The organism is uncultured Bacillus sp. (assembly GCF_958411575.1).
Classification (GTDB): domain Bacteria; phylum Bacillota; class Bacilli; order Bacillales; family Bacillaceae; genus Bacillus; species Bacillus spizizenii.
Map to the genome: position 1 here is coordinate 227742 of NZ_CATYRA010000005.1, position 56437 is coordinate 284178.

Sequence of the window (56437 nt, forward strand, 5' to 3'; positions counted from 1 at the left end):
AAAAATAACCGATCCGAGGCTGTTGAAAGAAACAGGCGGCATTGTACAGGGGATGAGCGGGAGTCCGATCATTCAAAATGGAAAAGTGATCGGCGCTGTCACCCATGTGTTTGTAAATGACCCGACAAGCGGCTACGGTGTTCATATTGAATGGATGCTGTCAGAAGCAGGAATCGATATTTACGGAAAAGAAAAAGCAAGCTGACTGCCGGTATTTCCGGCAGTTTTTTTGTTTTGATCCCTCTTCACTTCTCAGAATACATACGGTAAAATATACAAAAGAAGATTTTTCGACAAATTCACGTTTCCTTGTTTGTCAAATTTCATTTTTAGTCGAAAAACGGAGAAAAACATAGAATAACAAAGATATGCCACTAATATTGGTGATTATGATTTTTTTTAGAGGGTATATAGCGGTTTTGTCGAATGTAAACATGTAGCAAGGGTGAATCCTGTTAACTACATTTGGGGAGGAAGAAACGTGGAGAAAATTAAAGTTTGTGTTGCTGACGATAATCGAGAGCTGGTAAGCCTGTTGAGTGAATATATAGAAGGACAGGAAGACATGGAAGTGATCGGTGTTGCCTATAACGGACAGGAATGCCTGTCGTTGTTTAAAGAAAAAGATCCCGATGTGCTCGTATTGGATATTATTATGCCGCATTTGGATGGACTTGCGGTTTTAGAGCGGCTGAGGGAATCAGATCTGAAAAAACAGCCGAATGTCATTATGCTGACAGCCTTTGGACAGGAAGATGTCACGAAAAAGGCCGTCGATTTAGGCGCTTCCTATTTTATTCTCAAACCGTTTGATATGGAAAACCTTGTCGGACATATTCGCCAGGTCAGCGGAAATGCCAGCAGCGTGACGCATCGTGCGCCATCATCGCAAAGCAGCATTATACGCAGCAGCCAGCCGGAACCAAAGAAGAAAAATCTCGACGCGAGCATCACAAGCATTATCCATGAAATCGGCGTCCCAGCCCATATTAAAGGCTATCTCTATCTGCGCGAAGCCATCTCAATGGTATACAATGACATCGAATTGCTCGGCAGCATTACAAAAGTCCTCTATCCGGACATCGCCAAAAAGTTCAACACAACCGCAAGCCGTGTAGAAAGAGCGATCCGCCATGCAATTGAAGTGGCATGGAGCAGAGGGAACATTGATTCCATTTCCTCGTTGTTCGGCTATACTGTCAGCATGACAAAAGCCAAACCTACCAACAGCGAATTCATTGCAATGGTTGCGGATAAGCTGAGATTAGAGCATAAGGCTTCTTAAGCATGAGAATATTAACTGATGATTAAATCAAACGTCTTTTATTTATTAGTTTACGCTGATAAATAGGAGGCGTTTTGTTTTGGGGACATTTATTTCATGGGTGATGAATATGAAGGATCGATTTTCCGCAAGGAGGAGTGATACAGGTGTTTGAAATATACGGACTGCTGATGGTGTTATTTATCCTAGCGCTTTGCGTCAATCGAACATCATTACAGAATCACACATACTAGGCACCCTGATTGACTTTATCTCATTTGCAGTCATGGTTTCATGTGTTTTCGCTGCTTGGACCATAAAAAACAAACAATCAGGAACAAATTGAAATCTTTTCCCCGTAAAATCGTAAGCAAGGAAGCATTCATGAACAAAGGAGACGTACGAATGAAAAAGAAAAAAGCAAGAAAGCGTGAGGGGCTTTTCCTAGATTTTCTTTTCGAAGTTGGTGGCGAGCTCCTTCTCTTGCTGTTTAGATGTTTACATAAACTATTTATTTAAATTCAAAAAAGACTGCCGAATCGTTTCGGCAGTCTTTGCACTTTAATCTTTATAAGGCACCCAGCCAGGTGTGTTCACAATGGCTTGCCATAGCGGTTCAGGCAAATGATATTTTTCTTTGTCTGTGCCTTTTATCACGGTTTCAATTTGTTTTTCCCGGCCTTCTTTTACTTTCACTGTCCAGTCAGGGTCAACTAAAATTTCTCGTCCCATAGCGACTAGCGGAATACCGTTTTCGATCACAGCTAGTGCGTCATCTGCGGAATGAATGGAACCGACAGCGATAAGCGGCACTTTGTTTCCGACACGTTCATTCAATAAGTCCATGCGTGTGCGAGTCGGATCTGCACCGCGGCGCGCTTTTGAGTTCACATCCATCAGCGAGATATGAAGGTAATCCAATTCTTTATCTCCTAAAGCGTCAACAAGCGTAAAGGTTTCAGTCATTGTTAATCCTGGTGTCTCAGGTTCTTCCGGAGACAGGCGATAGCCGACTAAGAACGCACCCTTCGCATGTTCTGCAGCAGCTTTTTTCACTTCATCGACAATAGCAAGCGGGAAGGCTAATCGTTTTTCGTCGCTTCCTCCCCAGCGGTCTGTGCGCTGATTGGTTTTCGGAGAATAAAACTGCTGAATCAAGTAGCCGTTTGCGCCGTGAATTTCGACACCGTCAAAGCCGGCTTCAATGGCGCGTCTTGTCGCTTCTCCAAATGCCTTTACGATGTTTTCCACTTCTTCGTCTGTTAAGGCGCGGGCAATTTGCTTGCCGTCATTAAACACGTCACTTGGCGCTACAACATCTTGTTGCGGCACGAGCTCAGACGGGCATTCAATGCCGCCGTGATGAATTTGCACAACCGCTTTAGCACCTTGCGCCTGAATGGCTTGCGCTAATTTTTTTAAACCTGGAATGTTGGAGTCGTCATGGATGGCCGGCTGCCCGGGAAATGCTTTTCCGTCCGGCGTGACGTTTGCGCAGGCTGTAATCACCATTCCCATCTCTTTTGAGCGGGGGATGATGTAGTCAAGCTCTGCTTCAGATATCGTACCGTCTTCATTAGAAGCGTAATGAGTCATTGGTGCTACTGTGATCCGGTTATCGATTGTAACGCCGCTTCTAAATGTAAATGGTTCAAACAGCGGTTTATACTTAGGGTTCATTTGATCATCTTCTTTCGTTTGGATTCGCACATATTCTAGCCTATATGTAAAAATTAATGCAATTGTTCTGCTTTACCGTCTGAATATCTTGAGAACAGAATGATGTTTTCTGCGCTCTTTTTCGGGGGCTTTGTAGCCGCCGCTGATTTGGTGGCTGATGGTGTAAGTGATGACCGCTGCAGCGAGCAACAGAACGAATTTTTTCATGGCTGTAACTTCTTTCTGTAAAGTGAATATCCTTTAAAAGGTTACGCCTGGCTGATCCACCCGTCAAACGATTTGCTCATATCATTCCGCAAATTTTTTAAAATGAATAAAAAGTTGCTTCTTTCCGTTAATTTTTTCTAATACGCGCCTCAATTAGAGCCATCCTCATAGACAAATACGATTGTTTTCTTTCTAACAACAGGAAATGGTCAGGTCGGATAGCCCTTTTGAAAAATGTGGAACTCCAGTGCCGTCTTTCGCGTCGGCTTTACAAATCTGCCATTCTGGTCAAAGATAAAAGCCAAACATCAGGAAGAGGTGATTATGTGAAACAAACGGCTCTTTTGCTGTTTACTGCGCTCTTTCTTTCGGGGTGCAGTGTTGCAAGTGCGGATGACTCAGTGCCAAGGTTTACCGAAGAGGGAAAATTTATTGGCTCTGCTGATCCTCATACGATTGCGGTTTCTCTTAATGGAGAAGAAACCATGATACAAGTTCCGAAGGATAAACGCGATGAATGTAAATTACTTCCAGATCAGACAAATGTCATGGTGAAATATACAAAGAAGGATAATGGAACTTTACAGCTGGAAGATATTCAGTTGCGGAAGAATTCGTCATAAAAAGACCGGAGGGAGAAAGTTGAGAATGTTATGGAGGAGCTTGGCGCTGTGCGGATTGGCATTGACGCTCGCGCCTTGTGCACAGGCGGCAGAGCCGATAGAAGGGAAAACAGTGTATATTGATGCCGGACACGGCGGTGAAGACAGTGGAGCGGTCGGAAACGGACTCTTTGAAAAGGATATTAATTTGGCTGTCTCAGAGCATGTGATGGACAAACTGAAAGAGGAGGGAGCCAATCCTGTTGCATCCCGGTCTGATGATCATTTTCTGACTTTGGAAGAAAGAGTGGCAAAGGCAAGTGCTAATCAGGCCGATCTTTTTGTTAGCATTCATGTGAATTCAGGGGTTGCTTCAGCTTCGGGAACAGAAACGTATTTTCAGTCTGATTATGAAGGGGAAAACAGCCGGCGTCTGGCGTCAGATATTCAGTCCCAGCTGGTTTCATCCTTACAAACGAGAGACAGGGGCGTGAAAGAATCTGACTTTTACGTCATTACATATTCACAAATGCCGAGTGTGCTGACGGAGCTTGGATTTATGACAAACAGCTCTGACGCGGACAAGCTTGGAAGCGAAGAATACCAGCAAAAAGCCGCAGATGCGATTGTCACCGGCATTGACTCTTATTACGACCAGTAAGATTGAAACAGCCTAAATTCTAGAGTGGAACCGCCAAAATCAGTATAATGGAGAAAACTTTAGGGCTTGAGGTGAAACGATGACAAAGATTTTTGCCCATCGGGGGGCATCAGGTCAATATCCCGAAAATACTATGCTTGCATTTGAAAAAGGGATTGAAGCCGGAGCGGACGGAATTGAGCTTGATGTGCAGCTGACAAAAGACGGACGCATTGTTGTGATCCATGATGAAAGACTTGACCGGACGACATCGCTCAAAGGATTCGTGAAGGATACAGTGTATGATGTGATCATGACTGCGAATGCGGCCGCTGGTCACGATCAAACGTACAGTGATATCAAAGTGCCGCTGCTTGAAGACGTGCTCTCATGGGCGGATAAAAAGGATTTTCTCATCAACATTGAATTAAAAAACAGTGTGATCCGCTATGAAGGGATGGAAGAAAAAGTGCTGGAGGCAGTGAAACGATTCAATATAGAGGAAAGAATCATCCTGTCCACGTTTAATCATGAAAGCTTGGCGCTATGCGCCCGGCTCGCTCCCCATATCGAACGGGCGGCATTGACTTCAGATGTGCTTTATCAGGCTGATCAGTATATCACATCTATTCCAGCATCCGGCTATCACCCGAAGCTGAACAGCCCGGGGACAGCAGATGAAGTACTGAAGAAAATGAGGAACAGTTCGATCAAGGTAAGGCCGTATACAGTCAATCGGCCAGAAGATTTGAAGCGCCTCTTTGAAGTGGGGGCAGACGGCATTTTCACCGATTTTCCTGCAAAGGCTTTGGCATTGCTAAAAAATAAATAGTTGTTATAGAAGGAGGCTGTTGGAGCAGCCTTCTTTTTTCATTCATTCATGCCCGTTTGAAAGCATACATTCATAGAAGACAACTAGAAATTGTAAGCGCTGTCTATCTTCTGAATGAGGTGAAACCATGAGGAAAACAGTCATTGTAAGTGCCGCTAGAACACCATTTGGCAAATTCGGCGGAGCGTTGAAAGAGGTGAAAGCTGCTGAGCTTGGGGGCATTGCGATGAAGGAGGCGTTACATCGCGCTGGAGTATCTGGAGATGAGGTGGAAGGAACTGTTATGGGCATGGTTGTCCAAGCCGGCTCAGGGCAGATTCCTTCCCGCCAAGCTGCCCGTCTGGCCGGAATGCCTTGGAGTGTGCCGTCAGAAACGCTGAATAAAGTCTGCGCATCCGGACTGCGCGCTGTCACCTTGTGTGATCAAATGATTCGGGCGCGAGATGCGAACATTCTTGTTGCCGGGGGAATGGAAAGCATGAGCAATATTCCGTATGCCCTTCCCGCCGGACGATGGGGAGCGCGGATGGGAGACGGTGAGCTTAGGGACTTAATGGTTTATGACGGGTTAACGTGCGCGTTTGACGAGGTGCATATGGCTGTTCACGGAAATACAGCCGCCAAGGAATATGGAATTTCACGCAGGGAGCAGGATGAATGGGCGCTAAGAAGTCATGCGCGGGCAGCTAAGGCAGCCGATGAAGGAAAGTTTCAGGATGAAATCGTTCCCGTAAGCTGGACCAACCGAAAAGGAAAAACAAATATGGTTGAAAAAGATGAAGCGATTCGGCGTGACACAACTCTGGATCAGCTTGCAAAACTTTCTCCGATTTATACAAGTGACGGTTCCATCACAGCCGGTAATGCTCCCGGGGTCAACGACGGAGCCGGTGCGTTCGTGCTGATGTCTGAGGACGAAGCTGCTGGACTTGGCAAACGGCCTCTTGCTACAATTCTTGGTTTTTCAACTATGGGAATGCAAGCGTACGAGCTAGCGGCAGCTCCGGGGTTTGCAATTAACAAGCTCCTGAAAAAGAACGGTTTAACCGTCCAAGATATTGACTTGTTTGAAGTAAATGAAGCGTTTGCTTCTGTTGTTTTGACATGTAAAAAAATCGTCGGTTTCGATCTTGAAAAAGTAAATGTAAACGGTGGTGCGATCGCCCTCGGCCACCCGATCGGCGCAAGCGGTGCGAGAATACTCATGACACTTGTTTACGAATTAAAGCGACGGGGAGGGGGACTGGGTGTTGCCGCCATTTGCAGCGGTGCAGCTCAGGGTGACGCCGTCTTAGTGCAAGTTCATTAAAACAGACGAAAAAGGGGATTTGAATGGAAATGAAACAAATCATGGTAGCTGGCGCAGGACAGATGGGTAGCGGAATTGCTCAAACAGCTGCTGGCGCAGGCTTTTATGTGCGGATGTACGATGTGCACCCGGAGGCTGCGGAGGCAGGATTGAAGCGGTTGAAGAAACAGCTGACCCGTGATGCTGAAAAAGGAAGAAAGACCGAAGCGGAAGTGAAGGGTGTAATCAGCCGCATTTCGCTCTCTCGAACGCTTGAGGAGGCAAAGCATGCAGACATAGTGATTGAGGCTATTGCAGAAAACATGACGGCGAAAACCGAACTGTTTAAAACACTTGATCACATTTGTCCGCCTCATACCATTTTGGCCAGCAATACATCTTCCTTGCCTATTACAGAAATCGCTGCTGTGACAAACCGGCCTGAACGAGTCATTGGCATGCATTTTATGAATCCCGTTCCTGTGATGAAGCTAGTTGAAGTGATTCGCGGCTTGGCTACATCAGAAGAAACGGCCTTAGTTGTTATGGGATTAGCGGAAAAGATGGGGAAAACACCAGTAGAAGTCAATGATTTTCCGGGGTTTGTTTCCAATCGCATTCTTCTTCCGATGATTAATGAAGCCATCTATTGCGTGTATGAGGGGGTGGCGAAGCCGGAGGCAATAGACGAGGTGATGAAGCTGGGCATGAATCATCCGATGGGCCCGCTTACATTAGCGGATTTTATCGGGCTGGATACGTGTTTATCGATTATGGAAGTTCTTTATTCCGGCCTTGGCGATTCCAAATACCGTCCTTGCCCGCTGCTCCGCAAATACGTCAAAGCAGGCTGGCTTGGCAAAAAGAGCGGACGCGGCTTTTATCAATATGAGGAGAGGACTTCTTAAAGTCAATCCATCCGGGGGTGGCCGAGTTGCATGTAACCCAAGAGCAAGTCATGATGCGAAAAATGGTGCGTGATTTTGCCAGAAAAGAAATTGCTCCTGCTGCAAAAATCATGGAGGAAACAGACGAATTTCCTCTTCAGCTGATCAAAAAAATGGGTGAGCACGGCTTAATGGGAATACCGGTGCCGGAACGATACGGCGGTGCTGGTGCGGATGTTGTTTCTTATATTTTGGCGATTCATGAGATTTCAAAAATCAGCGCGGCTGTCGGTGTCATTCTTTCCGTTCATACCTCAGTCGGCACAAATCCGATTCTGTACTTCGGCAACGAAGAACAGAAGATGAAATATATACCGAAGCTCGCTTCAGGAGACCATTTGGGTGCATTTGCGCTGACTGAGCCTCATTCAGGGTCGGATGCCGGAAGTCTCCGTACAACAGCAATCAAAAAGAACGGCAAATACGTATTAAACGGATCGAAGATATTCATTACGAATGGCGGAGCCGCCGATATCTATATCACGTTTGCTTTAACAGCACCAGATCAAGGCAGGCACGGAATTTCGGCTTTTATCGTTGAAAAAAACACACCCGGTTTTACCGTTGGAAAAAAAGAAAGAAAGCTAGGGCTTTATGGCTCTAATACTACGGAACTGATTTTTGATGATGCAGAAGTGCCTGAAGAAAATTTGCTTGGCAAAGAGGGTGATGGCTTCAACATTGCCATGGCGAATTTAAATGTCGGCCGCATCGGCATTGCGGCACAGGCGCTCGGTATTGCAGAGGCGGCTCTTGAGCATGCCGTTGCTTATGCGAAACAGCGGATGCAATTTGGGAGGCCTATCGCAGCCAATCAAGGCATATCGTTTAAGCTGGCTGACATGGCGACAAGGGCAGAGGCAGCAAGGCATCTGGTGTATCATGCGGCAGACCTCCATAACCGCGGCTTAGCTTGTGGAAAAGAAGCGTCTATGGCTAAACAATTTGCTTCTGATTCTGCGGTAAGGGCGGCATTAGACGCCGTCCAGATTTATGGGGGATATGGCTATATGAAGGATTATCCGGTCGAGCGGCTGCTTCGTGATGCAAAGGTGACGCAAATCTATGAAGGGACGAACGAGATTCAAAGATTGATTATTTCCAAGCATTTGCTTGGCGCAATTTGATAGACAAAAACGCAAAAACGGAGGTTGAGGATATGGAGGAGAAACAGCATTATTCTCCGGGATTGGATGGTGTAATCGCGGCAGAAACCCATATTTCTTATCTTGACACGCAGTACAGCCAGATTTTAATAAGAGGCTATGACTTAATTGATCTTTCTAAAACAAAAAGCTACTTGGAGCTTGTCCATTTATTGCTGGAGGGCCGGCTGCCGGTTGAAAGTGAAACGAAAATGCTGGAAAGAAACATAAACAGCGCATCAAATCTGCCGGCTGATATTCTCCGCCTGCTTGAGCTGCTCCCTGAGCATACTCATCCGATGGATAGCCTGCGTACCGGCCTGTCGGCACTTGCCGGCTATGATCGGCAAATAGATGATCGGTCTCCTTCTGCAAACAAAGAACGCGCCTATCAGCTTCTCGGGAAAATGCCTGCCCTCACTGCTGCCAGCTACAGGATCATCAATAAGAAAGAGCCGATTCTTCCGCTTCAAACCCTATCCTACAGTGCGAACTTTCTATACATGATGACAGGGAAATTGCCGTCCTCACTGGAAGAACGGATTTTTGACCGCTCCCTCGTCCTGTACAGTGAGCATGAGATGCCGAATTCAACCTTTGCGGCAAGGGTCATCGCTTCTACACATTCGGATCTTTATGGTGCTTTGACAGGAGCTGTCGCCTCCCTGAAAGGGAATCTTCACGGAGGAGCAAACGAAGCTGTGATGTATATGCTTTTGGAGGCGAAAACAACATCCGACTTTGAGCAGCTTCTGCAAACAAAACTGAACAGAAAACAAAAAGTTATGGGGTTCGGCCACCGGGTGTATATGAAAAAAATGGACCCGAGAGCACTCATGATGAAAGAGGCGTTGCAGCAATTATGCGACAAAGCCGGTGACCATCGTTTATACGAGATGTGTGAAGCGGGAGAGCGGCTGATGGAGAAGGAAAAAGGGCTTTACCCGAATTTGGATTACTACGCTGCCCCGGTGTATTGGATGCTCGGCATACCGATTCCTTTGTATACACCTGTCTTTTTCAGCGCAAGAACGTCCGGTTTATGCGCCCATGTTATCGAACAGCATTCCAATAACCGTCTCTTCCGCCCTCGTGTCAGCTATATGGGCCCGCGTCATCAGGCCGAATCATAAATCATGAAAGGAACTGGTAGAATGCTGAAAACGGATCATGTCATTGAAGAAATTACAGACTATGTGCTTGAGAAAGAGATTACAAGTTCCGAGGCGTATACAACAGCTGGGCATGTGTTGCTGGATACGCTGGGTTGCGGGATTTTGGCGCTCCGGTATCCTGAATGCACGAAGCTGCTCGGCCCGATTGTTCCTGAAACGATTGTCCCGAATGGAAGCAAAGTGCCGGGAACATCATATGTTCTTGATCCGGTGAGAGCGGCGTTTAATATCGGGTGCATGATCCGCTGGCTCGATTACAACGACACGTGGCTGGCTGCGGAGTGGGGGCATCCGTCTGATAATCTGGGAGGAATCCTTGCCACTGCTGATTATGTATCGAGAGTGGGGCTGTCTGAAGGAAAAGATCCTTTAACGGTACGCGACGTACTTGAAATGATGATCAAAGCACACGAAATTCAAGGCGTGCTTGCGTTAGAAAACAGCTTAAACCGAGTTGGCCTTGATCATGTGCTGTTTGTCAAAGTTGCGACAACTGCTGTTGCAGCAAAGCTTTTGGGCGGCGGAAGAGTAGAAATCAAAAATGCACTTTCGAATGCATGGATTGACAATGCTGCCTTGAGGACATACCGGCATTCACCGAATACCGGCTCGCGTAAATCGTGGGCGGCAGGAGACGCAACGAGCAGAGGCGTTCATTTGGCATTGATGGCGTTAAAAGGGGAAATGGGTTATCCGACAGCTTTGAGCGCACCGGGGTGGGGGTTCCAAGACGTTTTATTCAATAAACAAGAGATCAAACTCGCACGTTCGCTCGACGCTTATGTCATGGAAAATGTGTTATTTAAAGTGTCTTATCCTGCGGAATTTCACGCCCAGACAGCGGCGGAGTGCGCCGTCATTCTTCATCCGCAGGTAAAGTGCCGGATTGATGAGATTGACCGTGTTGTCATCAGAACGCACGAATCCGCTATCCGAATCATTGATAAAAAAGGCCCGCTTCACAATCCCGCTGATCGTGATCACTGCCTCCAATACATTACAGCAATCGGTTTGCTTTTTGGTGATATTACCGCGCAGCATTATGAAGCTGAAACAGCGAGTGATCCGAGAATAGATAAACTTCGTGATAAAATGGAAGTGACTGAAAATAAAACATATACGGAGGATTACCTGAAACCCGACAAGCGTTCCATTTCAAATGCCGTTCAGGTTCATTTTAAAGACGGAACGAGCACGGAAATGGTGGAATGTGAATTTCCGCTCGGCCATCGTTTTCGAAGAGACGAGGCAGTGCCGAAACTGCTGGAAAAGTTTTCTGCCAATCTCAAGACTCATTATGCTGATAAACAGCACAAACACATTTATGAGCGCTGTACCAGCTACGAGACATTACAAACGATGCGCGTAAATGAATTCGTAGATATGTTCTGCATGTAAAAGAAGGAGGACTTGCGTCATGTCGTGGATCGTCAATAAACAATCGTCACAAGAGGAGCTTGCCGGGCGTTTCCGCAAGCTGATGTCAGCGCCGGACATTCTGCAAATTCCCGGCGCCCATGACGGGATGGCCGCCTTGCTTGCAAAGGAGGCCGGTTTTTCTGCCATTTATTTGTCTGGTGCGGCATATACAGCCAGCAGGGGGCTTCCTGATTTAGGGATCATCACGTCGACAGAAATGGCTGATCGGGCCAAAGATCTTGTGCGTGCAGCTGATCTGCCTCTGCTTGTTGATATCGATACGGGATTTGGCGGTGTGTTAAATGCCGCCCGAACTGCCCGCGAGATGCTTGAAGCCAGAGTAGCCGCCGTTCAAATCGAAGACCAGCAGCTTCCGAAAAAATGCGGACATTTAAATGGCAAACAGCTTGTTCCGATAAAGGAAATGGCGCAAAAAATAAAAGCGATCAAACAAGCGGCGCCCTCCCTTATCGTTGTTGCCCGTACTGATGCCAGGTCGCAGGAAGGAATTGATGCCGCAATGAAACGGTCAGAGGCTTACATTGAGGCTGGAGCGGATGCGATATTTCCGGAAGCGCTTCAGGCGGAGAACGAATTCCGCCAGTTTGCTGAACACATCTCCGTTCCGCTTCTTGCGAATATGACCGAATTTGGGAAAACGCCGTATTATCGCGCCGATGAATTCGAAGATATGGGGTTTCGCATGGTGATTTATCCTGTCACATCGCTTCGAGCGGCGGCAAAAGCTTATGAACGAATGTTTGGTTTGATGAAGGAGCGGGGCTCACAAAAAGAAGGGCTTCATGATATGCAGACACGAAATGAACTGTACAAGACGATTTCTTATTATGACTATGAAGCGTTAGATAAAACAATTGCCAAGACTGTTTTGCCTGACGAATAGTTTCGACTAAAAAAGCCGGAGTGTTCTCCGGCTTTTTTGCAGCTATCGTTTTCTGAATCGCGGGCTGACTTGATTGCGTTTTCTGTCTCTGAATAAAATGAACCCAGCCAGCACATAAAGGCCGAACACAAAAAAGATAAATCCTGACAAACCTTGGAGCCAAAGAGCTCCGAATGGCTTTATCGTATGGCCGAAAAGCGTATCCCTCATCAGTTTAATGCCTAAAGCGGAAATGGCGCCGGGGATGACTAATATCAAGAGCGCAAGAAGTCGGCTCATCCTCAGAAAACTCCTTTATCTTTTCATTTCCTTTATTGTCCAGCGGAAAAAATATTTTGTCAAGAGAAGAAAACGTGGTAACATAGGGTTGTGCAAATTATTGCAACGGAATAAATAGGTGTGCAAATTTTTTCATACAAAGGGGTAGCGGGATGCAAAAGGTACTGATTGTAGGTGCCGGCAAAAGGGGAACGGCGTTATTACACATTCTGATCAAAACAGCCATCATAGAGATCATTGCCGTGGTTGACAAAGACCCCGAGGCGCCGGGATTGATAGAAGCAGAACAGTATGGGATTGCCGTTTCATCTGATTGGAAACCTTACATACAACAAAAACCGGATATCGTCATTCATACCACCGGCAATCAAGCCGTGTTTGACGAACTCCTTCGGGAAAAGCATGAAGAGACTATTGTTATGCCAGGGAAAATGGCGTACATCGTTTTTCAGCTGATGGAAGAAAAGCAACACCTGATTCAAATGCTGAAAGAGCAAACATACAAACACGACCGAATTTTTAATTCTACCCATGACGGGATGATTTTTATTGATATCAATGAAGAAATCATTCTCTTTAACCATATGGCCGAAAAAATGGTCGGGAAAAAACGCGAGGAAGTCATCGGGCGCCCGATCAAAGAAGTCATTCCGAGCACAAAGATGCCGCGGATTTTAAAAACAAGAGTGCCTGAATACAACCAGAAGCAGCTTTTAGGCGAGAATCAAATCGTGACTACCAGACTGCCGATTATTGATGAAGGCGGCCGTTTGCTCGGAGCACTTTGTGTATTCAAGGATATAACGGATGCCGTTGAGCTGGCGGAGGAAGTGACGAATCTCAAACAGGTGCGCACGATGCTGGAGGCGATTATTCAATCCTCCGATGAGGCAATTTCTGTCGTTGATGAAAACGGCATCGGACTCTTGATCAATAAAGCGTATACGAAAATGACGGGGCTTTCTGAAAAAGAAGTCATCGGCAAGCCTGCAAACACTGATATCTCTGAAGGCGAAAGCATGCATTTAAAGGTGCTTGAAACAAGACGACCTGTCCGCGGTGTCAGAATGAAGGTCGGCCCGAATGAAAAAGAGGTCATCGTCAATGTAGCGCCGGTCATTGTAGACGGGATTTTGAAAGGCAGCGTCGGTGTGATTCACGATGTGTCCGAAATTAAAATGCTGACAGCGGAGCTTAACCGCGCCAGGCAAATCATTCGGACGCTTGAAGCAAAATACACGTTTGACGACATTATCGGCAAAAGCGAGCAAATGCTGGTTGCGCTTGAACAGGCGAAGCTCGGGGCGAAAACACCGGCAACGATTTTGTTGCGCGGGGAATCGGGAACAGGAAAAGAACTGTTCGCCCATGCCATCCATAACGAAAGCGACCGGAAATACAATAAATTTATTCGCGTGAACTGTGCAGCCCTATCTGAAAACCTCCTCGAATCAGAATTGTTCGGCTATGAGGATGGTGCGTTTTCAGGAGCGAAGCGCGGAGGTAAAAAGGGCTTATTCGAAGAAGCCAATAACGGCAGCATTTTCTTAGATGAAATCGGCGAGCTGACACAAAATATGCAGGCGAAATTGCTCCGCGTCCTTCAAGAGAAGGAAATCGTTAGAGTAGGCGGCACAAAAGCGATCCCTGTCAATGTCAGAGTGATCGCGGCGACAAATGTAAATATCGAAAAGGCGATGGCGGATGGAACATTCCGCGAAGACTTGTATTACCGGATCAACCGCTATCCGATCTCTATCCCGCCTTTGCGGCAGCGGCTGGAAGACATTGAAGCACTAAGCGTCAGGCTTATCCAAAAGATCAACCGGGATTACGGCAGGAATGTAAAGGGGCTCTCGCAGCAAGCCTTGCGTGCCTTATCTGCATACCATTGGCCTGGGAATGTCCGCGAGCTGGAAAATGTCCTTGGACGAGCCATGATTTTTCTGAATCCGCATATGGAATGGATTGAAAAAGATCACCTGCCTGTTTTCGAACTTGAACAGAAAGAAAGTGACACAGAACAGGGTACAGGGTTTGAGTTTCCGGATATCGAAGGCGAAAAGCTGTCTGTCGCAGTAGAAAAATTTGAAGCGCACTTGATCCAGCAAACGCTCGAAAAGCATCACTTTAACCGGACAAAAACAGCGAAAGCCCTCGGTGTCAGCATTCGGAATTTATATTACAAAATGGATAAATACGGCCTTGCAAATGAAGGCATGCAATAATTTGCAGAATGAACGCAAACATCTGCACGGATTTTTCAATATATCCCGTTTTGACAGCATGGCGAGGAGCTGGCATGGAACTTGCATATTAAAAGGCGGAGTCGAAACAAGAAAGGTGGTAACAGATGAAGCTGAAAGATTTGATCGGCAAAGCGTCGATGTACAAAAACAAGACCATTGCGGTTGCCCATGCTGAGGATGAGGAAGTGATCCGGGCTGTAAAGCTGGCAGCCGAGCACCTATCCGCCCGTTTTTTGTTAGTGGGCGACAGCAAGAAACTAAACGATCTGACATCATCTATTCAAGGGCATCATGTGGAAATCGTTCATGCCGATTCGCCTGAGGAATCGGCAAAATTAGCAGTCCGTGCTGTACATCATAAAACAGCGGACGTTTTAATGAAAGGGAATGTGCCGACTTCTGTTTTGCTTAAAGCGGTGTTGAACAGACAAGAGGGGCTTCGGTCAACCAGTGTCCTTTCCCACGTGGCTGTGTTTGATATACCGGACTTTGACAGATTGATGTTTGTGACAGATTCGGCTATGAATATTGCCCCTTCGCTGGAAGAGCTTCGGCAGATTTTGCAAAACGCCGTTCATGTGGCTCATGCAGTAGGGAACAATATGCCAAAAGCAGCTGCTCTGGCAGCGGTCGAAACGGTGAACCCGAAAATGGAAGCGACAGTGAATGCTGCTGCTCTTGCTCAAATGTGCAAAAGAGGCCAGATCAAAGGCTGCACTGTTGATGGACCGCTTGCTTTGGATAACGCAATATCACAAATTGCTGCAGCCCAGAAAAAGATTTCGGGAAATGTAGCGGGCAGCGCTGATATCCTTCTCGTCCCGACAATTGAGGCCGGCAATATTTTATATAAATCACTAATCTATTTTGCAAAGGCCAGCGTGGCGGCTGTCATTACAGGAGCAAAAGCGCCGATTGCCTTAACGAGCAGAGCGGACTCCGCTGAAAATAAACTGTATTCCATTGCGCTGGCGATATGCGCATCTGAAGAATACACACATTAGGAGGAACGAACATGGAACTTTTTAAATATATGGAGAAATACGATTATGAACAATTAGTATTCTGCCAAGATGAACAATCAGGCTTAAAAGCGATTATCGCAATTCATGATACAACGCTTGGTCCGGCGCTTGGCGGAACGAGAATGTGGACATATGAAAATGAAGAAGCGGCAATTGAAGACGCGCTCAGACTGGCAAGAGGCATGACCTATAAAAACGCGGCTGCAGGCCTAAACCTTGGCGGCGGAAAAACAGTAATAATCGGCGATCCACGCAAAGACAAAAATGAAGAAATGTTCCGCGCGTTTGGCCGCTATATTCAAGGACTGAACGGCAGATACATTACAGCTGAAGATGTGGGTACAACGGTTGAGGATATGGACATTATTCATGATGAAACAGACTATGTCACAGGGATTTCTCCTGCTTTCGGCTCTTCTGGAAATCCATCTCCAGTTACAGCGTACGGGGTGTACAGAGGAATGAAAGCAGCCGCTAAAGCTGCTTTCGGAACCGACTCTCTTGAAGGGAAAACCATCGCTGTACAGGGTGTAGGGAATGTGGCCTACAACCTATGCCGCCACCTGCATGAAGAAGGGGCAAACTTAATCGTTACGGATATCAACAAACAGTCAGTACAGCGCGCAGTTGAAGATTTTGGCGCCCGTGCGGTTGATCCGGAAGAGATTTATTCACAAGAGTGCGATATTTATGCACCGTGCGCCCTTGGAGCGACAATCAACGACGACACCATTAAACAGCTGAAGGCGAAAGTCATCGCGGGTGCGGCTAATAACCAATTAAAAGAAACGCGCCATGGCGATCAAATTCACGAAATGGGTATCGTTTACGCACCGGATTATGTCATTAACGCAGGCGGCGTGATCAACGTGGCAGATGAGCTTTACGGCTATAATGCAGAACGTGCATTGAAAAAAGTTGAAGGCATTTACGGCAATATTGAGCGTGTACTTGAGATTTCTCAGCGTGACGGCATTCCAACATATTTAGCAGCTGACCGCTTGGCAGAGGAACGGATTGAACGCATGCGCCGCTCAAGAAGCCAGTTTTTGCAAAACGGCCACAGTGTATTAAACAGACGTTAAGAAATTGATCTGGAGGTTATGAAAGTGCTACATGATGAAAAACGCATTCTCACAATTAATCCAGGCTCAACTTCAACGAAAATCGGTGTTTTTCATAACGAACGAAGCATCTTTGAAAAAACATTGAGACACAACATAGAAGAGCTGCAGCGATTTAACCATATTATTGATCAGTATGAATTTCGCAAAAACCATATTCTTGAAACGCTTCATGAACAGGGAATCAATATCTCAAAGTTTGATGCAGTCTGCGCCAGAGGCGGCCTTCTCCGGCCGATTGAAGGCGGAACTTACGAAGTGAACGATGACATGATTGAGGACTTGAAAAGCGGCTATGCCGGCCAGCATGCTTCTAATCTCGGCGGTATTATCGCGCGAGAAATCGCTGACGGCCTGAATATCCCTTCGTATATCGTCGATCCTGTTGTCGTAGACGAAATGTCAGTGCTCGCAAAAATCTCAGGTATGCCCGAAATTGAACGGAAAAGTATTTTCCATGCGTTAAACCAAAAAGCTGTCGCCCGTAAGGCGGCAGCCTCTCTGGGCAAACGATATGAGAACATGAAAATGATTGTTACCCATATGGGCGGCGGAATTACAATTGGCGTCCATGACCACGGGCGAGTGATAGACGTCAATAACGGCCTTCACGGAGAGGGGCCATTCAGTCCTGAACGTGCAGGAACAGTGCCTGCGGGAGATCTTGTGGATTTATGTTTTTCAGGACAGTATACAAAAGAAGAAATCATGAAAAAACTGGTAGGCACCGGCGGGCTTTTCGGCTATCTCGGTACGAATGACGCAGTGAAAGTGGAACAGATGATTCAGGGGGGCGATGAAAAAGCCCGTTTCATTTTTGATGCCATGGCGTATCAGGTAGCAAAGGAAATCGGGGCAGCCAGCAGTGTATTAAAAGGCGAAGTTGAAGCGATTGTGCTGACGGGAGGCCTTGCGTACGGCAAAAGCTTTGTTTCCAGTATCAGATCATACATAGATTGGATTTCAGACGTGTTAGTCTATCCGGGAGAAAATGAACTGCAGTCTCTGGCCCAAGGGGCGCTCAGGGTATTGCTGGGCGAAGAGCAATCCAAACAATATCGTATTGAATAGACAGACTAGGAGTGAGTCACCATGGCAACTGAGTATGACGTAGTCATTCTGGGCGGCGGTACCGGCGGTTATGTTGCGGCCATCAGAGCCGCTCAGCTCGGCTTAAAAACAGCCGTTGTGGAAAAGGAAAAGCTCGGGGGAACATGTCTGCATAAAGGCTGTATCCCGAGTAAAGCGCTGCTTAGAAGCGCGGAGGTATACCGGACAGCTCGTGAAGCCGATCAATTCGGAGTGGAAACGGCTGGCGTGTCCCTCAACTTTGAAAAAGTACAGCAGCGTAAGCAAGCTGTTGTGGATAAGCTTGCAGCCGGTGTGAATCATTTAATGAAAAAAGGAAAAATCGACGTGTACGACGGATATGGCCGTATCCTCGGACCGTCAATCTTCTCCCCGCTGCCGGGAACGATCTCTGTTGAACGGGGAAATGGCGAAGAAAATGACATGCTGATCCCGAAACAAGTCATCATTGCAACAGGGTCAAGACCGAGAATGCTTCCGGGCCTTGAAGCGGACGGCAAGCATGTATTGACTTCGGATGAGGCTCTCCAAATGGAGGAGCTGCCAAAATCGATCATCATCGTCGGCGGCGGCGTTATCGGTATCGAATGGGCGTCTATGCTTCATGATTTTGGCGTGAAGGTAACGGTTATTGAATACGCGGACCGCATATTGCCGACTGAGGATCAAGACATTTCAAAAGAAATGGAAAGTCTTCTTAAAAAGAAAGGCATTCAGTTCGTTACAGGGGCAAAAGTGCTGCCTGACACAATGACAAAAACGTCAGAGGACATCAGCATACAAGCGGAAAAAGACGGAAAAACCGTTACTTACTCTGCTGAAAAAATGCTAGTTTCCATCGGCAGACAGGCAAATATCGAAGGCATCGGTATAGAAAACACAGATATTATCACTGAAAAAGGCGTCATTTCAGTCAATGAAAGCTGCCAAACGAAGGAATCTCATATTTATGCAATCGGAGACGTAATCGGTGGACTTCAGTTAGCTCACGTTGCATCGCATGAAGGAATCATTGCCGTTGAGCATTTTGCAGGTCTTAATCCGCATTCGCTAGATCCAACGCTTGTACCGAAGTGCATCTACTCAAGCCCTGAAGCTGCCAGTGTCGGCTTAACAGAAGATGAAGCGAAAGAGAATGGGCACAATGTCAAGGTCGGCAAGTTCCCATTTATGGCAATTGGAAAAGCGCTTGTATACGGAGAAAGCGACGGATTCGTAAAAATCGTGGCTGATCGTGATACGGATGATATCCTCGGCGTGCATATGATCGGCCCTCATGTCACCGACATGATTTCAGAAGCGGGCCTTGCAAAAGTACTGGACGCGACGCCGTGGGAGGTCGGACAAACGATTCATCCGCATCCGACGCTTTCTGAAGCGATTGGAGAAGCAGCGCTTGCCGCAGACGGCAAAGCCATTCATTTTTAAAAGCACAAAGGAGGGGCTTGAATGAGTACAAACCGACATCAAGCACTAGGGCTGACTGATCAGGAAGCCGTTGATATGTATAGAACCATGCTGTTAGCAAGAAAAATTGATGAAAGAATGTGGCTGTTAAACCGCTCTGGCAAAATCCCGTTCGTGATCTCTTGTCAAGGACAGGAAGCAGCACAGGTAGGAGCGGCTTTCGCTCTTGACCGTGAAATGGATTATGTACTGCCGTACTACAGAGACATGGGTGTCGTGCTGGCATTTGGCATGACAGCAAAGGACTTAATGATGTCCGGGTTTGCCAAAGCTGCAGATCCAAACTCAGGTGGCCGTCAGATGCCGGGGCATTTCGGACAAAAGAAAAACCGCATCGTAACAGGATCGTCTCCAGTAACAACGCAAGTTCCGCACGCAGTCGGTATTGCGCTGGCGGGACGTATGGAGAAAAAGGATATCGCAGCCTTTGTTACTTTTGGTGAAGGCTCTTCAAACCAAGGCGATTTCCATGAAGGAGCAAACTTTGCCGCTGTCCATAAGCTCCCGGTGATTTTTATGTGTGAAAACAACAAATACGCAATCTCAGTGCCTTACGATAAGCAAGTCGCATGTGAGAACATTTCCGACCGTGCCGTCGGCTATGGAATGCCTGGCATAACCGTGAATGGAAATGATCCGCTGGAAGTTTATCAAGCGGTCAAAGAAGCACGTGAACGCGCGCGCAGAGGAGAAGGCCCGACATTAATTGAAACAATTTCTTACCGCCTTACACCGCATTCCAGTGATGATGATGACAGCAGCTACAGAGGCCGTGAAGAAGTAGAGGAAGCGAAAAAAAGTGATCCCCTGCTTACTTATCAAGCTTACTTAAAGGAAACAGGCCTGCTGTCCGATGAGACAGAACAAACTATGCTGGATGAAATTATGGCAATCGTAAATGAAGCGACGGATGAAGCGGAGAACGCCCCTTATGCAGCTCCTGAGTCAGCGCTTGATTATGTGTATGCGAAGTAGGGAGGAAGAACAAATGTCAGTAATGTCATATATTGATGCGATCAATTTGGCGATGAAAGAAGAAATGGAACGAGATCCTCGCGTCTTCGTCCTTGGGGAAGATGTAGGAAGAAAAGGCGGTGTGTTTAAAGCGACAGCCGGCCTCTACGAACAATTCGGGGAAGAGCGTGTTATGGATACGCCGCTTGCTGAATCTGCGATTGCTGGAGTCGGCATCGGAGCGGCTATGTACGGGATGAGACCAATTGCTGAAATGCAGTTTGCTGATTTTATTATGCCGGCAGTCAACCAAATTATTTCTGAAGCGGCTAAAATCCGTTACCGCAGCAACAATGATTGGAGCTGTCCGATTGTCGTCAGAGCGCCATACGGCGGAGGTGTACATGGGGCCCTTTATCATTCTCAGTCAGTCGAAGCGATTTTCGCCAATCAGCCCGGACTGAAGATTGTGATGCCTTCAACGCCATATGACGCGAAAGGCCTCTTAAAAGCCGCAGTTCGTGATGAAGATCCGGTGCTGTTTTTTGAGCACAAGCGTGCATACCGCCTGATAAAAGGAGAGGTTCCGGCAGATGATTATGTCCTGCCAATCGGCAAGGCTGATGTGAAACGGGAAGGCGAAGATATCACAGTGATCACATACGGCCTGTGTGTCCACTTCGCGTTACAAGCCGCAGAACGTCTCGAAAAAGATGGCATTTCAGTGCATGTGGTGGATTTAAGAACGGTTTATCCGCTTGATAAAGAAGCAATCATCGAAGCCGCATCCAAAACCGGTAAGGTCCTTTTGGTCACAGAGGATACAAAAGAAGGCAGCATCATGAGTGAGGTGGCTGCGATTATATCCGAGCATTGTCTGTTCGACTTAGACGCGCCGATCAAACGGCTTGCAGGTCCTGATATTCCGGCTATGCCTTATGCGCCGACAATGGAAAAATACTTTATGGTCAACCCTGATAAAGTGGAAGCGGCGATGAGAGAATTAGCGGAGTTTTAAAGACGTAAGGAGGATACAATCATGGCAATTGAACAAATGACGATGCCGCAGCTTGGAGAAAGCGTGACAGAGGGGACGATCAGCAAATGGCTTGTCACCCCCGGTGATAAAGTGAACAAATACGATCCGATCGCGGAAGTCATGACAGATAAGGTGAATGCAGAGGTTCCGTCTTCTTTTACAGGTACGATAACAGAGCTTGTGGGTGAAGAAGGCCAGACCCTGCAAGTCGGGGAAATCATTTGCAAAATTGAAACAGAAGGCGCCAACCCGGCTGAACAAAAACAAGAGCAGTCGGAGGCGTCAGCAGCAGCGGAGACACCTGCCGCAGAAAGCCGCGCCGAAGAAGCCAGTCAGCCCAATAAAAAGCGCTACTCGCCAGCTGTACTTCGTTTGGCCGGAGAGCACGGAATTGATCTTGATCAAGTGACAGGAACAGGTGCCGGCGGGCGCATTACGCGAAAAGATATTCAGCGCATCATTGAAACAGGCGGCGTGCAAGAACGACCTGAGGAGCCGAAAACAGCAGCTCCTGCACCTGCGTCTTCACCAAAACCAGAGCCGAAGAAGGAAGAGACTTCATATCCTGCGTCTACAGCCGGAGATATAGAAATCCCTGTCACAGGCGTAAGAAAAGCAATTGCTTCCAATATGAAACGAAGCAAAACAGAAATTCCGCATGCTTGGACGATGATGGAAGTCGACGTCACAAATATGGTGGCATATCGCAACAAAATAAAAGATTCCTTCAAGAAGACAGAAGGCTTTAATTTAACGTTCTTCGCCTTTTTCGTCAAAGCGGTCGCTCAGGCGTTAAAAGAATTCCCGCAAATGAATAGCATGTGGGCGGGCGATAAAATCATTCAGAAAAAGGATATCAATATTTCCATCGCAGTTGCGACAGAGGATTCTTTATTTGTTCCGGTGATTAAAAACGCTGATGAAAAAACAATTAAAGGCATTGCGAGAGAAATTACCGACCTTGCCAAAAAGGTAAGAGACGGAAAACTGTCAGCAGACGATATGCAGGGAGGAACGTTTACCGTCAACAATACAGGTTATTTCGGATCTGTTCAGTCGATGGGAATCATCAATTATCCTCAGGCTGCAATTCTTCAAGTGGAATCGATCGTCAAACGCCCGGTTGTCATGGATCACGGCATGATTGCTGTCAGAGACATGGTCAATCTGTGCCTGTCTTTAGATCACAGAGTGCTTGACGGCCTCGTGTGCGGACGATTCCTCGGACGTGTGAAACAAATTTTAGAATCGATTGACGAGAAAACATCTGTTTACTAATAAGCAAAAAGAGCATTTTTTGAAACATAACTTCAAAAAATGCTCTTTTTCAATACAGCATTATTCAGCGATTCGGATTTTCATTTCGACCCGATATTCTTCTTGTTTTTTGGGTGAGTAATGAACCGGTATAATTAACTCGTAAACGTCACTGGCAACTGTTAATTGGTGGTCTGCGATATACTTGATAAGCTTCTGTAAGTTGAGAAAATAATGCTCAGGTGAAAAATGATACGCGATACAAACATATCTGCCCTTAGGAATCGTTGTGATTTTCATATCCGGCGTAATGGCAGAAATTTGTTTATTCGTCAATACAGGCGTAAAGATATGACGGTAAGTCATTTCATCAATGCTGGTGTACGGCTGAAACGAGAAAGTGGCACCGTAGCTATTATTCGTAAATCCATCTGCTGATTCGATAAATTTTTTTAATTTGCTGTAGGAGGCGTTGAGCACGTTTTCAGGCCCGATTCCCTCTGCCTCTGTCTGAATGATGCGTGTTTCTTCTTCATCTAAAACAAACACCTCGCCGAGCGCAGGGTATTCCATCTGCCGCTTCATCCGCTTTTTCACCAGGGAAATGGTCTGCTCTAATGTTGATAAAAAATCTAATTTCTCCCTGATTTGCTTTTCCTGCTCTGTATAAAAAGCAAACAGTTCCTCCATCTCTAATTCCTGTGCCTTTTTCATCTCTTCTAAAGGTGTGCCAATATATTTCAATGATTTAATCAAATCAAGATGATAGAGCTGAGAATCTGTATAATAGCGGTAGTTGGTATCCGGGTCAACGTAGGCGGGTTTAAATAAATCAATTTTATCGTAATAACGGAGCGCTTTAATCGACACATTTGCCAGTTTTGAAACTTCTCCAATTGAGTAATACGATTCTTTCATGCCACCACTCCTTTTATGATCAGTATAATGAAAAAACGCATTCTTTGCAGTACACAAAGAATACGCTTTTTATTATGTGCTGGCTTTTAGATGTGCAGGCGCTTTCCAAGCAATGGTCAGCGCAATGCCTATGGCTAAAGCTACCGTTGCAAAGTAGAATGGGTAGTTTACATCGATATCGAACAGCATTCCGCCGATAATAGGCCCGAACACATTTCCAATACTTGTAAACATTGAATTCATACCGCCGGCGAACCCCTGTTCATTCCCAGCAATCTTTGACAGATAAGTCGTTACCGCAGGCCGCATGAGATCAAATCCGACAAATACGGTGACTGTAACTAGCAGAATCGCAACATAAGAATTCACGAATGTCATCAAGAATACCAGGCTCGTCGAGAGAATTAAGCTATACCGAATTAAACGGATTTCGCCAAACCACCTTGTAAAGCGGTCGAATAAGACGACTTGCGTAATGGCGCCAACAATCGCTCCTCCTGTAATCATAATAGCAATGTCGCTGGCTGTAAATCCGAATTTATGGTCAACGAATAACGCAAATAAAGATTCAAATGACGCTAAACCGAAAGACGAAATCAAGATAATCAGAAAAGCAATGAAATACATGGGTGCAAAAATCCGTTTGAACCCTGTCTTCTGACCTTTTATGTCCTGATTATCAGGATTTCGTTCCGGCTCGCGCAGCGTGAATATTGATAAAATGGCTGCCAGCAAGGCAAAGGCTGCCGCAAAGAAAAAAGGCAAACGGGAATAGATTTCCGCTAAAAATCCCCCGATGCCAGGACCGATAATAAAGCCCGTTGAAATAGCAGCTGACATATAACCTAGCGCTTTCGGCCGCGTTTTAATGGTCGTGATATCCGCGATAAAAGCCGTGACCCCAGGCATAATAAAGGCAGCGCTGACACCGCCAAGCATACGGGAGATAAATAAAACCTCAACTGTTTGTCCGATGCCGAATAAAAACTCCGAAACACTAAAGAAAAACAGGCCGATCACGATCATAATTTTACGTCCGAAGCGGTCAACCCATCTTCCGCCTATTGGTGAAATAATGAGCTGTGTAACAGCGAAGCATGCAACCATATAGCCGACCGCAGTGCCCGATAGATGCAGTTCATTCATAATGGTAGGTGTTACTGGGATCACAAGTCCGATCCCCAAAAACGCAATAAATAAATTGGTTAATAATATTGTTAAGGTGATATTTTGTTTCTCCATGTAACTTCCCCTTTTTCGAAAGTGTATCCCTTATACTCTAAGGCCTCCTCTTAGAGGAGAGTCAACGGATTTACAAAATCTTTACGGGACTAGCATATCAATGTGCCGCGGGAGGACTTGAATCACCGCGGGCGTATGAGTATAGATTTCTCCATCTGTATCAACCTTTTTGACAGTGTCCGTTTCAATTTCGACTCGAGAGGCCTGGATATAGGACAGCTCTCCGGTAAAACGATCAATTGTGCCCTGTTCCATGCTCATCAGCTCCCGCAATGCGGAGAGATTGGTGCTGCGGCAAATGAGGATATCGAGTAAGCCGTCATCTATACTGGCATCCGGCAGGGGAATTCGGTTCGTTCCAATGTATTGTCCATTCATGACAAGCAGCATAACGGCTTCTTCTTTAATTTCTTTTCCATCAATTTTTAATGTCATCGGAAACGATCCGGCAGATGAGACTGTTCGGAGTGCACTTGTATAATAGCTGATTTTTCCCAATAATGCTTTTGAGGTTTCGTTGATTTGATTCGACGTTTCTGTAATCAGACCGATCCCCCAGAAATTTAAAAAATAACGCTCGTTCATCTGACATACATCTACGCTTGTTTTTTTTCCTGATACAAGTGCTTCCGCCGCCTTTGCAAGATTTTGAGGGATGCCCAGCACTCTTGAAAAGTCATTGCACGTTCCGCCGGGCAAAATCCCGACCGCTGGCTTTCTTTCTAAAGCGCTGATGCCATTAATGCATTGATGGACTGTACCGTCGCCGCCGAGAATAAAGACGGTGTCGACAGAATCATCAATGGATTGGCAAAAATAATACGCATCGTCTTTTTTCTTTGTCTGTCTAACGATCACCTCATCTAAAGCTTGTGATAATACCGGTACCACAGCCCCTAACGCTTTTTCTATATGTTTGTTGCCGGCATTTCCGTTATGAATTAGTAACGCTTTCCGATGACTCATACAAAACTGCTCCTTTATTTAACATCTGGTTATATAATCCCCTTTTTCTGTAAGCTGTAAACGAAGACCAAAAAAGTGTACGCCAAGCAATGTTATTTGCCGATATGGACGTTTCCTTGCTATCATAAGAACAGATGATGAAAAAGGAGAGGTCTTCATTGAACATGGACTTTAATTTATTTATGAATGATATTGTCCGCCAAGCGAGACAAGAAATTACTGCTGCCGGATACACTGAGCTGAAAACCGCTGAAGAGGTGGATGAGGCACTTACGAAAAAAGGAACGACGTTAGTCATGGTAAACTCTGTTTGCGGATGCGCCGGAGGAATTGCAAGACCGGCTGCTTACCATTCCGTTCACTATGATAAAAGACCTGACCAGCTTGTTACCGTCTTTGCCGGACAGGATAAAGAAGCGACAGCGCGAGCGCGTGACTATTTTGAAGGATATCCCCCATCTTCTCCGTCTTTTGCGATTTTGAAAGACGGAAAAATCATGAAAATGGTAGAGCGCCATGAAATTGAAGGCCATGAGCCGATGGCAGTAGTGGCAAAGCTGCAAGAAGCCTTTGAAGAATATTGTGAAGAAGTATAAGACGAAAAACCCGGGTGCCTAAGCGGATCCGGGTTTTTTTATGCATAAAATCCCAAAGAGATATGAATAAATATTAAGAGATTATTCAATCTGATTATGCAATGAATCTATTTTTATCTAGTAATATCAAAAAGAGACCGTGGGAAAATAAGCTTGAAGATAATTTTTAAAAATAGTATTGCATAAAAATAAGAAACTGTTTAAAATACAAATTAACGAATAAATATTCAAATACACTAAAAGTAATGAATATGGGGGAAATGGATCATGAAAAAATGGCTCTTATTACTTGTAGCTGCGTGCATCACCTTTGCATTATCTGCTTGCGGCTCAAGCAGTTCAGGTTCAGAAAGCGGCAAGAAAAAAATAATTATGGGTACTTCGGCGGATTACAAACCGTTTGAATATAAAGAAGGCGATAATATTGTCGGCTTTGATGTAGATTTGGCAAAAGCGCTGGCGAAGAAGACTGGCTATGAAATTGAAGTGCAGGATATGGACTTCAACAGCTTAATTACAGCGCTGAAATCAAAACAGGTGGATCTGGTTCTGTCAGGAATGACACCGACGCCTGAGCGTAAAAAACAAGTTGATTTTTCCGATGTGTACTACACAGCGAACCATATGATTGTCAGCAAAAAAGACAGCGGCATTACATCTCTGAAAGACCTTAAAGGAAAAACAGTCGGCGTTCAGCTTGGCTCTATTCAGGAAGAGAAGGGGAAAGAGCTTTCTCCGGAATATGGTTTTCAAACAGAAGACCGCAACAGAATTTCTGATTTAGTGCAGGAAATCAAATCTGACCGCTTTGATGCCGCGATTATTGAAGACATGGTAGCAGAAGGGTATTTCAAATCAAATGACGACTTGCAAGGCTTCGTGATTCCTGATGCGAAAGCGGAGGAAGCCGGTTCAGCGATTGCTTTCAGAAAGGACAGTGAACTGACAGACAAATTCAATAAAGCGCTCAAGGAAATGGAAGATAACGGAGAGCTCGAGAAATTGAAGAAGAAATGGTTCACTGGCGAGAAGTAAAAAAGCGGCTCAACTTTTTCGTTGAGCCTTTTTATTGAATAGGAAATCTTTTTTCCGTAAGAAAAGGAGACAAAGACTATGAATTTGGATTTTTCAGCAACGATCCCCCAAATTCCTTTTATATTAGAAGGCTTGGCAATTACTTTAAAAATTGTTATCGTATCAGCCATTATCGGACTGATACTCGGTATTGTGCTAAGCTTATGCAAGATCAGCACGTTCCGCCCGCTGATCTGGATCGCTGATTTTTATACATCAGTGTTCCGCGGTACGCCTTTAGTGCTGCAGCTTATGATTGTCTATTTCGGGCTTCCGCAGCTGCTCGGCTTTCAAATTGACCAGTTTTGGGCGGCGGTTGTCGCATTATCATTGAATTCCGCCGCTTATGTTTCGGAAATTATCAGAGCCGGAATCAACGCCATTGATAAAGGGCAAAAAGAGGCGGCTGTCGCACTCGGTGTCCCGTACGGAAAAATGATGAAGGATCTGCTATTGCCGCAGGCCTTCAAAAATATATCACCTGCAATTGTAAATGAATTAATTACGTTAACAAAAGAATCGGCGATCGTCACCGTCATCGGGCTTGGTGATGTCATGAGACGCGCTTATCAATCTGGCGCCGCTACTTATAATTACCTTGAGCCGCTCATTATCGCCGGATTGATTTATTATGTGCTTGTCCTGATTTTAACGTTTATCGGCAAGGCTGTGGAAAGGAAGCTGAAATCCAATGATTAAGATTGAAAAGCTGTCAAAATCATTTGGGAAACACGAAGTATTAAAAAACATTTCAACAACAATCGCCGAAGGTGAAGTTGTTGCCGTAATCGGCCCTTCAGGCTCAGGCAAATCAACGTTCCTTCGCTGTTTAAACCTGTTGGAGAAGCCTAACGGCGGAACCATTACAATCAAAGACAAGGAGATCACGAAGGCGAAAACCAACACATTAAAGGTCCGGGAAAACATCGGGATGGTTTTTCAGCATTTTCATCTCTTTCCGCACAAAACGGTTCTTGAAAATATCATGTACGCGCCTGTCAATGTCAAAAAAGAATCAAAACAGGCTGCACAGGAAAAAGCCGAAGAACTGCTCCGCAAAGTCGGTTTGTTTGAAAAGAGAAATGACTATCCAAACCGCTTGTCTGGCGGACAAAAACAGCGTGTCGCCATCGCCCGGGCCCTTGCAATGAATCCGGAAATCATGCTGTTTGACGAACCGACCTCTGCTCTTGATCCGGAGATGGTCAAAGAAGTGCTCCAGGTGATGAAAGAACTGGTCGAAACCGGTATGACCATGGTGATTGTCACGCATGAAATGGGTTTCGCAAAAGAAGTGGCTGACCGCGTGTTATTTATGGATCAAGGAATGATTGTCGAGGACGGCAATCCGAAAGAATTTTTTCTTTCGCCAAAATCCAAAAGAGCGCAGGACTTTTTAGAGAAAATATTATAGAATATAGAAAAAAGAAGAAGGCTGATCGCTTCTTCTTTTTTATTGAAGAAACAAATAGAAATGGAGTCCGACATGTTTAAAATTGGTTACCGCACAATAAAGACCGCGCTTGGAACAGCTTTGGCTATTTATATAAGCCAGCTATTGCATTTGCAAAACTTCGCCTCAGCAGGAATTATCACCATTTTGTGCATTCAAATCACACAAAAACGGTCGCTTCAGGCATCGTGGGCCCGCTTTGCGGCATGCTGTCTGGCAATTCTTTTTTCGTATCTCTTTTTCGAGTTAATTGGCTATCACCCGTTTGTTATCGGAGCGCTTCTCTTGATATTCATTCCGATAACCGTCCTCTTAAAAATTAACGAGGGAATTGTCACCAGTTCAGTTATCATCCTTCATCTGTACATGTCCGGTGGCATTACGCTTGCTTTCATTTGGAATGAAGTTCAGTTGATTACAGTTGGTATCGGTGTCGCCCTTTTGATGAACTTGTATATGCCGAGCCTTGACCGGAAGCTGATTGCTTATCGCAAAAAGATAGAGGATAACTTTGCTGTCATTTTCGCGGAAATAGAGCGGTATTTGTTAACTGGTGAGCAAGATTGGACTGGAAAAGAAATTCCGGAAACACACCAGCTCATTACGGAGGCGAAAAACCTGGCATACCGTGATGTGCAAAACCACATTCTGCGCTACGAAAATCTGCATTATCATTATTTTAAAATGAGAGAAAAGCAATTTGAAATTATCGAACGCCTTCTCCCTAAAGTGACTTCTATCTCTATTACGGTGGATCAGGGAAAAATGATCGCTGAATTTATTCACGATTTGCGGGAAGCGATACACCCGGGAAATACAGCATACAAATTTCTGAAAAGACTTGCTGATATGAGAAAAGAATTTGAGGAGATGCCGCTCCCGGCGACAAGAGAGGAATTTGAAGCAAGAGCCGCTCTCTTTCATCTTCTCGGGGAAATGGAACAATATTTAGTAATCAAAAGTTATTTTAAAGGAATAAAAGCGCAAAAATCACTCGCATGATTCGCATGAGCTCTTCCTTCATTGGTCAACCTAATGAAAAAGGAGGAGCTTATGCGTTTTTTCTTATGTTCGATTTTTATGATGATTTCTCCGATTTGGCCGCTTGGCGAAAATCCGTTGCCGGGCGATCCGTATGTCATTGTCAACAAGAGAACAAACGAACTAGCTGTCATCCTCGACAATAAAGTAGAAGGCGTGTACAGCGTGGCGACCGGAAAAACAGACGATCTGACGCCTGAAGGGGAATTTTCGGTAACGGTAAAAGCGGTGAATCCTTACTACAGAAAGAAAAGTATTGAAGGGGGATCTCCTGACAATCCGCTTGGGGCAAGGTGGATCGGATTTGACGCGAAAGGAACAGACGGGCGGATTTACGGAATTCACGGGACAAACCGGGAAGACTCAATAGGAAAATTTGTGTCTAACGGCTGTATACGTATGCATAACAATGAGGTCGTTCATCTGTTTCAAACGATTCCGGTAGGAACGAGAGTGCTGATTACGGACGACACCCGCTCTTTTGAGGAGATTGCCATTGAGCATAAAGCTCTGATAAAAAAGCAGGATGTTCCCATTCAATAAGGCCGCCTGCTTTTTTATCGTTATAAAAACATGACGATTCCTGAGAGTACAGTTGAAAGAATAAAAACTCCCAAAATCACAATCAAAACACTTTTCATCAGTTTTTGAGACATGATTTCACTCCTTAGACAATCTGTCTATATTTTAGCGTGTTTTGAATGGGCGGACAAGCGATATCTATTGGCGGAAAGCAGGGATAAAAATGAACAGGCTTGACCATATCGGGATAGCCGTTTTTTCGATAGAAGAAGCGAGAAGCTTTTATGAGGATATATTGGGGCTTGCGTTTCTTCATCAAGAAACGGTTGAAGAACAAAAGGCGAATGTTGCTTTTTTTCAAGCTGGAAGTGTCAAGCTGGAGCTGATAGAGCCGTTGACAGCTGACAGCCCCGTCCGTTTATTTTTGGAGAAGAAAGGGCAGGGGCTTCATCATATTGCGTTTTTGTGCAACAGCCTATCTGAAAAGCTTCAAGCATTGTCTGACCGGAAAGTTCAATTGATTGACAGGTATCCGAGACAGGGAGCAAACGGGAAAAAGATTGCATTTCTTTCGCCGCGGGAAACAAACGGCGTTCTTGTAGAACTTTGCGAACCGAAAGGAGACCAAACCAATGAACATGAATGAGCATATCGATCATTTATACACGAGACGCGGGCAGGCAGAACAAGGCGGAGGACATGAAAAGCTGGCCCAGCAGCGGCAAAAGGGAAAGCTCACCGCTCGGGAAAGGATCACGTTTCTTCTTGATCAGGACAGCTTTATCGAGCTGCATCCTTTCATGGAAAGTCAAGTGTTAACAAAAGAACAGCGCATTTTAGGGGATGGGGTCGTGACAGGGTACGGGACAATTGACGGCCGCTCTGTATATGTATTTGCACAAGACTTCACAGTATTCGGCGGGGCGCTTGGCGAAACCCATGCCAAAAAAATCTGCGCTCTGATGGACCTGGCAGCAAAAAATAAGGCGCCGATTATCGGGCTGAATGACTCAGGTGGTGCGAGAATTCAAGAGGGTGTGGTATCATTAGATGGATACGGTCACATATTTTACCGAAACGTCTTATATTCCGGAGTCATTCCGCAAATATCGGTTATTTTAGGGCCGTGTGCTGGAGGCGCTGTATATTCTCCGGCACTCACAGATTTTATATTTATGGCTGAACAGACCGGCCGGATGTTTATTACCGGGCCAAAGGTGATTGAAAAAGTGACAGGAGAACAGGTTGATGCGGAGAGCTTAGGCGGAGCCGGAATACATAATGCCGTCAGCGGAAACGCCCACTTTTCCGGACATACGGAGAAGGAGGTTCTGACAGGAGTGAAAAAACTGCTGTCTTATTTGCCGCTGAATGGCCAGAAAGCAGCGACGAAGCCAGAGAAAGAGGCCTCCAGACCGTTATTAAACCGACTCGTGCCCGCTGACACGACAAAGCCGTATGATGTTCGGACGGTGATTAAGGAGCTGGCTGATCCGCAGTCTTTTTTTGAGATTCAGCCGTTTTTTGCGAAAAACATTGTCATCGGGTTTGCAAGGATGGGTGAAAAAACGATCGGCATCGTTGCGAGCCAGCCAAAGCACCTGGCGGGCAGCCTGACGATTGACGCTGCTGATAAAGCAGCAAGGTTCATCCGTTTTTGTGATGCATTTGATATCCCGCTGCTAACTGTCGAGGATGTTCCAGGGTTTCTGCCCGGTGTTCAGCAGGAGCATAACGGAATTATCAGGCACGGAGCAAAGTTATTGTTTGCCTATGCAGAAGCGACCGTCCCAAAAGTAACGCTTATTATCAGAAAAGCGTACGGCGGTGCATATGTCGCTATGAACAGCAAAGCGATCGGAGCGGATCTTGTGTTTGCATGGCCGAATGCTGAAATCGCAGTGATGGGGCCAGAAGGTGCGGTTTCGATTTTGTATGAAAAGGAAATAAAAGCTTCAGCCGACCCGCAAAAGACAAAACGCGAAAAAACAGCTGAATACAAAAAGCAAAACGCTGGCCCATACAAAGCGGCGGCCTGCGGAATGGTCGATGACATCATTTTGCCGGAAGAATCAAGGAAAAGACTGATTCAAGCGTTTCACATGCTTGCACATAAGACAGAAGAGAGACCGAAAAAAAAGCACGGTAACATACCGCTTTAACATGGAGGGACTTACAAATGGTGAATGAAAAACGCCTGCTGGAAGAATTTTTAGAACTTGTCCAAATTGACTCAGAAACAAAACACGAAGCAGAAATCTGCAAAGTGCTGAAACAAAAATTTTCTGATTTAGGTGTGGACGTCAAAGAAGACGATACAATGGACATCACTGGCCACGGAGCCGGAAATCTGATCTGCACATTAAAAGGAACAAAACAAACAGATACAATTTATTTTACATCTCATATGGACACAGTTGTACCTGGAAACGGCGTAAAACCGGTTGTAGAGAACGGTTATGTCAAAACAGACGGCACTACGATTTTAGGCGCTGATGATAAAGCGGGGCTGGCTGCCATGTTTGAAGCAATTAAAGTGCTGAAAGAAGAAAACATTGAGCACGGAACGATTGAATTCATCATCACAGTTGGTGAGGAATCTGGTCTGATCGGAGCGAAGGCACTTGACCGTTCTATGATCACAGCATCCTACGGCTATGCCCTTGACTCAGATGGGAAAGTCGGAAATATCATTGTGGCTGCGCCGACACAAGCGAAGGTAAGAGCGGCAATTTACGGGAAAACCGCACACGCCGGGGTTGAACCTGAGAAAGGCATTTCAGCCATAACAATCGCTAGCAAAGCTATTTCAAAAATGCCATTGGGCCGCATCGATGAAGAAACAACAGCAAACATCGGCCGGTTTGAAGGCGGCACACAAACAAACATTGTATGCGACGAAGTCCATATTCTTGCTGAAGCACGCTCTTTAGTTCCTGAGAAGATGGAAGCTCAGGTTCAAAAAATGAAAGCTGCTTTTGAAGCGGCCGCTGCTGATATGGGCGGCCGCGCAGAAGTCGAAATTGAAGTCATGTATCCAGGCTTCAAATATCAAGACGGCGACCAAGTTGTTGAAATCGCGAAAAAAGCGGCAGCTAAAATCGGACGTCCAAGCGAGCTGCAAACGAGCGGCGGCGGAAGCGACGCGAACGTAATCGCTGGTCATGGCATCCCGACGGTCAATCTTGCTGTCGGTTATGAGCAAATCCATACAAAAAATGAAAAAATGCCGATCGAAGAGCTCGTTAAAACGGCAGAAATGGTTGTTGCCATTATTGAAGAGGCGGCAAAATAAAAATGAAAACCCGAGTGCGCTTGCCCGCATCGGGTTTTTTTCTTGCATTCAGCGCCATTGCCTAAGCTGCCAAAATAACACGTCTTGTTTCTTAGCGTAATGAAGCAAAGGGTCTGAATCTGGCAATGATATGTCGTGGGCTTCAGCTACCGTATTAACCGAAAACTCGGCCTCGGCATTTTGTAGCAGCCAAGGATGATGATGGATGTCTTCGTAATAGAGTTTGTTTTGATTGGTAGTATAGAGTCTATACCGTTCTGTCAGCCAGTAATCGAGCGAATCCTTTTCTGCTGTAAAAGGAGCTGAAATGGGCCGGTATGCGGCGTGGAATGCTGCTTCTTTGTCATTTTTCCGCTTGCTGACATAGTCAATGCGATCACCGTTTTTTTCGGCTTTCATATCCGCGTAAAAATAAGGCAGATGAAAGAACGTGCGAGCGCCCAGGACCGCCAGCCGATGATCAGCATCTAAACTGAAAAAATAAATGCCGGGCTTGCCTTTATACGTGACATAGGTGCGGAGGTTAAGCTCAGGAAATGCACGTGCACCGGGAATGGCAGGGAGAAAACGCGCCCTCAGGTTTGTGAGCATAAAGGGAAGCATGCTGATCCAAGCTTGTCCGTTATATGTATCTAACTCTAAAACCGGCGGAACCATAGCCCGAAGGATAGAAACATCAACAGGCCAGTGTGCAAATAAGACATCATTCCATGTTTGTCTCATGATCCACATTCCCTCAGGAACAGAAATATTTTTTTGCTGAAAGCGTTCCGTCACGTATATCTTCCTTTCATTTGGATGTGAGTAAAGGTATTCCCGATTTCTTGCTTTTTAAACGATACGGCTGTTTTTTAGGGTGGCCACTTTCGCCTTAGCCATTGACAGAAAAGGGTGCGACGAAACAAAAAAACAACCCCGGCTTTTCGCTCGGGGTTGTTTCATTATTTCACCGGCTCAGTAAGAGCGGCGGTTTTTTTAGTTTTATGATGTGTCATCTGAAGGACGATGTTTTGTACTGTCAGGAACAGCCCGCTTGTGAACCAGTACAGCGGAAGAGCTGCCGGAACATTAAGTGAGAAAATCGTCATCATCACTGGGAAGATGAACACCATCAATTTTGCGGATTGCTGCGCCGCCGGATTTTGCGGGACAGCGGAATATTTCGCGCTCAGTTTTTGAGCGACATAGGCTTGGATAAAGTACATAGCTCCCGCACTAAGAGACACGAGAATGTCAGATTGTCCTAAACTGAACCATAAAAACGAATGTGACGCAATTTCAGGTGTAGAGCGAATCGCGTAATAAAACCCAATCACAATAGGAAACTGAATCAGCATTGGGAGGCATCCCATGGCAAGCGGATTGATATTGTGTTCTTGATACAGCTTCATCATTTCCATTTGCAGTTCTTTTTGCTTTTCCGGGTCCTTCGTTTTTTTCAATTTGGCCTGAATGCTGTCAACCTGAGGTTTAATAACTGCCATTTTCTCTTGGAATATGCGCTGTTTTTTAAACTGATTGACAAACAAAGGCAGTACAACGACACGCACAATAATGGTGACGAGAATAATAGACAGTCCGTATTCTCCGTGAAACAGCCCGGCAACACCCTTAAGCAGAGCGGAAAACGGTTCGATTAAATAATCGTGGAAAAAACCGACGTTGCTGAGGCCTCCCACCTGATGAGTCGCCGCAAACGCAGCATTGCCCGAGCATAATACGATCAAAAAGATACCCATAGCCAAAAGTTTTTGATATGTTTTTAACAATTTTGTTCTCCTCCTTTTTATAAATGCGGTTTATAAAAGAAGGGAACTGGCGTCTTCATCATCGTTCACAGGCGAATTCATGCGGAAGACTTTACGTATCCAAGTTGTAATGCGATGATATATAATAATAAGAAAGTCTGTTCGGTTAATTTGAAAGACCGTCTGATGTTCATCTGTTCGTTTTGATTTCCAGTGCTCGCCGGCACGGCACTCTCGTAAGAGGAATGCAATCCCGATTGCCGTCAGAGCCGGAAGAATAATTGTGAAAAAATCGACTAAGAATAAAACGTCATTTATCGATTCCACAAACATTGTAATCACATCCATTCAATACCTTCATTTTACTATATGTACAAGCCGTTGTCTAATGAACGAAAAGGAGATTTGTTTATGCAGGGAAAGAGCCGAATTATTTTCCATATTGATATGAATAGCTTCTATGCATCGGTGGAAATGGCATATGATCCGGCTCTCCGGGGGAAGCCGGTCGCAGTTGCCGGAAACGTAAAGGAGCGAAAGGGCATCGTGGTAACATGCAGCTACGAAGCAAGAGCGCGCGGCGTCAAAACAACGATGCCGGTTTGGGAAGCGAAGCGCAATTGTCCTGAGCTTATCGTTCTTCCGCCGAACTTTGACCGCTATAGAAGCTCTTCAAGAGCGATGTTTAACATTCTCCGCGAATATACTGACCTGGTGGAGCCCGTCTCCATCGACGAAGGCTATATGGACATGACCGATACACCATACAGCAGCCACGCTCTGGAGACAGCAAAAGAAATCCAAAGCAGGCTGCAAAAAGAGCTGCTGCTTCCGTCAAGCATAGGGATCGCGCCGAATAAATTTCTCGCAAAGATGGCGTCTGATATGAAAAAACCGCTTGGCATCACGATTTTAAGAAAGAGACAAGTGCCTGATATCCTTTGGCCTCTTCCAGTGGGAGAGATGCACGGAGTTGGCAAAAAGACAGCGGAAAAGCTGAAGGGACTCGGCATCCATACGATTGGAGAGTTAGCTGCAGCTGATGAACACTCGCTGAAGCGTCTGCTTGGCATCAATGGGCCGCGCCTTAAAAATAAAGCAAATGGCATTCACCATGCGCCAGTTGACCCGGAGCGCATTTACGAATTTAAAAGCGTCGGAAACTCATCGACACTTTCACATGATTCCAGTGATGAAGAAGAGCTGTTAGGCGTTTTCAGAAAGCTTGCCGCTTCCGTGAGTGACCGCTTACAGCGCAAGGAAGTCATGGCTTCGAAGCTGTTTATTATGATTAGATATGCAGATTGGAAAACCATCACCAGAAGCATCACGCTGAAAAATCCGATCGATCAAAAAAATGAAATTATGAAAGAAGCGGAGCACCTCTTTTTTAAACATTGGAATAAAAATCCTGTCAGGCTGCTTGGCATTACCGGAACGGATTTAGTAGAAAAAGAACAGGCTTATAAACAGCTTGATTTGTTCAGTTTTAAAGAAGATGCGAAAGATGAGCCCATTCAGCAGATGATGGAAAAGCTGAATGAAAAGTACGGATCCAAGCTGATCAGAAAAGGGGCAAGGGTAATAAAAGAGGAGAGCAAAACGAAGGGTACAAGCTTTAATAAAGATTTTTTTCAGGATGAAAAGAAAAGTTGAATAGCTTGAAAAAAAGGGTGAAAGTATGGTAATTTCTTTATTATAAATATCATTTTATTTTAATTTAAATTTTAAAATGATTAAAACGTTTGCAGAAGGGACGTTAGAATATGTCAAAACAACAAATCGGAGTTATCGGACTTGCGGTCATGGGTAAAAATCTGGCTTTAAATATCGAAAGCCGGGGATTTTCTGTTTCTGTTTACAACAGATCAAGCAGTAAAACTGAGGAGTTTTTGCAGGAGGCAAAAGGAAAAAATGTTGTTGGCACGTACAGCATTGAAGAGTTTGTCCAATCCTTGGAAACACCGCGCAAAATCTTATTAATGGTTAAAGCGGGAACTGCAACAGATGCGACAATTCAATCTCTTCTTCCTCATCTAGAGAAGGATGATATTTTAATTGACGGCGGAAATACATACTATAAAGACACACAGCGCCGTAACAAAGAACTCGCTGAAAGCGGCATTCACTTTATCGGAACAGGTGTTTCGGGCGGAGAAGAAGGAGCGCTTAAAGGGCCTTCTATCATGCCTGGCGGACAAAAAGAAGCACATGAGCTTGTGAAGCCGATTCTTGAAGCGATTTCTGCAAAAGTTGACGGAGAACCTTGTACGACATATATCGGTCCAGACGGTGCCGGCCATTACGTAAAAATGGTGCATAACGGTATTGAATACGGAGATATGCAGTTGATCTCTGAATCTTACTTCATTTTGAAACAGGTGCTAGGCCTTTCAGCTGATGAGCTTCATGAAGTTTTCGCTGAATGGAATAAAGGCGAGCTTGACAGTTACCTGATTGAGATTACAGCTGACATCTTCACAAAAAAAGACGAAGAGACAGGCAAACCGCTTGTTGATGTGATTCTTGATAAAGCAGGACAAAAAGGAACAGGAAAATGGACAAGCCAAAGCGCGCTTGACTTAGGTGTTCCGCTTCCGATTATTACTGAGTCTGTATTCGCGCGCTTTATCTCAGCTATGAAGGAAGAGCGTGTGAAAGCGAGCGGGCTTCTTTCAGGACCAGACGTGAAGCCTGTAACAGAAAATAAAGAAGAGCTGATTGAAGCGGTCAGAAAAGCGCTGTTCATGAGTAAAATCTGTTCTTACGCGCAAGGATTTGCCCAAATGAAAGCTGCTTCCGAAGAATATAACTGGGATCTGAAATATGGCGAAATCGCTATGATCTTCCGCGGCGGCTGCATCATCCGCGCAGCGTTCCTTCAGAAGATCAAAGAAGCTTACGATCGCGAACCTGAGCTTGACAACCTTCTTCTTGACAGCTATTTCAAAAATATTGTAGAAAGCTACCAAGGAGCGCTTCGCCAAGTGATTTCACTTGCAGTTGCCCAAGGTGTGCCAGTGCCGTCATTCTCAAGCGCATTAGCTTACTATGACAGCTACCGCACAGCTGTCCTGCCTGCAAACTTAATCCAAGCGCAGCGTGACTACTTTGGCGCCCATACTTATGAGCGTACAGATAAAGAAGGTATCTTCCATACTGAATGGATGAAGTAATCAATAGAAACCCCCGAAGCCTTAAAGCTTTGGGGGTTTTTTATTGAATGTTAGTATGTCTTAAGGGATAAGGCAGTCTTGACAGCTGAAAAAAGCCGAAAATGCTCACAAGCATTTTCGGCTTTTTCGTATTATATATTCCACCAGTGCAAGCCGTCTTTCGCCAAAAGATCATCTGATTCTTTCGGTCCCATAGAGCCTGACTCGTAGTTAGGAGACAAGATTTTGTTTGCTGCCCATGTTTCAGAAATGGAATCAACAAAGTTCCAAGAAAGGGCAACTTCATCCCAGTGTGCAAAGTTTGTTGCATCTCCAAGAAGACAGTCATGAATTAATTTTTCATACGCTTCAGGGGTGTTCAACTCGTCATTGCAATTGCTGCAGTAATCGAGTTTGATAGGCTGTGCATGTGCTGCTCCGCCAAGCTTTTTAGCGTTTAAGTATAGCGTAATGCCTTCGTCAGGCTGAATATGGATGACAAGCAAGTTTGGATTCATGTTGTTTTCATTGCCGTAGTACAGGTTCATTGGAATGTCCTTAAATTGAACGACGATTTTTGTGGACTTTTCTTTCATTCGTTTTCCGGTGCGGATATAGAATGGAACACCGGCCCATCTGAAGTTGTCGATCAAGAGCTTGCCTGCAACAAAGGTTTCTGTATTTGAGTCAGGAGCGACATTATCTTCATCCGTATAAGCAGGAACCGGCACACCGTCAATTTCACCGGCTTGATATTGTCCGCGCACAAAGTACTCATCCACTTCGTCTTTTGCAATAGGGCGCAGTGCTCTCAGAACCTTTACTTTTTCGCTTCTGATTTCTTCTGTGTTCAATTTGATCGGCGGCTCCATTGCAAGAAGGGCAACCATCTGCATAATGTGGTTTTGTACCATGTCGCGCAGGGCGCCTGATTTTTCGTAATATCTTGCACGGTCTTCGACGCCAAGTGATTCGCTAGATGTGATTTGAATGTTTGAGATGTAGCGGTTTGTCCAAAGCGGTTCGAAAATCGCATTGGCAAATCGAATCACTTCAATGTTCTGAACCATTTGTTTGCCTAGATAATGGTCGATTCTGTAAATTTGATCTTCCGTAAATGCTTCGCGGATTTCTTTGTTTAGTGCCTGTGCGCTTGGCAGATCATGGCCGAACGGCTTTTCAATGACAAGGCGGGACCAGCCTGTTGTTGCTGTAACACCTTCTGATTTTAATGTTTTTGCAATTGTCCCGAAGAATTCAGGAGCCATTGCTAGGTAGAACATTCTGTTGTTCGGAATTTGATATGTATCTTCCAACTGGTTAAGCAATACGTTAAGCTCTTGATAAGAGCCAGGGTTTGTCACGTCAAACGGGTGATAGTAAAAATGAGACGTGAAATCATCTATATGTTTATCTGCAGATGAGGAAATGGATGTTTTAACGGTTTGGCGAAGGTCCTCATTGGACCATGGTCTTCTTCCAACTCCTACAACTGCAAACTCTTCTCCGATTTGTCCGTTTTGATATAAACGGTGAATAGACGGATACAGTTTTCGTTTTGCTAAATCTCCAGTTGCACCGAATATAACAATTACTGCTTTTGGTTGTTGGTTTGTTTTCACTAAAAGTACCTCACTTTATTCGAAGCTTTATTTTAGTACACCCCGTATATTTCCTTCATTTTAAATCTAAAATTCAACGAAAGCAAACATTTAAGCCCTTTTTTTGCAGAATGCCGTAAAAATGTTTCTAGAACGAAAGGATTGTTCCTCTCAGAGGCAAGATTCACATTTTGCGCCTGATCCTGTATTCTTGTAGGTAACTAGTTCTAGTAGGAGGAAGGAAACGTGGAATTACTTTTTTTAGGGACGGGAGCCGGCATTCCCGCTAAGACGAGAAACGTAACGTCGGTGGCATTAAAATTGCTTGAAGAAAGGCGTTCGGTATGGCTGTTTGACTGCGGGGAAGCAACGCAGCATCAAATTTTACATACAACGATTAAACCTCGTAAAATAGAAAAAATCTTCATTACCCACATGCACGGCGATCATGTATACGGGCTTCCGGGGCTTCTGGGGAGCCGTTCCTTTCAAGGGGGAGAGGACGAGCTGACGGTGTACGGACCTAAAGGGATCAAGCTGTTTATTGAAACAAGCCTTGCCGTCACGAAAACCCATTTGACATACCCGCTTGTGATCAAGGAAATCGAAGAAGGAATCGTGTTTGAAGACGATCAGTTTATAGTCACAGCAGTATCTGTTATTCATGGAGTAGAAGCTTTCGGGTACCGTGTGCAGGAAAAAGATGTGCCGGGTTCCTTAAAGGCGGATGTATTAAAAGAAATGAAAATCCCGCCTGGACCTGTGTATCAAAGAATCAAAAAAGGGGAAACGGTAACGCTTGAAGACGGACGCATCATCAATGGGAATGATTTTCTGGAGCCTCCTAAAAAGGGAAGAGCTGTTGTGCTTTCCGGAGATACGAGAGTAAGTGACAAGCTAAAAGAGCTTGCAAGAGATTGTGATGTGCTTGTTCATGAAGCGACCTTTGCTAAGGGAGATCGGAAACTTGCTTACGATTATTTTCACAGTACGACGGAACAAGCAGCTGTAACAGCGAAAGAAGCCGGGGTGAAGAAGCTCATTTTAACCCATATCAGCGCCAGATATCAGGGAGATGCCTCTCTGGAGCTTCAAAAAGAAGCGGCTGACGTTTTTCCAAACAGCGTGGCAGCGTATGATTTCTTAGAGGTAAGCGTCCCGCGGGGCTGAAGGAGAGCTCTTATTTGACAAATTGTAATTACGTTGTATAATAAAACGTAATCATTACGCTTTATAAGGAGATGTTAATATGAGAGTCAATGTTACTTTAGCCTGCACTGAAACGGGAGACCGAAATTACATCACAACAAAAAATAAACGCACCAACCCAGACCGTTTAGAGCTGAAAAAATATTCACCGCGTTTAAAGAAATATACCCTTCATCGTGAAACAAAATAACAAAAAAGACCGGGCGTTTGATATTATCCCCTCTAAGTAGACAGTGTAAAAAGCCCACTTTTCAAAAGTGGCTGTTACACTATACTTGGAGGGGATTTTTTATGGCGCGAAAAGGACAACACTTTCAGCACTATACCAAAGAATTCAAGATGAAAGCTGTCAAAATGTATGAGGAAGGAAACAAAAGCTATCACCTATTATCTGAAGAATTAGGGCTCCGGAGTTCAACCCAGCTCAAAAATTGGGTGAAAAAATATCGTGAGGGCAAGTCTTTTGAAGATCAAAGGGGAAAAGATACAAAGTCAGACAATCCTTTTATTGGACGCCCTAAGAAAACGTTTAAAAGTGTCGAGGAAGAACGAGATTATTTAAAGGCACAGGTTGAATATCTAAAAAAGCTTTATCCAAATCTGCATGGGGAGGACGGATTTTGAAGACAGCACGTTTTGAAGCTGTTCACGAATTGAAGGACCGTTATCCGATTACGTGGTTGGTGTGTATCGCCAAAGTGTCACGGTCCGGGTACTATAAATGGCGCAAGGCTCAAAGAATTCGAATGGCAAGGCAACAGAGAGAGCAGGAACACATCATGGCGATTCACCATTCACGTCCCTTCTATGGCTATCCTCGGATTACCATCGCTTTCAAAGAAAGAAGGCTTTTCGATCAACCATAAGCGTGTTTACAGATCGATGAAAGAGATGAACATTCAATCGATCATTCGAAAAAAACGACGTTATTTTGGAAGACAGGCATCGGTTGTCCTACCAAACCGGCTTAACCGAGAATTTCAAACCAATCGACCTAACCATCTATATGTGACCGATATTACCTATATTGCTTGTGGACAGCGATTCTATTACCTTTCTGCCGTACAAGATCTTTACAACAATGAGATTGTCGCATGGAAGCTGTCAAAACGAAATGATCTTGAACTGGTCATGAAGACAGTGGAAAGTATGACAGCCCAACGGGACGTCCAAGGAGCTATCCTCCATTCTGACCAAGGCTTCCAATACACAACAAAAGCATATCAAAAGCGACTCGAAACCGTTGGTTTGAAAGGCAGCCATTCCCGTAAGGCAAACTGCCTAGATAATGCCTGTATCGAATGGTTTTTCTCGCATCTCAAAACAGAGAATGCATATTTTTCAACGTGTCAAACCGAAAAAGAGCTCCACAAGAGCATTGAAGATTACATTAAATTCTATAATCACGAACGATTCCAGAAAAAATTAAACCAGTGTGCACCGGTAGAATACCGTAACACACTGGTTGCTTAGGCTTTTTGTGGCTGTCTACTTGACAGGGGTAAGACCAGTTTTACGGCCAGGTCTTTTTTATGTTAATTGACTGCCTGGTAAAGAGGAGCGGCCTGCTGGCACGCTGCGCACCATACGTCATAAATAGCCAAATGAACGATATGAGGTTCATCATGATGAATGTTGTGCGAGCTGTTTTTAGCTTGAATCCAGCTGCTTTGGTTCGAAAAAGACAAGATGCTGGTGTGCAGGTTTTGCCACTCCTGTTCAGCAGCGAATTTCTCAGTCCGTTCACCTGATGACAGTACAATGAGAGGCATGTTCCCTAAATGGACTTGCCGCTGTTTGAGTTCCTGCAAGCTTCTAGAAAACTCTGCATGTGTACCCTCAAGCATTATCTTTCTTGTATATGCTTTTTGCATTTCTTCAGGAATAAAGGAGGAGCTTGCGCAATCTCCTAAAGCTGGATCAAGGAGGACCATGCCGATAATATCGCACCTGTTTTTGCAGGCCCATAAACCGGTGATGACAGCTCCGTATGAATGTGAAACAGCCAGATATGGAGGTTTTACATCTGCTGCTTTAAGCAAACTCTCCAATTCTTTCACCTTTTGTTCAGCTGTTCGTTTAGCTCTGCTTTGCCCGCTTTTCCCTATTCCTGCCCGATCATATGTGAAAATGCCAAATTCATCATCAATGTCCGCCATTAATGGTTTCCATGTCTCAGAAGAAGTACCGTAGCCGGCCTCAAAGACAATCGTTACACCGCTTGATCCTCTCCGGTGTTGTGTATGCAATGAACATCCGTCAATCTTATATGTCTTTTCTATCCAAGCTGAGTTCATTGGAGTCATCTCCTCTAATTGGTTCTACTAGGGAGACGGAGAACCTGAGCTGATCGTTTCTCTAAAAATAAAAAAAGAGATATCCGGTTGAGGATATCTCTTATGGGCATTACCAGCCTCTTTCGTATTGAACAGGGGCTGGAATCTCTGTATTGAGCTGTTTCGCAGCAGTTCTTGCAAAGAATGGATCACGCAAAAGCTCTCTGCCGATAAAGATGAGGTCGGCACGTCCATTTTGCAGAATTTCTTCAGCCATTGAACCGTTTGTAATCATGCCGACAGCACCAGTTGCCATGTCAGCTTGTTCACGGATTTTCTCAGCGAAGCTGACCTGATAGCCAGGGAATACGTTAATGTCTGCTTGAACAAGGGCGCCTGAACTGCAGTCAATTAAATCAACACCTTGCTCCTTCATCCATTTTGCAAACCCGATGTGGTCGGCGATGTCTAAGCCTTTGTCTGTATAGTCAGAAGCAGAAACACGGACAAATAAAGGGCCGTCCCACACTTGTTTGACTTCATCGATGACTTCTCTTAAGAAACGATAGCGGTTTTCTGGTGAGCCGCCGTATTCATCTGTGCGGTGATTGGAAAGCGGAGATAGAAATTCGTGAATTAAATATCCGTGCGCCGCATGAATTTCAATCACATCAAAGCCGGCTTCTTTTGCGCGGACTGCCGCTTGTTTGAACTCCTGGATCGTTTCTTTTATTTTTTCTGCTGACATTTCTACAGGTGTTGCTGATTGTTCGTCAAACGCAATCGCCGATGGAGCGAAAATATCTCCTTCAAGCTCTGCTTTACGTCCGGCATGGGCAAGTTGAATGCCGATTTTTGAGCCTTGTTCTTTGACCTGCTCAGCCAGTTTGGCAAAGCCTTCGATTTGCTCATCGCTCCAAATTCCTAAGTCTTGGTCTGTGATTCGTCCTTGAGGATTCACCGCTGATGCCTCCACAATAATCAGCCCGACCTGGCCGATTGCTCGAGATATGTAATGTGCCATGTGGAACGGCGTCAATTTTCCGTCCTTTTCATGAGAAGAATACATGCACATTGGCGACATAACGATGCGGTTTTTTAACGTCATATCCTTAATTGTAATAGGTGTGAATAATTTTCTGGCCATTTCTTTCGCCTCCCGTAAGGTTTTTAGAGATTGATTATATCAAGTCATTTCTTTCCCGTCATATAAACTGCTCAAAAGATCCGTTTTTGTCAACCATTTCTGTATAATAGACAGGGAATCATTTTATTTTTCAGTTTAGAAGCGTTTTTATACATAGGAGGGGGCGGAGATCGATGAATTGGCAGACGAAGGACGAATTGCTGACCCTTTTAACTTCTCTTGTGCAATACGAAAGCATCACTGGTTCGAAGGGAGAGGCAGCGCTTGCAGAATATCTTTATTTTATTTTGAAGGACAAGCCTTATTTTCAAAAACATCCTGATGATGTAACACTTCATCCGATGGACGACGGCAGATCCTTTCTTACGGCTCTTGTCAAAAAGAAGAATGTCAAAAAGACAGTCCTTTTACTGAGCCATTTTGATGTCGTAGACATAGAGGATTACGGAGAATTCAAACATATGGCCTGTAAGCCTGCTGAGCTTTTGAGCTCTTTTTTAGAGAAAAAAGAGCTGCTTCCAGAGCATGTGCGAAAAGATGCTGAAAGCGGCGACTGGCTGTTCGGAAGAGGGACGATGGATATGAAGGCGGGGCTTGCCGTTCAGCTGTCGATGCTGGAGCGGGCAATGAACGGCCAATTTGAGGGCAATTTGCTGTTGATTACCGTTCCCGACGAGGAAGTGAATTCAAGAGGCATGATTGAAGCCGTTCCTACACTGAAGGAAATGGAGAAAAAGCATGATATCACATTAACCGCTTGCCTGAATGCTGAACCGATGTTTGAAAAATTTCCCGGCGACCAGCAGCAATATTTTTATACAGGAAGCATTGGCAAGGTGCTTGCGGGATTTTTCTGCAAGGGGATTGAAACCCATGTCGGAGAGCCGTTTTCAGGCATAAACGCAAATTTAATGGTATCTGAGATGAACCGCTTGCTCGAACTGAATGCGGATTATTGCGAAAAGGTTGATGGTGAAGTCACTCCACCGCCGGTAAATTTAATGCAAAAGGACTTAAAAGAGGCATATTCAGTTCAGACACCGCATACAGCTGTCACGTTATTTAATGTGCTGTCAATGAAACGGTCGGCCAGTGAGCTGCATCAGATGCTGCTTAAAACCGCAGAACAGGCGGCGGAGGAAATAACCGAGAACATTCGAAAGAAAACACAGGATTTTCAGCAATTTGAGTCATTTCAGCCGATTGAACGCACCGTCACTGTTTTGACATTTGATGAGCTGGTCGCGCGTGCAAAAAAGCGTGTTGGAAACTCGGAAACCGAGCGGGTTCTTAATTATGCCTTTTCCAATAGGGGAGATCTCGGAGACAGGGATTTTTCGACCCAAATTGTATCTGAGCTTGCTTCGCTTTGTAAGGAGGATACGCCGCTCATTGTTCTTTTTTACAGCCCGCCGTTTTATCCGGCGGTTTCTTCAAAGGACGATCCATTGATCAGGAATACAGCTGATCAGCTTATGCATTATGCTGCTGCCAGGTACGGCATAGCGCTACGGGAGGTTCAGTATTTCCCCGGACTTTCAGACTTAAGCTATCTACAGCTGGAAAAGCAGGAGGTTGATGCGTACACAAGCAATATGCCGCTCTTTAACAGAGGATATTCACTGCCAAGCGGTAGAGATCAGGCTTTATATGTACCGGTTTTAAATGTAGGTCCGGCTGGAAAAGACCCGCACAAATGGACGGAAAGACTGTATATGCCTTATTCCTTTGAAGTGCTTCCGGACTTGCTTTCATTTACAATCTCCGCACTATTAAAACAATCAGAAACTGCCGGCCAGCTGTTTTAGGAAACACAAAAAGACAGAAGGCACAGTAGCTTCTGTCTTTGGCTTATATCTATGAATGCTTCTCTAAGGCGGCACCGGCAAACTGCTCTTTGATCTCCGCACTGCGTTTAGCGGTTTCTTCAATACAGTGAATAATCGCTTCTTCAAAGCGGGAGTCCTGTAAAGCGCGAAGGCCTGCTTCAGTTGTGCCCCCTGGACTCGTAATTTCCTTGCGCAGCTGTACAGGCTGTTTGCCGCTTTGAATGAGCATATCTGTTGCCCCTGCCATAGTCTGCAAAATGAGTGCTTTTGCCGTTTCCTTATCCAAACCTACTTTTTGCGCCGCTTTTTCCATTGCCTCGATATAACGGTACACGTAGGCCGGACCGCTGCCGGCGATCGCCGTGACAGCATCAAGATGCCGTTCCTCAACTAGTGTTGCATCACCGATTGTTTCTAATAAAGCTTTTGCAGCGGTGATATCATCCTGGCTTGCTTCAGCGCTTACAGAAAATCCGGTTGCTGATTTTCTGATGGCTGCTGACGTATTAGGCATGACGCGAATGACTGCGAGCTTTCTGCCAAAATAGTGCTGAATGGTTTCGATGGTAAGGCCTGCAAGCACTGAAATCACAAGCTGGTCCTTGATATATGAACGGATGCTGTCAATGCTTTCCGCCGCGTCCTTCGGTTTAAAAGCGAGGATGATGATATCGGTGTGCGTGAAAAACTCATTTTTATCCCTGCATGGGCGCACGCCGTACGTCTCCTTTAATTCAGTCAGACGCTCGTCATTTGAGCGGTTTGTGATATAGATATGTTCTGGTTTTGTGATGCCGCTTTGCAAAATGCCGTTGATCATTGCTTCTGCCATGGACCCGGCGCCGACAAATCCTATCTTTTTCATTGATATCCTCCTTCTATCAGAACAACAAAAAAACCTTTTCATCTCGTAAAGGACGAAAAGGTTCGCGGTACCACCCTCATTAGCACAAATTGTGCTCAGCTCAAATCCCGTAACGCGGGAAACGTTTAGGTTTTCCTAACCGCTCTGAGGGCAGGTTCTACAAACAAGCGGGCCGCAATACCTTTCAGCCGGGGGTATCGCTCTCTTTGGCCATTGTCTTGTATACTAGTCCTCGTCATAGCGTTCCAATGGTTCTCGTTTTAGTTTGTTGTTCATTATGCAATGGCGGACAAGCTAATGTCAATAGCTTTTTCAAAAAGGGCCGTTCTCATTCAGCAATAATGACACAAGAACGAGAAAAAGCTAAAATATGAATAATGAATGAAGACAAGGAGCAATAGGATGACAACTGCAGATGTAATTGCGATCCGCGTCCCGACACCATTTGCTGTCGGTGATGTTATCGTTTATCTAGTAAAAGGTGATGCGCTGACACTTATCGATGTGGGGCCGAATACAAAAGAGGCTGCTGCAGCCCTTCAAGAGCAGCTTACCGCTGTAAACGTGAAAATGTCAGATATTGAGCAGGTTGTACTGACTCACCATCACGCTGATCATGCCGGCTTGCTTGATGTTTTTTCTGATGGAATCGAAGTGATTGGGCATCCGTTCAACGAACCTTATATCAGCCGAGATGAAGCTTATATGGATTGGCAAAAACGTTTTTTTCAAAAGCTGCTGCCTGAATTAGGTGTTCCATTTGGTACGGGAAAGGCGGAAAAGCTGATTCGGTCAGCGTACGCATTTTCCTGTACGAGATCCTTGACGAAAACAGTCAGAGAAGGGATGAGGATTGATGGACTTGAGGGCTGGTCTGTTTTGGAGATGCCTGGACATGCTGAGTCGCATATCGTTCTTTTCCATGAAAAAAGCGGGAGAATGCTTGGCGGCGATCTTCTGCTGGCCAACAGCTCGTCTAATCCCATTATAGAAGCCCCGAAAGCGGGAGACATAAGGTCAAAGCCTTTAGTCGATTATCAGCGGTCTTTGCGAAGGCTGTCCGAACTTGAGCCAACAATCGTGTTTCCCGGTCACGGTGAAACGATTACCAGCGTACAGGCACTGATTGAGAAGCGTTTTGACAAGCAGAGGAACAGGACGGAGGATGTGCGGCGCATGCTGGATGAAAAGCCGATGACTGCTTTTCAGGTCTGTCAGCAGCTTTTTCCTGCTGTGTATGAAAAGGAATTATATTTAACGATGTCAGAAACGGCAGGGCATCTTGATGTGTTGGCTGCAGAAGAATCCATCACGTCATATTGGGAAGGAAAAACTGCATACTTTAGAACAGTGAAGAGGTGAACTGGGTGAAACATATAGCGGGAAAGCGGATTTGGATAACCGGCGCTTCAGGAGGACTCGGTGAAAGAATCGCATATTTATGCGCTGCTGAAGGAGCCCATGTCCTGCTGTCGGCAAGACGTGAGGATCGTTTGATTGAAATAAAAAGGAAAATAACCGAGGAATGGAGCGGACAGTGTGAAATTTTTCCTCTGGATGTCGGCCGCCTAGAGGATATCGCCCTTGTCCGCGATCAGATCGGCTCGGTTGATGTACTGATCAACAATGCGGGCTTTGGTATATTTGAAACGGTTTTAGACTCGTCACTGGATGACATGAAAGCGATGTTTGATGTGAATGTCTTCGGCTTGATCGCCTGTACAAAAGCGGTGCTTCCGCAAATGCTTGAGCAAAAAAAAGGCCATATCATCAATATCGCTTCTCAAGCGGGGAAAATTGCAACACCGAAGTCGAGCCTTTATTCCGCGACAAAACATGCCGTGCTCGGCTACTCAAACGCTTTGCGGATGGAGCTGGCGGGAACCGGCATTTATGTGACAACAGTCAATCCGGGACCGATTCAGACGGACTTTTTTTCCATTGCTGATAAAGGAGGGGACTACGTCAAAAATGTAGGCCGCTGGATGCTTGATCCTGATGACGTGGCAGCTCAAATTACAGCTGCTATTTTCACGAGCAAACGGGAGATCAATCTTCCGCGTTTAATGAATGCCGGCACCAAGCTATATCAGCTGTTTCCGGCTCTCGTTGAAAAGCTGGCAGGACGCGCGCTTATGAAAAAATAACGATGGAACTGCCTGTGGTGAGAGGCTTATGGCATGAACACAGGCAGTTTTTTATAGAGGAAGGGAGAAATCATTGAATGTCAATCAATCAAGAAGCCCTTCATGTTCTGCTCAAAGATCCGTTTATTCATAGACTGATTGATGCAGAGCCTGTTTTCTGGGCAAATCCGGGCATGAAAGAGGGTCTGTTATTCCATGCAGATGAGTGGGAAAGCGAGATAGCGGAGGCAGAAAAAAGGCTGCGGCGGTTTGCTCCTTACATTGCCGAGGTGTTTCCTGAGACGAAAGATGCCAAAGGAATGATCGAGTCTCCGCTTTTTGAAATGCAGCATATGAAGAAAAAGCTGGAAGCGGCATATCAGCAGCCATTTCCGGGAAGGTGGCTTTTAAAGTGTGACCATGAGCTTCCGATTTCAGGATCGATTAAAGCGCGGGGCGGGATTTATGAAGTATTAAAGCATGCTGAAAAGCTGGCGCTTCAAGAAGGAATGCTACAGGAATCCGATGATTACCGCATGTTACAGGAAGACCGGTTTGCCGCGTTTTTCTCCCGCTATTCAATTGCTGTCGGTTCGACAGGAAATCTTGGATTAAGCATCGGCATCATCGGTGCAGCACTCGGATTTCGCGTGACAGTACATATGTCCGCCGATGCTAAGCAGTGGAAAAAGGATCTCCTTCGCCAAAAGGGTGTCACTGTCATGGAATATGAATCAGATTACAGTGAAGCGGTGAAAGAAGGGAGACGGCAGGCGGAACAAGATCCATTCTGTTATTTCATTGATGATGAACACTCCCGTCAGCTGTTTCTAGGATATGCTGTTGCCGCCAGCCGATTAAAAACGCAGCTCGACTGTATGGAAATACAGCCAGGACCTGAAACGCCGCTGTTTGTGTATTTGCCGTGCGGTGTCGGCGGAGGGCCGGGCGGTGTGGCATTTGGGCTGAAGCTTTTATATGGAGACCATGTTCATGTGTTTTTCGGGGAACCGACTCAGTCACCATGTATGCTGTTAGGGCTTTATTCCGGACTCCATGAGCAGATTTCTGTCCAAGATATCGGCCTGGATAATCGGACGGCTGCTGACGGGCTTGCTGTAGGGAGGCCGTCAGGGTTTGTCGGCAAGCTGATTGAACCGCTGCTGAGTGGCTGTTATACCGTAGAGGACGATACGCTTTATGCCTTGCTTCATATGCTGGCTGCATCTGAAAGTAAATATTTAGAGCCCTCTGCTCTTGCCGGCATGTTCGGACCGATTCAGCTCTTTTCGACTGAAGAAGGAAGACGCTATAGTCAGAAACATAAGATGGAACATGCCGTACATGTCATCTGGGGAACGGGAGGAAGCATGGTTCCAAAAGAAGAAATGGCTGCGTATAACCGAATTGGTGCGGATTTGCTGAAAAACGAAATGAAAAAATAAGCAGACAGTGAAAGGGTTTTCCGTTACAATCTTTGTAAGGGTTTTAACCTTCAGAGAGTCAGGTGTAAACAGTGAAAAATAAAGAGCTTAATTTACATACTTTATATACAAAACACAATCGTGAGTCTTGGTCTGGCTTTGGGGGACATTTGTCGATTGCTGTTTCTGAAGAAGAGGCAAAAGCCGTGGAAGGGCTGAATGATTATCTATCTGTTGAAGAAGTGGAAACGATTTATATTCCGCTTGTTCGCCTGCTTCACTTGCATGTTAAGTCTGCAGCCGAACGCAATAAGCATGTCAATGGTTTTTTAAAGCACCCTCATTCGGCCAAAATTCCGTTTATTATCGGCATCGCCGGCAGTGTGGCAGTCGGAAAAAGCACGACGGCGCGGATATTGCAGAAGCTGCTTTCGCGTTTGCCGGATCGCCCTAAAGTGAGCCTTATCACGACAGATGGTTTTTTATTTCCTACAGCCGAGCTGAAAAAGAAAAATATGATGTCACGAAAAGGGTTTCCTGAAAGCTACGACGTAAAGGCGCTGCTCGAATTTTTGAATGACTTAAAATCAGGAAAAGACAGAGTAAAGGCCCCGGTATATTCCCATCTAACCTATGACCGCGAGGAAGGTGTGTTCGAGGTTGTAGACCAGGCCGATATTGTGATTATTGAAGGCATTAATGTTCTTCAGTCACCCACCTTGGAGGATGACCGGAAAAATCCGCGTATTTTTGTTTCCGATTTCTTTGATTTTTCGATTTATGTGGATGCGGACGAAAGCCGGATTTTCACTTGGTATTTAGAGCGTTTTCGTCTGCTTCGGGAAACAGCTTTTCAAAATCCAGATTCTTATTTTCATAAATTTAAAGACTTGTCTGATCAGGAGGCTGATGAGATGGCAGCATCGATTTGGGAGAGTGTCAACCGGCCGAACTTATATGAAAATATTTTGCCGACTAAATTCAGGTCAGATCTCATTTTGCGTAAGGGAGACGGGCATAAGGTTGAAGAAGTGCTGGTAAGGCGGGTATGATATCGTGCATCATATCGAACTGTATGTGTCTGATTTGGAAGCGTCTCGACGTTTTTGGGGATGGTTCTTAAAAGAACTTGGCTATAAAGAGTATCAAAAATGGAGCTCAGGCATGAGTTGGAAGAAGGATTGTTTTTACCTTGTGATCGTGCAGGCGAAAGAGCAGTTTCTAGAGCCGGAATACCACAGATGCCGTGTTGGGCTGAACCATCTCGCATTTCATGCTGAATCCAAGCTTCAAGTCGACCTGATGACCGAAAAATTGATGGCAAAAGGCTATCGTGTGTTGTACCGAGACCGGCATCCTTTTGCCGGAGGAGACGGGCATTATGCAGTCTATTGTGAGGATCCGGACCGGATTAAGGTAGAGCTGGTTGCCCCAAGCGGTTAATTGTGATCTTCGGATAGGCTGTTAAGCTTTTTCTCAATGTGATCCAGCTGCGCTTTTCGATTCTCGCATACTTGAAGCTTGTAACAGCTGCAAAGATGACAGCGGTAAACACAATAAATACGAAAAGCTGAAACATCATATCGCCTATATTCATGTTCATCACCTCGTTGTTGCGGGAGAGATTGGTTCTCTCCCGTTTTTTTATTTAAAGCGGCTTTTCCAGCCTGGTTTGGTGTTTTGTGATTCCCATTTTCATCTGCCGATAGGCGAACGCTAAAAATGGCAGGCCGAGCAGGGTGATGCCGCTCAGAACAGAAAAAATAAAAATCGGCCGGCCAGCGCCAAATAGGTCTATACATATACCCCCGATCCAGGGGCCGATGACGTTTCCGAGTTGTGAAAAACCGATTGCCCCGAAATAAGTGCCTTTTAATCCTGGTTTTGCAATCTGGTCTACAAACAAATCCATCATAGAGAATAAAAGCACTTCGCCGATTGTAAATGTGACCACAATCATCACAAGTGACGAAACACCGTGTGATATGGTGAAAATGGCCATGCTGATACTAACCATCACATTACCGAGCATCAGGGAGCAAAGCGGCGAAAAACGTTTTGCGAAATGGACGATGGGAAATTGCGTCGCCAACACAACGATTGCGTTTAATGTCAGCATCAACCCATACAGCTTCGTTCCATTGCCGATCAAGGGGTTCTGCGCCATATACTGCGGGAATGTCGAACTGAATTGTGAGTAGCCGAAGGTGCATAGCGTAATGCCGACCAAAGCCATTGTAAAAAGATGATCCTTTTGCGTCACCATAAACGCTTCCCGCACGCTCATATTTCGGGGGTGGTCTGATGCTGACGATGATGGATGTTTTTTAAATTGGATGGCAAGCATGAGTCCGTATAGTCCGTAAATGACTGCAGGCACCAAAAAGGGTGCGGTCGATTGCGATGAGCCGAAATACAGGCCGAGCACCGGTCCGAAGACAACGCCGATATTAATAGCTGCATAGCGTAAATTAAAAACAAGCAGTCTCGTTTTTTCTTCTGTCATATCAGACAGCAAGGCCTTTGAAGCAGGCTCGAACAGTGATTTGCAAAGACCGTTTAATGCGTTTACCACAAAAAACATCCAGAGATGAGATGCCGCCGCAAATCCTGCAAATACTAGCATCCAGCCGAAAATGGACACTAGCATCATGTTTTTTCTGCCGAATTTGTCCGAGATATATCCGCCGTAAAAGCTGGCAAGGATGCCGACTGATGAGCTTGCGGCGATAACCAGCCCTGCATAGGAAGCAGATGCGCCTTGGACGGCTGTTAAATAAATGGCTAAAAAAGGAATGCTCATCGATGTTGCCATTCTGCCGAAAATGGTTCCGATTATAATTGTCCAGCTGATGGGGTGGATATCTTTCCATTTCTTCATGAATCATATTCTCTCCTGTATGTAAGAATCTTTTTCTATCATATATGAAAAAATTCCCTTCTCCAATGGAAAATTCGAAATGTTTTGTTATTGACATTTACTATAAAACATGTCTGGATTGCAATATACCATGTGGGGAGGATGGACGGGGCTGACGGAGTTTCCATCGTTGGCATTGAGGTTAAAGCATTCGGAAGGAAAATGACGATATGTCCGGCGCTTATGTCTGTGGTGAAAGCACAATATTAATTGATGCTGGAATGCCGGGGCATTTTAAAGCGATTCGGCAGAACATGGAAGCAAACGGACGGCCGTTGGCAGTGATTTTGACCCACCAGGATGTGGATCAAGTTTCGGAGATGCTCAGTGATGCCGGACATAGGTTAAAATTTAAGCTGAAAACCGACATTAGCCGCAGAACAGAAGAAGCGGCCGTGTCTCTTCTGAATGAAAATAAAGTGTATGACACGCTTGAGAATAGACAGTTTTGAGGGGCTTTACGTTTCTGGCCTGCGATTAAGAGAACAGCCCTTGGTTTGTGACATAGTCATAAATGATATCTTCTATATGCGCATGCAGATCCTCATCGGGTTCTTCATTCCGTCTTTCTTCTAAGGCTGCTTTCAGGCTTTGTTTTTCATACGGGCTTAACGGATCTATGGCAACATTTCTGCCGTATTGACGCAGTGCCTGTCCCATCATTTTTTCGACAAATTTCTCCATCATGACTCTCCTATCTTTATGTTTCGCTTTTATTCTACTAAATGTTTTTCTTCTCTCAAACCCTTGGATCATATTTTCTGTCAGACAAGAATCATTTACCAGTATAAATCGAACATACTTTCGCATATAATAGAAAAACGAACATAAGTTCTTTTTAGAGGTGTGTATGATGAAAGAAAAAGTGATTTTTCTCGTTGACATGCAATCGTTTTATGCATCTGTAGAGAAAGCGGAAAATCCACATTTGAAAAATAGGCCCGTCATTGTTTCGGGTGACCCTGAAAAAAGGGGCGGAGTCGTATTGGCTGCCTGCCCGTTGGCGAAACAAAAGGGTGTGGTGAATGCTTCACGGCTGTGGGAGGCGCAGGAAAAGTGCCCTGAAGCTGTTGTGCTCCGGCCCCGTATGCAGCGGTATATTGATGTATCACTGCAAATTACGGCCATTTTAGAGGAATATACAGACCTTGTAGAGCCGTATTCCATCGATGAACAGTTCATGGACATTACAGGCAGCCAGAAGCTGTTTGGGACGCCGGAAGAGATCGCACAAAGCATTCAGGGCAGAATCATGCGGGAGATCGGTGTTTATGCGCGGGTCGGAATCGGTCCTAATAAAGCGCTAGCCAAAATCGCGTGCGACAATTTTGCCAAAAAGAATAAGAACGGTATTTTTACCTTAACGAAAGAAAATATGAAAACCGAAATGTGGCCGCTTCCGGTGGGCAGCATGTTTGGTGTTGGGAGCCGCATGAAGCATCATTTAAACCGGATGGGCATCAGTACGATCGGCGGGCTCGCGGCTTTTCCGCTCGATCTTTTAAAAAAGAAATGGGGCATTAACGGCCACGTGCTGTGGATGACGGCGAACGGGATCGACTATTCTCCTGTGTCAACTTCATCTCTGGACGGACAAAAGGCGATTGGCCATGGAATGACTCTCCCGAAAGACTACGAACACTTTGATAAAGAAATCAAGATCGTACTGCTGGAGCTGAGTGAAGAAGTGTGCAGGCGAAGCCGAAACGCCGGAGTAATGGGACAGACGGTGTCAGTGAGCTGCCGGGGTGCTGATTTTGATTGGCCAACGGGCTTCAACCGCCAAGTGAAGCTGGCGGAGCCGACGAATTCTACCCAGGATGTATATGAGGCTGTATGCCGGCTGTTTCTTACGTTTTGGGACGGGAAGCCTGTCCGCCGCCTCGGGGTCAATCTGTCTCAGCTCTCATCTGATGACATATGGCAGCTCAATTTATTTCAGGATTATGCAAAGAAAATGAGCCTTGGCTATGTGATGGACGGCATTAAAAGCCGGTTCGGCGATACAGCCATCATCAGGGCGGCGTCACTGACAGCGGCAGGCCAGGCATTTGAACGTGCGGCTAAAATAGGAGGGCACTATAAATGAATGACCATTTAAAAAGAGGCAACATGCTGTGGGAAGGGAGCAGGATGTTTCTGCCGGAACATAAACAAAGCCTGCTTGAGAGAAAACGCCATAAACAGAAGCTGCAAAAGCCGATCCTTGATCCTGATAAGCTGGAGGAAATGAATCAAACGCTTTGCGCCGCGATGGAGTTTGCTCAGAATGTCACTGTCAGCTGCTTTCAGGACGGTGAAATTGTCCGCTGTACCGGGAAAATCTGCCGGTATGAAGAGTTTGAAAAAACAGTATGGATAAAAGGAGACGAGGATCAGCTTTATAAGCTGAAACTTAATCAGGTGCTTGATATTGTGCTGTAACGTTTCTCCCTCCTGCATTG

At 45.4% G+C, this 56437-nt stretch carries 58 protein-coding genes, 1 pseudogene and 1 other annotated feature (1 of these 60 running past the window's edge); of the genes and pseudogenes, 42 read left to right on the top strand and 17 right to left on the bottom strand.

The window, feature by feature from the left end; all coding sequences use genetic code 11:
* Positions 1-205, top strand: partial view of a SpoIVB peptidase gene (gene spoIVB / locus Q5C82_RS10655; RefSeq protein ID WP_003226424.1) — the 3' end only. The gene continues 1076 nt to the left of window position 1, outside the view; only the last 205 of its 1281 coding nucleotides appear in the window; the start codon falls outside the window, past its left edge; it ends in the stop codon at positions 203-205.
* 276 nt (positions 206-481) lie between these two features.
* Positions 482-1285, top strand: a complete 804-nt coding sequence (gene spo0A / locus Q5C82_RS10660) for a sporulation transcription factor Spo0A (protein ID WP_003226427.1) — start codon at positions 482-484, stop codon at positions 1283-1285.
* Positions 1286-1825: 540 nt separating this feature from the next.
* On the opposite strand, the gene Q5C82_RS10665 is transcribed toward spo0A, so the two are convergent.
* Positions 1826-2944, bottom strand: coding sequence for an NADH-dependent flavin oxidoreductase (locus Q5C82_RS10665; protein ID WP_003226431.1), 1119 nt, complete (start codon positions 2942-2944; stop codon positions 1826-1828).
* 72 nt (positions 2945-3016) lie between these two features.
* Complete coding sequence (locus tag Q5C82_RS10670; RefSeq protein WP_003226433.1) at positions 3017-3151, bottom strand: hypothetical protein; 135 nt, start codon at positions 3149-3151, stop codon at positions 3017-3019.
* 326 nt (positions 3152-3477) lie between these two features.
* On the opposite strand from Q5C82_RS10670, the gene Q5C82_RS10675 reads away from it, so the two are divergent.
* From Q5C82_RS10675 to prpB, 9 genes are all read left to right on the top strand, one after another.
* Positions 3478-3774, top strand: a complete 297-nt coding sequence (locus Q5C82_RS10675) for a hypothetical protein (RefSeq protein ID WP_032727414.1) — start codon at positions 3478-3480, stop codon at positions 3772-3774.
* A gap of 19 nt (positions 3775-3793) precedes the next feature.
* On the top strand, positions 3794-4414 hold the full coding sequence (locus Q5C82_RS10680; RefSeq protein WP_079996401.1) for an N-acetylmuramoyl-L-alanine amidase: 621 nt from the start codon (positions 3794-3796) through the stop codon (positions 4412-4414).
* A 79-nt stretch (positions 4415-4493) separates the two neighbouring features.
* Positions 4494-5225 carry a glycerophosphodiester phosphodiesterase gene (locus Q5C82_RS10685; protein ID WP_003226439.1) on the top strand — a complete coding sequence of 244 codons (732 nt, stop codon included), beginning with the start codon at positions 4494-4496 and terminating at the stop codon, positions 5223-5225.
* Positions 5226-5352: 127 nt separating this feature from the next.
* Positions 5353-6534 (top strand): acetyl-CoA C-acetyltransferase, encoded by a 1182-nt coding sequence (locus Q5C82_RS10690; RefSeq protein WP_003226442.1) that lies wholly within the window; start codon positions 5353-5355, stop codon positions 6532-6534.
* A gap of 23 nt (positions 6535-6557) precedes the next feature.
* Positions 6558-7421 (top strand): 3-hydroxybutyryl-CoA dehydrogenase, encoded by an 864-nt coding sequence (locus Q5C82_RS10695; RefSeq protein WP_003226443.1) that lies wholly within the window; start codon positions 6558-6560, stop codon positions 7419-7421.
* 26 nt (positions 7422-7447) lie between these two features.
* Positions 7448-8587 (top strand): acyl-CoA dehydrogenase, encoded by a 1140-nt coding sequence (locus Q5C82_RS10700; protein ID WP_003226445.1) that lies wholly within the window; start codon positions 7448-7450, stop codon positions 8585-8587.
* A 32-nt stretch (positions 8588-8619) separates the two neighbouring features.
* The gene (gene mmgD, locus Q5C82_RS10705; protein ID WP_003226447.1) at positions 8620-9738 is read left to right on the top strand and encodes a citrate synthase; all 1119 of its coding nucleotides are present in this window, start codon (positions 8620-8622) and stop codon (positions 9736-9738) included.
* A 21-nt stretch (positions 9739-9759) separates the two neighbouring features.
* The gene (locus Q5C82_RS10710; RefSeq protein ID WP_003226449.1) at positions 9760-11178 is read left to right on the top strand and encodes a bifunctional 2-methylcitrate dehydratase/aconitate hydratase; all 1419 of its coding nucleotides are present in this window, start codon (positions 9760-9762) and stop codon (positions 11176-11178) included.
* 19 nt (positions 11179-11197) lie between these two features.
* Positions 11198-12103 (top strand): methylisocitrate lyase, encoded by a 906-nt coding sequence (prpB, locus tag Q5C82_RS10715; protein ID WP_003226451.1) that lies wholly within the window; start codon positions 11198-11200, stop codon positions 12101-12103.
* Between the two features lie 42 nt (positions 12104-12145).
* On the opposite strand, the gene Q5C82_RS10720 is transcribed toward prpB, so the two are convergent.
* Positions 12146-12382 carry a DUF2627 domain-containing protein gene (locus Q5C82_RS10720; RefSeq protein WP_003226453.1) on the bottom strand — a complete coding sequence of 79 codons (237 nt, stop codon included), beginning with the start codon at positions 12380-12382 and terminating at the stop codon, positions 12146-12148.
* Between the two features lie 152 nt (positions 12383-12534).
* Between Q5C82_RS10720 and Q5C82_RS10725 the strand changes: the two genes are divergently transcribed.
* From Q5C82_RS10725 to Q5C82_RS10760, 8 genes are all read left to right on the top strand, one after another.
* On the top strand, positions 12535-14610 hold the full coding sequence (locus Q5C82_RS10725; RefSeq protein WP_003226456.1) for a sigma-54-dependent Fis family transcriptional regulator: 2076 nt from the start codon (positions 12535-12537) through the stop codon (positions 14608-14610).
* Positions 14611-14735: 125 nt separating this feature from the next.
* Positions 14736-15635 (top strand): phosphate butyryltransferase, encoded by a 900-nt coding sequence (gene yqiS / locus Q5C82_RS10730; RefSeq protein WP_003226458.1) that lies wholly within the window; start codon positions 14736-14738, stop codon positions 15633-15635.
* An 11-nt stretch (positions 15636-15646) separates the two neighbouring features.
* Positions 15647-16741, top strand: a complete 1095-nt coding sequence (bcd, locus tag Q5C82_RS10735; RefSeq protein ID WP_003226460.1) for a branched-chain amino acid dehydrogenase — start codon at positions 15647-15649, stop codon at positions 16739-16741.
* Positions 16742-16759: 18 nt separating this feature from the next.
* Positions 16760-17851 (top strand): butyrate kinase, encoded by a 1092-nt coding sequence (gene buk / locus Q5C82_RS10740; RefSeq protein WP_013308018.1) that lies wholly within the window; start codon positions 16760-16762, stop codon positions 17849-17851.
* A 21-nt stretch (positions 17852-17872) separates the two neighbouring features.
* On the top strand, positions 17873-19297 hold the full coding sequence (lpdA, locus tag Q5C82_RS10745) for a dihydrolipoyl dehydrogenase (protein WP_003226465.1): 1425 nt from the start codon (positions 17873-17875) through the stop codon (positions 19295-19297).
* Positions 19298-19318: 21 nt separating this feature from the next.
* Positions 19319-20311, top strand: coding sequence for a 3-methyl-2-oxobutanoate dehydrogenase subunit alpha (gene bfmBAA / locus Q5C82_RS10750; RefSeq protein ID WP_003226467.1), 993 nt, complete (start codon positions 19319-19321; stop codon positions 20309-20311).
* 13 nt (positions 20312-20324) lie between these two features.
* Positions 20325-21308: a 3-methyl-2-oxobutanoate dehydrogenase subunit beta gene (gene bfmBAB, locus Q5C82_RS10755; protein WP_003226469.1), complete on the top strand. Its 984-nt coding sequence runs from the start codon at positions 20325-20327 to the stop codon at positions 21306-21308.
* 21 nt (positions 21309-21329) lie between these two features.
* Positions 21330-22607, top strand: a complete 1278-nt coding sequence (locus Q5C82_RS10760; RefSeq protein WP_003226471.1) for a dihydrolipoamide acetyltransferase family protein — start codon at positions 21330-21332, stop codon at positions 22605-22607.
* Positions 22608-22667: 60 nt separating this feature from the next.
* Here Q5C82_RS10760 and bmrR read toward each other — a convergent pair whose 3' ends face one another.
* The 3 genes from bmrR to Q5C82_RS10775 all read right to left on the bottom strand — a co-directional run bounded on the left by bmrR (position 22668) and on the right by Q5C82_RS10775 (position 25712).
* On the bottom strand, positions 22668-23504 hold the full coding sequence (bmrR, locus tag Q5C82_RS10765) for a multidrug efflux transcriptional regulator BmrR (protein ID WP_003226472.1): 837 nt from the start codon (positions 23502-23504) through the stop codon (positions 22668-22670).
* 72 nt (positions 23505-23576) lie between these two features.
* Positions 23577-24746 (bottom strand): multidrug efflux MFS transporter Bmr, encoded by a 1170-nt coding sequence (bmr, locus tag Q5C82_RS10770; protein ID WP_003226474.1) that lies wholly within the window; start codon positions 24744-24746, stop codon positions 23577-23579.
* An 81-nt stretch (positions 24747-24827) separates the two neighbouring features.
* Positions 24828-25712, bottom strand: coding sequence for a YegS/Rv2252/BmrU family lipid kinase (locus tag Q5C82_RS10775; RefSeq protein WP_003226475.1), 885 nt, complete (start codon positions 25710-25712; stop codon positions 24828-24830).
* 158 nt (positions 25713-25870) lie between these two features.
* Between Q5C82_RS10775 and brxB the strand changes: the two genes are divergently transcribed.
* The 6 genes from brxB (at position 25871) to Q5C82_RS10805 (ending at position 30419) form a co-directional block, all read left to right on the top strand.
* On the top strand, positions 25871-26308 hold the full coding sequence (brxB, locus tag Q5C82_RS10780; protein ID WP_003226477.1) for a bacilliredoxin BrxB: 438 nt from the start codon (positions 25871-25873) through the stop codon (positions 26306-26308).
* Positions 26309-26575: 267 nt separating this feature from the next.
* A complete protein-coding gene (artP, locus tag Q5C82_RS10785) occupies positions 26576-27343 on the top strand; it encodes an arginine ABC transporter substrate-binding protein ArtP (protein WP_003226480.1) in 768 nt (255 codons plus the stop codon).
* A 78-nt stretch (positions 27344-27421) separates the two neighbouring features.
* Complete coding sequence (artQ, locus tag Q5C82_RS10790) at positions 27422-28081, top strand: arginine ABC transporter permease ArtQ (RefSeq protein ID WP_003226481.1); 660 nt, start codon at positions 27422-27424, stop codon at positions 28079-28081.
* Complete coding sequence (artR, locus tag Q5C82_RS10795; protein WP_003226483.1) at positions 28074-28796, top strand: arginine ABC transporter ATP-binding protein ArtR; 723 nt, start codon at positions 28074-28076, stop codon at positions 28794-28796. Before artQ ends, artR begins: the two co-directional genes overlap by 8 nt.
* 72 nt (positions 28797-28868) lie before the next feature.
* Positions 28869-29837 (top strand): aromatic acid exporter family protein, encoded by a 969-nt coding sequence (locus tag Q5C82_RS10800; protein WP_003226485.1) that lies wholly within the window; start codon positions 28869-28871, stop codon positions 29835-29837.
* Between the two features lie 51 nt (positions 29838-29888).
* Entirely contained in the window at positions 29889-30419 is a 531-nt protein-coding gene (locus tag Q5C82_RS10805; RefSeq protein WP_003226487.1) for a L,D-transpeptidase, read from the top strand.
* A gap of 20 nt (positions 30420-30439) precedes the next feature.
* On the opposite strand, the gene prli42 is transcribed toward Q5C82_RS10805, so the two are convergent.
* On the bottom strand, positions 30440-30532 hold the full coding sequence (prli42, locus tag Q5C82_RS10810; RefSeq protein WP_003226489.1) for a stressosome-associated protein Prli42: 93 nt from the start codon (positions 30530-30532) through the stop codon (positions 30440-30442).
* 89 nt (positions 30533-30621) lie between these two features.
* On the opposite strand from prli42, the gene mce reads away from it, so the two are divergent.
* From mce to Q5C82_RS10825, 3 genes are read left to right on the top strand one after another with little or no spacing between them, the layout of a single operon-like run.
* Positions 30622-31044 carry a methylmalonyl-CoA epimerase gene (gene mce / locus Q5C82_RS10815; RefSeq protein ID WP_003226491.1) on the top strand — a complete coding sequence of 141 codons (423 nt, stop codon included), beginning with the start codon at positions 30622-30624 and terminating at the stop codon, positions 31042-31044.
* The gene (locus tag Q5C82_RS10820) at positions 31037-32560 is read left to right on the top strand and encodes an acyl-CoA carboxylase subunit beta (protein ID WP_079996622.1); all 1524 of its coding nucleotides are present in this window, start codon (positions 31037-31039) and stop codon (positions 32558-32560) included. The genes mce and Q5C82_RS10820 overlap by 8 nt, the downstream gene beginning before the upstream one ends.
* Positions 32561-32577: 17 nt before the next feature.
* Positions 32578-33693, top strand: coding sequence for a tripeptidase T (locus Q5C82_RS10825; RefSeq protein WP_003226495.1), 1116 nt, complete (start codon positions 32578-32580; stop codon positions 33691-33693).
* Between the two features lie 48 nt (positions 33694-33741).
* On the opposite strand, the gene Q5C82_RS10830 is transcribed toward Q5C82_RS10825, so the two are convergent.
* The 3 genes from Q5C82_RS10830 to mifM form a co-directional block, all read right to left on the bottom strand.
* Positions 33742-34470 carry a YqjF family protein gene (locus Q5C82_RS10830; RefSeq protein WP_003226497.1) on the bottom strand — a complete coding sequence of 243 codons (729 nt, stop codon included), beginning with the start codon at positions 34468-34470 and terminating at the stop codon, positions 33742-33744.
* A gap of 164 nt (positions 34471-34634) precedes the next feature.
* Positions 34635-35462 (bottom strand): membrane protein insertase YidC, encoded by an 828-nt coding sequence (locus Q5C82_RS10835; RefSeq protein WP_003226499.1) that lies wholly within the window; start codon positions 35460-35462, stop codon positions 34635-34637.
* Between the two features lie 30 nt (positions 35463-35492).
* Positions 35493-35780 (bottom strand): membrane protein insertion/folding monitor MifM, encoded by a 288-nt coding sequence (gene mifM / locus Q5C82_RS10840; protein WP_079996619.1) that lies wholly within the window; start codon positions 35778-35780, stop codon positions 35493-35495.
* Positions 35781-35852: 72 nt separating this feature from the next.
* On the opposite strand from mifM, the gene Q5C82_RS10845 reads away from it, so the two are divergent.
* Positions 35853-37097, top strand: coding sequence for a DNA polymerase IV (locus Q5C82_RS10845; protein ID WP_003226504.1), 1245 nt, complete (start codon positions 35853-35855; stop codon positions 37095-37097).
* A gap of 110 nt (positions 37098-37207) precedes the next feature.
* Complete coding sequence (gene gndA, locus Q5C82_RS10850) at positions 37208-38617, top strand: NADP-dependent phosphogluconate dehydrogenase (RefSeq protein ID WP_003226506.1); 1410 nt, start codon at positions 37208-37210, stop codon at positions 38615-38617.
* A gap of 131 nt (positions 38618-38748) precedes the next feature.
* Here gndA and zwf read toward each other — a convergent pair whose 3' ends face one another.
* Positions 38749-40218 carry a glucose-6-phosphate dehydrogenase gene (zwf, locus tag Q5C82_RS10855; RefSeq protein WP_003226507.1) on the bottom strand — a complete coding sequence of 490 codons (1470 nt, stop codon included), beginning with the start codon at positions 40216-40218 and terminating at the stop codon, positions 38749-38751.
* A 225-nt stretch (positions 40219-40443) separates the two neighbouring features.
* Between zwf and rnz the strand changes: the two genes are divergently transcribed.
* The 3 genes and pseudogenes from rnz (at position 40444) to Q5C82_RS10870 (ending at position 42879) form a co-directional block, all read left to right on the top strand.
* Entirely contained in the window at positions 40444-41367 is a 924-nt protein-coding gene (rnz, locus tag Q5C82_RS10860; protein ID WP_003226509.1) for a ribonuclease Z, read from the top strand.
* 79 nt (positions 41368-41446) lie between these two features.
* Positions 41447-41596: a 50S ribosomal protein L33 gene (rpmG, locus tag Q5C82_RS10865; RefSeq protein WP_003226511.1), complete on the top strand. Its 150-nt coding sequence runs from the start codon at positions 41447-41449 to the stop codon at positions 41594-41596.
* Between the two features lie 101 nt (positions 41597-41697).
* A pseudogene (locus tag Q5C82_RS10870) lies at positions 41698-42879 on the top strand (IS3 family transposase).
* A 62-nt stretch (positions 42880-42941) separates the two neighbouring features.
* Here Q5C82_RS10870 and Q5C82_RS10875 read toward each other — a convergent pair.
* Both Q5C82_RS10875 and namA read right to left on the bottom strand, forming a co-directional pair.
* Positions 42942-43703: an alpha/beta fold hydrolase gene (locus Q5C82_RS10875; RefSeq protein ID WP_003226515.1), complete on the bottom strand. Its 762-nt coding sequence runs from the start codon at positions 43701-43703 to the stop codon at positions 42942-42944.
* Positions 43704-43812: 109 nt separating this feature from the next.
* A complete protein-coding gene (namA, locus tag Q5C82_RS10880; protein WP_003226517.1) occupies positions 43813-44829 on the bottom strand; it encodes an NADPH dehydrogenase NamA in 1017 nt (338 codons plus the stop codon).
* Between the two features lie 173 nt (positions 44830-45002).
* Here namA and Q5C82_RS10885 point away from each other — a divergent pair, with 173 nt between their 5' ends.
* A complete protein-coding gene (locus Q5C82_RS10885; protein WP_003226519.1) occupies positions 45003-46637 on the top strand; it encodes a M20/M25/M40 family metallo-hydrolase in 1635 nt (544 codons plus the stop codon).
* 49 nt (positions 46638-46686) lie between these two features.
* Here the strand turns inward: Q5C82_RS10885 and proC are convergent, their stop codons facing one another.
* Positions 46687-47523, bottom strand: coding sequence for a pyrroline-5-carboxylate reductase (gene proC / locus Q5C82_RS10890; protein ID WP_003226521.1), 837 nt, complete (start codon positions 47521-47523; stop codon positions 46687-46689).
* A 45-nt stretch (positions 47524-47568) separates the two neighbouring features.
* Positions 47569-47771: a binding site (T-box leader), on the bottom strand.
* Between the two features lie 154 nt (positions 47772-47925).
* On the opposite strand from proC, the gene Q5C82_RS10895 reads away from it, so the two are divergent.
* The 5 genes from Q5C82_RS10895 (at position 47926) to Q5C82_RS10915 (ending at position 52516) form a co-directional block, all read left to right on the top strand.
* A complete protein-coding gene (locus tag Q5C82_RS10895) occupies positions 47926-48885 on the top strand; it encodes an MBL fold metallo-hydrolase (RefSeq protein WP_003226523.1) in 960 nt (319 codons plus the stop codon).
* 5 nt (positions 48886-48890) lie between these two features.
* Positions 48891-49670, top strand: coding sequence for an SDR family NAD(P)-dependent oxidoreductase (locus Q5C82_RS10900; RefSeq protein WP_003226525.1), 780 nt, complete (start codon positions 48891-48893; stop codon positions 49668-49670).
* A 77-nt stretch (positions 49671-49747) separates the two neighbouring features.
* The gene (gene dsdA / locus Q5C82_RS10905; RefSeq protein ID WP_003226527.1) at positions 49748-51094 is read left to right on the top strand and encodes a D-serine ammonia-lyase; all 1347 of its coding nucleotides are present in this window, start codon (positions 49748-49750) and stop codon (positions 51092-51094) included.
* 71 nt (positions 51095-51165) lie between these two features.
* Positions 51166-52125, top strand: coding sequence for a type I pantothenate kinase (coaA, locus tag Q5C82_RS10910; RefSeq protein ID WP_003226529.1), 960 nt, complete (start codon positions 51166-51168; stop codon positions 52123-52125).
* A gap of 4 nt (positions 52126-52129) precedes the next feature.
* A complete protein-coding gene (locus tag Q5C82_RS10915; protein WP_003226531.1) occupies positions 52130-52516 on the top strand; it encodes a VOC family protein in 387 nt (128 codons plus the stop codon).
* Here Q5C82_RS10915 and Q5C82_RS10920 read toward each other — a convergent pair.
* Together Q5C82_RS10920 and Q5C82_RS10925 are read right to left on the bottom strand one after the other, a co-directional pair.
* A complete protein-coding gene (locus Q5C82_RS10920; RefSeq protein ID WP_032727314.1) occupies positions 52485-52670 on the bottom strand; it encodes a hypothetical protein in 186 nt (61 codons plus the stop codon). The genes Q5C82_RS10915 and Q5C82_RS10920 overlap by 32 nt on opposite strands.
* A gap of 51 nt (positions 52671-52721) precedes the next feature.
* Positions 52722-53954 carry an MFS transporter gene (locus Q5C82_RS10925; RefSeq protein ID WP_003226535.1) on the bottom strand — a complete coding sequence of 411 codons (1233 nt, stop codon included), beginning with the start codon at positions 53952-53954 and terminating at the stop codon, positions 52722-52724.
* 209 nt (positions 53955-54163) lie between these two features.
* Here Q5C82_RS10925 and Q5C82_RS10930 point away from each other — a divergent pair, with 209 nt between their 5' ends.
* On the top strand, positions 54164-54445 hold the full coding sequence (locus Q5C82_RS10930) for an MBL fold metallo-hydrolase (protein ID WP_003226539.1): 282 nt from the start codon (positions 54164-54166) through the stop codon (positions 54443-54445).
* Positions 54446-54470: 25 nt separating this feature from the next.
* On the opposite strand, the gene Q5C82_RS10935 is transcribed toward Q5C82_RS10930, so the two are convergent.
* Positions 54471-54677 (bottom strand): YqzH family protein, encoded by a 207-nt coding sequence (locus tag Q5C82_RS10935; protein WP_003226541.1) that lies wholly within the window; start codon positions 54675-54677, stop codon positions 54471-54473.
* A 166-nt stretch (positions 54678-54843) separates the two neighbouring features.
* Here Q5C82_RS10935 and Q5C82_RS10940 point away from each other — a divergent pair, with 166 nt between their 5' ends.
* On the top strand, positions 54844-56082 hold the full coding sequence (locus tag Q5C82_RS10940; protein ID WP_079996399.1) for a DNA polymerase IV: 1239 nt from the start codon (positions 54844-54846) through the stop codon (positions 56080-56082).
* Complete coding sequence (locus tag Q5C82_RS10945) at positions 56079-56417, top strand: YolD-like family protein (RefSeq protein ID WP_003226544.1); 339 nt, start codon at positions 56079-56081, stop codon at positions 56415-56417. Before Q5C82_RS10940 ends, Q5C82_RS10945 begins: the two co-directional genes overlap by 4 nt.
* Positions 56418-56437 lie beyond the last annotated feature (20 nt).

Excerpts from the sequence above, each read along its gene's own strand:
- Q5C82_RS10800 (WP_003226485.1), top strand. The coding sequence starts at position 28,869 with ATGTTTAAAATTGGTTACCGCACAATAAAGACCGCGCTTGGAACAGCT.
- Q5C82_RS10760 (WP_003226471.1), top strand. The coding sequence starts at position 21,330 with ATGGCAATTGAACAAATGACGATGCCGCAGCTTGGAGAAAGCGTGACA.
- mce (WP_003226491.1), top strand. The coding sequence starts at position 30,622 with ATGAACAGGCTTGACCATATCGGGATAGCCGTTTTTTCGATAGAAGAA.
- bmr (WP_003226474.1), bottom strand. The coding sequence starts at position 24,746 with ATGGAGAAACAAAATATCACCTTAACAATATTATTAACCAATTTATTT.
- artR (WP_003226483.1), top strand. The coding sequence starts at position 28,074 with ATGATTAAGATTGAAAAGCTGTCAAAATCATTTGGGAAACACGAAGTA.
- Q5C82_RS10935 (WP_003226541.1), bottom strand. The coding sequence starts at position 54,677 with ATGGAGAAATTTGTCGAAAAAATGATGGGACAGGCACTGCGTCAATAC.
- dsdA (WP_003226527.1), top strand. The coding sequence starts at position 49,748 with ATGTCAATCAATCAAGAAGCCCTTCATGTTCTGCTCAAAGATCCGTTT.
- gndA (WP_003226506.1), top strand. The coding sequence starts at position 37,208 with ATGTCAAAACAACAAATCGGAGTTATCGGACTTGCGGTCATGGGTAAA.
- Q5C82_RS10875 (WP_003226515.1), bottom strand. The coding sequence starts at position 43,703 with ATGAACTCAGCTTGGATAGAAAAGACATATAAGATTGACGGATGTTCA.
- buk (WP_013308018.1), top strand. The coding sequence starts at position 16,760 with ATGAAAGTGCTACATGATGAAAAACGCATTCTCACAATTAATCCAGGC.
- artP (WP_003226480.1), top strand. The coding sequence starts at position 26,576 with ATGAAAAAATGGCTCTTATTACTTGTAGCTGCGTGCATCACCTTTGCA.
- Q5C82_RS10820 (WP_079996622.1), top strand. The coding sequence starts at position 31,037 with ATGAATGAGCATATCGATCATTTATACACGAGACGCGGGCAGGCAGAA.
- Q5C82_RS10845 (WP_003226504.1), top strand. The coding sequence starts at position 35,853 with ATGCAGGGAAAGAGCCGAATTATTTTCCATATTGATATGAATAGCTTC.
- Q5C82_RS10685 (WP_003226439.1), top strand. The coding sequence starts at position 4,494 with ATGACAAAGATTTTTGCCCATCGGGGGGCATCAGGTCAATATCCCGAA.
- Q5C82_RS10885 (WP_003226519.1), top strand. The coding sequence starts at position 45,003 with ATGAATTGGCAGACGAAGGACGAATTGCTGACCCTTTTAACTTCTCTT.
- rpmG (WP_003226511.1), top strand. The coding sequence starts at position 41,447 with ATGAGAGTCAATGTTACTTTAGCCTGCACTGAAACGGGAGACCGAAAT.
- Q5C82_RS10690 (WP_003226442.1), top strand. The coding sequence starts at position 5,353 with ATGAGGAAAACAGTCATTGTAAGTGCCGCTAGAACACCATTTGGCAAA.
- lpdA (WP_003226465.1), top strand. The coding sequence starts at position 17,873 with ATGGCAACTGAGTATGACGTAGTCATTCTGGGCGGCGGTACCGGCGGT.
- Q5C82_RS10920 (WP_032727314.1), bottom strand. The coding sequence starts at position 52,670 with ATGAATATAGGCGATATGATGTTTCAGCTTTTCGTATTTATTGTGTTT.
- Q5C82_RS10940 (WP_079996399.1), top strand. The coding sequence starts at position 54,844 with ATGATGAAAGAAAAAGTGATTTTTCTCGTTGACATGCAATCGTTTTAT.
- Q5C82_RS10775 (WP_003226475.1), bottom strand. The coding sequence starts at position 25,712 with ATGAGTCATCGGAAAGCGTTACTAATTCATAACGGAAATGCCGGCAAC.
- namA (WP_003226517.1), bottom strand. The coding sequence starts at position 44,829 with ATGGCCAGAAAATTATTCACACCTATTACAATTAAGGATATGACGTTA.
- Q5C82_RS10825 (WP_003226495.1), top strand. The coding sequence starts at position 32,578 with ATGGTGAATGAAAAACGCCTGCTGGAAGAATTTTTAGAACTTGTCCAA.
- prli42 (WP_003226489.1), bottom strand. The coding sequence starts at position 30,532 with ATGTCTCAAAAACTGATGAAAAGTGTTTTGATTGTGATTTTGGGAGTT.
- Q5C82_RS10925 (WP_003226535.1), bottom strand. The coding sequence starts at position 53,954 with ATGAAGAAATGGAAAGATATCCACCCCATCAGCTGGACAATTATAATC.
- artQ (WP_003226481.1), top strand. The coding sequence starts at position 27,422 with ATGAATTTGGATTTTTCAGCAACGATCCCCCAAATTCCTTTTATATTA.
- Q5C82_RS10930 (WP_003226539.1), top strand. The coding sequence starts at position 54,164 with ATGTCCGGCGCTTATGTCTGTGGTGAAAGCACAATATTAATTGATGCT.
- Q5C82_RS10710 (WP_003226449.1), top strand. The coding sequence starts at position 9,760 with ATGCTGAAAACGGATCATGTCATTGAAGAAATTACAGACTATGTGCTT.
- bfmBAA (WP_003226467.1), top strand. The coding sequence starts at position 19,319 with ATGAGTACAAACCGACATCAAGCACTAGGGCTGACTGATCAGGAAGCC.
- Q5C82_RS10945 (WP_003226544.1), top strand. The coding sequence starts at position 56,079 with ATGAATGACCATTTAAAAAGAGGCAACATGCTGTGGGAAGGGAGCAGG.
- prpB (WP_003226451.1), top strand. The coding sequence starts at position 11,198 with ATGTCGTGGATCGTCAATAAACAATCGTCACAAGAGGAGCTTGCCGGG.
- Q5C82_RS10895 (WP_003226523.1), top strand. The coding sequence starts at position 47,926 with ATGACAACTGCAGATGTAATTGCGATCCGCGTCCCGACACCATTTGCT.
- Q5C82_RS10725 (WP_003226456.1), top strand. The coding sequence starts at position 12,535 with ATGCAAAAGGTACTGATTGTAGGTGCCGGCAAAAGGGGAACGGCGTTA.
- Q5C82_RS10805 (WP_003226487.1), top strand. The coding sequence starts at position 29,889 with ATGCGTTTTTTCTTATGTTCGATTTTTATGATGATTTCTCCGATTTGG.
- Q5C82_RS10670 (WP_003226433.1), bottom strand. The coding sequence starts at position 3,151 with ATGAAAAAATTCGTTCTGTTGCTCGCTGCAGCGGTCATCACTTACACC.
- mmgD (WP_003226447.1), top strand. The coding sequence starts at position 8,620 with ATGGAGGAGAAACAGCATTATTCTCCGGGATTGGATGGTGTAATCGCG.
- bcd (WP_003226460.1), top strand. The coding sequence starts at position 15,647 with ATGGAACTTTTTAAATATATGGAGAAATACGATTATGAACAATTAGTA.
- Q5C82_RS10720 (WP_003226453.1), bottom strand. The coding sequence starts at position 12,382 with ATGAGCCGACTTCTTGCGCTCTTGATATTAGTCATCCCCGGCGCCATT.
- Q5C82_RS10665 (WP_003226431.1), bottom strand. The coding sequence starts at position 2,944 with ATGAACCCTAAGTATAAACCGCTGTTTGAACCATTTACATTTAGAAGC.
- proC (WP_003226521.1), bottom strand. The coding sequence starts at position 47,523 with ATGAAAAAGATAGGATTTGTCGGCGCCGGGTCCATGGCAGAAGCAATG.
- bfmBAB (WP_003226469.1), top strand. The coding sequence starts at position 20,325 with ATGTCAGTAATGTCATATATTGATGCGATCAATTTGGCGATGAAAGAA.
- Q5C82_RS10695 (WP_003226443.1), top strand. The coding sequence starts at position 6,558 with ATGGAAATGAAACAAATCATGGTAGCTGGCGCAGGACAGATGGGTAGC.
- yqiS (WP_003226458.1), top strand. The coding sequence starts at position 14,736 with ATGAAGCTGAAAGATTTGATCGGCAAAGCGTCGATGTACAAAAACAAG.
- bmrR (WP_003226472.1), bottom strand. The coding sequence starts at position 23,504 with ATGAAAGAATCGTATTACTCAATTGGAGAAGTTTCAAAACTGGCAAAT.